Genomic DNA, 57315 nt, shown 5'->3' with positions numbered 1-57315 from the left:
GGACCGAGAAATACTGCTGGTAACCCTGTTGGGTGTAGAAGCCCGGGATCGCGTAGTCGGTGCCGACGAACAGGCTGCCTTGCGGCCCCAGATGCTGGCTCAGGCGGTACTCCGGCAGGCTCCGCGCCTGTTCGCGCAGCACGCGATAGACCACGTTGGCCAACGACTCGCTGCGCAGCACCTGGCGCGCCTGGGCCACCAGCGTGTCGTTGAGCGGGTAGCTGAACGGCAGCTTGAGCAGGCGTTCGAAGTGCGCGTTCAGGCCGTTCTGCACCGCGGTGTTGCCGGCGTAGCGTGTCGACCAGTCGCTGGCCACCCAGTCCTTGAGCCAGGACGGATCGCGACGGTCCTGCATGTTCAGCATCAGGTACGCCCGCAGGCTGTTGAGCAGGCGGTCGCGGTCGCGCATGTTGCTGCGGATCTGCCCTTCCAGCATCTGCGCCACCCGTGGCAGCAGCTGCGCTTGCAGCTCACGCTCGTAGGCGCTGAGCACCACCGGGTTGCTTTCCTCGCCCTGGTACAGGCCGACCCGCTCGTGCAGCGAGACGTCGCCCTTGGCCGGGAACACCTTGGTGGCTTCGAAGCTGGTGTCGAGGGTCTTGAGCGCCGCCATCGCGTCGTCGCGGGCGGTCAGCGCGGTGCGCTGCTGGTTCCAGTTCTGCGCCAGGGAGCGCAGGTTTTCCAGGCGCTCGTAGTTGGCGGAAAAACCACCGGCCCAGAGCAGGCCGAACAAGGCCAGGGCCACCAGCGCGCCAACGTACAGCGCACGCTGGCCCCAATGGATGCGATTGCGCTCGCGCTTGTCCAGGCCAGCCAGGTCGGCCTCGGGGAAAATCACCCGGCTCAGCAGGTGGTGAATGAAGCGCGAACGACCGCTGCGCAGGGTCGGCAGCACACCGGCCGCCATGCCCAGGCTGGCGCCGATGCTGGCGGTGTCGGGGTCGAGTTTTTCCGTCAGGTGCGGCGCGCTGGTCAGGTAGAAACCGCGCAGCTGGCTGGCCCGCTGGTAGCGGTTGCCGGTGAACGCCATGTCGACGAACAGGCACAGGCGCTCGCCGATCTGCCCCAGCTGGTGCGGGAAGTCGAGGATGCGGCCACGGCGCTGGGTGTCGCGCTCCTGGTGCATGCGCATGATCACCTGGCTGTTCAGGCGGCGCAGCAGCTCTTCGAACTCCTGGCGCAGCACGGCGACGTCGGTGCCGTTCTGTTCTTTGCGGAAGCTGGTGCCGAGCACCTGATCGCTTTCCTCGCGGCTCAGCTGGTCGAAGAACTCGTCGAAGCCGAGCAACTGGTCGGCCTTGCTCAGTACCAGGTATACCGGTACGTCGACGTGCAGCTTCTGGTGCACGTCCTGCAGGCGCGCGCGGACCTGGCGCGCCAGGGTGTCGAGATCCGGCTCGTTGCCGCTCAGCAGCAGTTCCACCGGAATGGTCACCAGCACGCCGTTGAGCGGACGCCCGCGCCGACGCTTGCGCAGCAGGTTGAGCAAGGTGCTCCAGGCGCTGCCGTCGACTTCCGCGTCGGGCTGGGTCAGGTAGCGGCCGGCGGTGTCGATCAGCACGCCGTGGTCGGCGAAGTACCAGTCGCAATGCCGGGTGCCGATGGTGTCGCGGGTCAGCTTGCGGTCGATCTTGTTGATCGGGAACTCAAGGCCCGAGAAGTCCAGCAGGCTGGTCTTGCCGCTGCTCTGCGGGCCGATCAGCAGGTACCAGGGCAGGTCGTTGCGCCAGCGCTCGCTGCGCCCGCGGTACAGGCTGGAGGTCTTGAGGGTGCGCATGGCTTCCTTGAAGCGGCTGCGCAGCTCTTTCTGTTCCTCGTCGATCAGCTCTTCACGGCGCAGGCGTTCCTGGCCGTCTTCGCTGTCTTCCATTTCTTTCTTGCGGATCCCGGCGCGCCAGCTGACGAAGACCATGGTCAGGCCCCAGATCAGGAACAGCACGCTGATGGTCAGCAGGCGCGAGGTCGCGCTTTCCCAGAACTTGTAGTCGTTGACCGCCAGCAGCGGCCCGACGAACCACACCAGCAGCGCCACGAACAGCACCAGCAACAGCGTCCAGACCCACGTCTTGCGCAGGAAGGCGCCGACTTTCTTGAAGAAGTTTTTCATCACACGTCCCTGTATTACGGCTGGGGCTGGACCACGGCCGGGTCAAGCTGCTGATAAGGTTGCAGAACGGTCTCGCGCTGCTCGCCCAGAACCCAGGCGAACCCCGAATACATCACCACCAGGCAGACCACCGTGAACAGCGCGACCATCCACCACGGCACGATGCGCACCAGGCTGCGGCGCTTGTCGTGCAGGCCTTCCCAATGCGGCGACAGCTCGCGCGGCACGTCGCCACGCAGCTGGCGGATCTGCCGGTACAGCGCATCGCGGATGCCTTCGAGTTCGAGCATGCCGCGGGCCATGACCCGGTACTTGCCCTCGAAGCCCAGCGACAGGCACAGGTACATCAGCTCCAGCATCGGCAGGTGCTTGACCGGGTTCTTCGACAACCGATCCAGCAGCTGGAAGAACTTCTCGCCACCAAAGGTCTCGTTGTGGAAGCTGCTGAGCAGGCTCATCTGCGACCACTCGCTTTCATTGCCCCAGGGGGTGGTGACCACCGCCTCGTCAACCACGGTGCACAGCACGTAGCGGGCGGCCATGACCTGGCTGCTTTCCGCGCCGTTGTGCAGGGCGCGCACCTCGAACAGTTTCAGGGCCGAGGTCAGGCGCTCGTTGAGCGCGTACAGGTCTTCGCGGGTGTCGCTGTGCTTGAGGCGCACCACTTCCGACAACAGGTCGGAGGCCGCCGCCACCAGCGCATTCAGGCTGATGTTGAAGGCCTCGGCCGGGCGCAGGCGCGCGGCGTAGATCATCCGTTCTTCCAGTTGCTCGAAGCGTGGCGGCGCGGCGAAATCGGTCAGCGGACTCTGCGCCGGGCCATGGCCCTGGCGATCGAGCAGGACGGTCTTGTCGTCCTGGTTGTGTTCCATGTCCTTGATCATGTCGGTCAGTTCCTGATGGCCCAGAATTTCAGTTCAAGCTCGGCGAATTCGCCGGACACGTGGAAGGCGAAACCGCCGGAACGCTCCAGTTGCGCCAGGTCTTCGGAACTGAGTTCGAGGATGAAATAGGTTTTGTTGGAGTGGAACGCGATCTGCCGTGGCGCCACCGGCAAGGGTTTGACCTTGATCCCCGGCAGGTGCAGGTTGACCAGCTGGCGAATGCGCTCCACCGGGCCGACCTTGAGGTGCGCCGGCAAGCGATGGCGCAGTTCTTCGGAGTCGCAGTTGGCGCTGGCGGCCAGGACGAACGAGGCCGAGCCCAGCAGCTTGTGGTCGTGCAACGGCGACACGATGATCCCGTACTGGCGCGCCTGCAGCACCAGCTCGATGGCGTGCTGTTCGAGCACCATCGACAGCACCTGGCGGATCGCGTCCATCAACTTGCGGAAGCTCGCGCCCTGGTCGCTGTGCTGGTAACGGCTGTCCAGGCGCGGTCGCTTGCTGTCGCTGGCGAAGGTCGCCAGATCGCCGAGCATGGTCAGCAGCGTGCGGTACAGCTCTTCCGGATGCACCTGCTCCAGGCCCAGGTAGTGGCGCAGCAGCAGTTCGGTGCGGTTGATCAGTTGCAGCATCATGAAGTCGCCGACTTCGGCGCCGCCGACCTTGCCGTTGGAGCGGATCCGGTCGGCAATGGTGTCGCCGCGGTGGCTGAGCATGCTGATCACTTCCTTCAGGCACGACAGCAGGTAGCTCGAGGCATGGGCGTGGATGAAGGTCGGCACGAAGTCCGGGTCGAGGCTGATCACCCCGTCGGGCGTGGTGTCGAGGACTTCGCAGAGCTTGAGCTTCACATAGGCCTGGTCGCTCTGTTGCTCGCCCAGCAGCAGGCGGAAGTCCGGCCGGGCGCAGCTGACCTGGCTGCTGGAATCGTCGCCAGCGTTGGAGTCGGCCACTTCCGCCTCGTAGGCGGTGTAGCGCGCCAGCACGTCGGACTGCTCCGGACGGCGCGACTCGATGTGGTTACCGGTCACCAGCGGCAAGGCCAGGTAGACCGGGGTGTTGCCGGTGTTCGGCGGCACGTCGAGGGCCAGCGGCTCGGTGTTGCCACCCAGCTCGAACAGGCTGCCGTCGGGCAGGATGCCGGAGGCCTGGCTGATCACCAGCTTGCCCATGTTGAGGAACTGCAGGTCGATCTCCAGGCTCAGGAAACCCCAGGAATAACTGCCCAGCAACTGGGTGCGGGTCTTCATCTGGTAGTCGTAGTAGCGATCGTTGTGCTGGAAGTGCTGCGGGCGCAGCAACATGCCTTCCTGCCAAATGACTTTATGCACGTTCATGATTACTTGTCCGCCTTGGCGAGCGTTGCGTTGCTGGTGCGGATACCGGCCTGGTCGAGGGTCAGGTCGGCTTCGGTCAGCGCCACCGGAGTGAGCTGCACCACATAGCGCCACTGGGCTTCGGAGATGTCGCGGTAGGCCGCCAGCACGCCGACGTAGCGGCTGCCTTCTTCGACGCTGAGCTTGAGTTCCACGGTTTCACCCGGGCGCAGTTCCAGCTCTTCGCTGGCCACCATGTCCGGCGCCAGAGACTCCTTGGCGCGCTCGTAGAGGCTGAAGAAATCGGCGTTCTCGAAGGCCACCGGATGCTTGAGTTCGATCAGCCGCACCACGATCGGCGACGGACGACCGTTGAGGTCCGGGTTGAGCTGGTCGCTGGCAGTCAGCTTGAGGTTGAGCTTGGTCATGGTCGAGTACGGCGACAGCGACGAGCAGCCGGCCAGCAACGCCAGGGCGGTCAGCACAGCCAGCGTCTTGGATAACAGGGTCGAGCAGCGAGACATGCGCATCATCCTTGGTGTTCGGTGTGGAGGGTGGAGATCAGGCGGATCTGTTCTTCGTAGGCCTGGGCGAAGTCACGGGCCAGCAGGCGCTCGCTCCAGTCATCGTCCTGGCGCAGGGCCTGGTGATAGCGGTTGTAGGCTCTCCAGCGGCTGCCGGACGTGGCCAGCAACGGCTTGTTGTCGCGCTCGAAACGCAGGGTCAGCTGCTGTGGCGAGAAATGCTCGAGGGTGCCGCGCACGGCCGCGCGGCTGGCGGTCAGCAGCGCCACCTGGTGCGCCTGCAGATCGCGGAAAGCCCGGGAGATTGCCTGCTCGGCCGGCAACTGGCCGGGCTTGTTGCCCTGCAGCAGGATGCCCAGCGCTTCGCTGGCGTCCACGGCGAATTTCAGTGGATTCTTGCTGCCGCCCTGGGCGGTGGTCAGGGCCAGGCGCAGTTCGTTTTTCAGTTCGCTGCGGGTGCGCAGGCTCTGCTGCAGGCCGCCGATGCTTTGCTTGAGCAGGCGCGCGGCATCGATCGCCAGGGCTTCGCGGGCGTCGTGATCGAGGCCTTTGAGGTCCACCCCCAGCGCCGCGCCGAAATGCTCCCAGAAGCCTTCGCGCTGGCGCTCCACCGGGGCCGGCTCGACGGCGACCGGCGCCTCGGGCTGCGCCACCAGTTCCGGCACCAGCAGGCTTTCCATGTCGATCCGCGCATAGTCCGCGCGCTGCCGTGGTTCCTGGCGCGGCGTGTTGAGCGCGGTCAGCTCGTCGATTTCCGAATACACCCGCTCCTGCTGGTCCAGCGCGTTGAGCGGGTCGAGGTCGAGGAATGCGTCATCGGGAATGATGCTGCCAGCGGCTTGCGGACGCCCGATTTCGGCGTCGAAGGTCGCCGGATCGCGCACCAGGCGCGCACGGATCTCGAAATCCCCCAGCACATAGACGCTGCCGTGCTCGATACGCTGCGGCTCGCCCTTGCGCAGGCGCGCGCCGCTATCGCTGGCCTGGATACCGTTGCTGCTGGTATCGGTGAGGAAAAACATTCCGTCGCGGTAGCTGACGATCGCGTGGTGGTTGGACAGGTGACGCTTGCGGTCCGGAATGATCCAGTCGCAATCCTCGCCCCGCCCGATCACCCCACCGGCCTGCTTGAAGGTTTTGCTGCTCAACTCCGTGGGCACGAACTGCTTGGTGTTCAGCATTTCGAAAACCAGTTCCATGATGATGCTCCTTGCGGTCACTTGCCGCGATTGACCGCCTGCGGATCACCCAATGGGCGATAGGTGTTGTCGTTGAATTTGTAATTGCCGCTACAGCCGCCGAGGCCGCTGAGAACGATCAGAGCCAGCAGGGCGGCTTGCCAGTGACGAACAGACATCAGAAGGTCTCCATGGGTAGACAATGCACAAAGCGCCGCCCCTGGCGGGCGACGCTTGGCGAAACGAAAAAGGCGCTGGGGGAAGTCATGTCGCGCTAACCCTCGAAGTCGCCAAGATTGATGTTCAGCCGCCCGAGGCGGTACAGCAGCGTGCGCCTGGGCAGCCCCAGCTCGCGGGCCGCCAGGGTCTGGTTGCCGTCGTTCTTGCGCAGGCAATCGAGCAGCAGGTGGCGCTCGACCTTCTCCAGGCGCTCGCGCAGGTTCAGGCCGGGTTCTTCCGGCAGCGCTTCGCTGCTCAGGGAGAAATGCTCGGCCAGCAGCTCGCCGCCTTCGCACAGCAGCACCGCCCGTTCCACCAGGCCCTTGAGCTCGCGCACGTTGCCCGGGAAGGTGTAGCCCGACAGGTGATTGAGGGCGGTTTCCGACCAGCTCACCGGGTCGCGCTGCAAAAATGCACAAGCCTTGTCGGCGAAGTGCCGGGCCAGGTCGAGGATGTCGCCTTCGCGCTGGCGCAGGGCCGGCAACTCGATCGGGAACTGCGCCAGGCGGTAGTACAGGTCCTCGCGGAACTTGCCTTCGCTGACCAGCACCGCCAGGTCGCGGTGGGTCGCGGCGATGATGCGCACGTCGATCTTGTGGGTGTCGTTGGAACCCAGCGGACGGATCTCGCCCTCCTGCAACACGCGCAGCAGCTTGGCTTGCAGGGACAGCGGCATGTCGCCGATTTCGTCCAGCAACAGGGTGCCGCCATTGGCCGCGTCGAACAGCCCCGGACGGTCGCGATCGGCGCCAGTGAAGGCACCCTTGCGGTAGCCGAACAGCTCGCTCTCCAGCAGGTTCTCCGGGAAGGCCGCGCAGTTCTGCACGATGAACGCCTGGGAGCGCCGCGGGCCGTAGTCGTGGATGGCCCGCGCCACCACTTCCTTGCCAGTGCCGGTCTCGCCACGCAGCAACACGGTGTAGGGGCTGTGCAGCACCTTGCTGATCAACTGGTAGGTCTGGCGCATGGCCGTGCTGTTGCCGATCAGCCCGTAGCCGCTGGCGCTGACCGGGGTGCTGGCCACGGGCGTCGCGTCGCCCACTGGACGGCGCAGGCGTTGCAGCAGGTGCAATTGCCCGAGCACGAACGAGCCCAGCTGCCCCATGGAATCGGCGAAGCCCTGCAGGTCGATGTGTTCGCGACTGGCGCACAGCAGCAGGCCCTCGACGGCCTTTTGCGTGTTCACCAGCGGCACGCACAGCAGTGACTGCCAGGGGGTATCCCGGGCCGGCAGGAAGCTGGTTTCGTGCAGGCTGCCGCTCAGCCCCACCAGGCTCACCACGCGGTTCTGGCACAGGGCGAACTGCAGCAGCTGCTCACCGTTGTAGTCCGCCGGCAGGCTCGCCGCTTCCCGCGGTTGCAGGATGCCGCCCAGGCATTCGGCGCTCAGGCCCAGCCGGGTATGGGTGGCATCCAGCAGGTACAGCTGGCTCAGCTCGCAACCGCTGAGCCCGGCCACGCCGCGCACGAAATCGCCCAGCAGCGCGCCATCGTCCGCCGCCCGCGACAGGCTGGCGAACTGCGCCAACAGCGCCTCGGCATAGATCAGCGGTTGCGGTACACGAGTGAACATCACACCCACCTCAGGCGAACTCGCAGGTCACGCCGCCGCTGCTGTCGAGCGTCGCGTGTACGCGCTTGAGGTTCTCGCCGGTGGCCATGGCGTCCAGCAGGCGGTCGGCCACCAGCGGCAGTACGTGCAGGTCGAGCAGATGATCGATCAGGCGCGCGCCGCTTTCGCTCTGGGTGCAGCGCTCGGCCAGGTGGTCGACCAGGTTCTGGCAGTAAGTGAAATCCAGCTGGCGACGGTTCAGGCGCTCGCCCAGTCGGCCCAGCTTGATTTCGATCAGCTCGCGCAGCACCGGGCCGCCCACCGGGTAGTACGGCACCACGCGCATGCGCGCCAGCAGCGCCGGCTTGAAGTGCTTGCTGAGCACCGGGCGGATGGTCTCTTCCAGGATCTCGGCGCTCGGTCGCTCACCGTTCTCACACAGGGCGCTGATGCGGTCGCTGGCCAGGTTCGAGGTCATCAGGATCAGCGTGTTGCGGAAGTCGATCTCGCGCCCTTCGCCGTCGTTGGCCACGCCCTTGTCGAAGATCTGATAGAACAGGTTGAGCACGTCCGGGTCGGCTTTCTCGACCTCGTCGAGCAGCACCACCGAATAGGGCTTCTGCCGCACCGCCTCGGTGAGCATGCCGCCTTCGCCGTAGCCAACGTAGCCTGGTGGCGCGCCGATCAGGCGCGACACGGTGTGCTTCTCCTGGAACTCGGACATGTTGATGGTGGTGATGAAACGATCGCCGCCGTACAGCAGGTCGGCCAGGGCCAGGGCGGTTTCGGTCTTGCCGACGCCGCTCGGGCCCACCAGCAGGAACACACCGACCGGGGCATCCGGCTTGTTCAGGCCAGCGGCGGTGGCGCGCATCGAGCGGTCCAGCGCATGCACCGCCTGCTCCTGGCCACGAATGCGGGCGCGCAGGTCGGTGGCGAAGCTCGCCACCTTGGCGTTGTGTTCACGGGCCAGTTGCGTCAGCGGCACACCGGTCCAGGCGCTGATCACTTCGGCCACCAGGCGCGGGCAGACTTCGAAGCTGACCAGGCGTTCCTGGCTCTGGGCATCGCTCAGGGCGCGATGGGTTTCGTTGAGGGCAGCCTCCAGCGCCTCGACGCTGTGCCCTTCTTCCACTTCAGCGGCGAGGGTTTCGATCACCGTGCCTTCGGCGTCTTCTTCCACCGACACTCGCGGCGGCTGGTTGGCCGCGTCGCGAGCCTTGGCCAGTTGCTGGCGCAGTTCGAGCAGACGCTCGGCCAGGGTGCGCTGTTCGCTCCACAGGGTTTCCAGGGCTTGCTGCTCGGCCTCGGCTTCGGCCAGACGGGCTTCCAACGCGTCCAGAGCTTCCTGGTCGATCACCAGGCCGGCTTCAGCATCGCGGCGCAGCGCCTGACGCTGCCGGCCGCCTTCGGCCAGCTCGCCACGCAGGCGCTCCAGGCTCTCCGGCGCCGCCGCCAGGCTGATGCGCACCCGGGCACAGGCGGTGTCGAGCACGTCCACCGCCTTGTCCGGCAGCTGGCGGCCAGCCAGGTAGCGGGCTGACAGTTCGGCCGCGGCCACCACCGCGTCGTCGCGCAGGTAGATGCCGTGGCTCTTCTCGTAGACCTGGGCCAGGCCACGCAGGATGGTCACCGCCTCGCTGACGGTCGGTTCGTGCAGCTGCACCGGCTGGAAGCGCCGGGCCAGGGCCGGGTCTTTCTCGAAGTACTTCTTGTACTCGGCCCAGGTGGTGGCGGCGATGGTCCGCAGCTCGCCACGAGCCAGCGCCGGCTTGAGCAGGTTGGCCGCATCGGAACCGCCCGCGTTGCCGCCGGCGCCGATCAGGGTGTGGGCTTCGTCGATAAACAGAATGATCGGCTTAGGCGAAGCCTTGACCTCGTCGATCACGCCCTTGAGGCGGCGCTCGAACTCGCCCTTAACGCTGGCGCCGGCCTGCAGCAGGCCCATGTCCAGCGACAGCAACTCGACGCCCTTGAGCACCTGTGGCACTTCACCGGCGGCGATGCGCGAGGCCAGGCCTTCGACCACCGCGGTTTTACCGACGCCGGCTTCGCCGACCACGATCGGGTTGTTCTTGCGGCGCCGGGCGAGGATGTCGACCATCTGGCGGATCGCGCCATCGCGGCACAGCACCGGGTCGAGCTTGCCCTCGCGCGCCTGCTGGGTCAGGTTGTGGGTGAAGCGCTGCAACAGCGATTCGCCCGGCGCCGCCGGCTTGCCGCTGGCCGGCTCTTCCTTCTGCGACAGGGCGAAATCCTTCAGCCGTTCGATGTTCAGCTTGGCCAGCAGCGGCTGGTAGCGGCTACCGGCATAGCGCATCGGGTTGCGCAGCAGGGCGAGGATCAGCGCCGCCTGCTCGACCTGGCTCTGGCCCAGCTCGAGGTTGGCCACCAGCAAGGCGTCCTGCAGCCATTGCACCAGTTCCGGGGCGAACACCGGGTTGCGCGAGGCACTGTGCTCGACCCGCGATTGCAGTGCCGCGCTCAGTTCGCCGGCATCCACTTCGGCGTCCTGCAGCGCGCGGGCGAGCAGGCCTTGCGGACGCTCCAGCAGACCCAGCAACAGGTCTTCGACCAGGATCTTGCTGCCGCCACGGGCGACGCAGCGTTCCGCGGAGCTTTCCAGGTCACGGCGGGTTTCGGCGTCCAGCGCCTGGATCAGTTGCTGCAGGTCTACGTTGATCATGTCATCTGTCCTTAATGAATTTTGCTGCCCAGGGTCACCACGCCGTCCGCGCGTTCGCGGCCGAGCCAACTGGTCCACCCCAGGCGACAGGCGTTCTGCTCACCGATGCGCAGTTCGCGGATTTCTTCCTGGCGCAGGACCAGGCGAATGTCGTAGTCCAGCGGGTCACGCAGGGTGAACCGCACCAGCGCGCACAACGGCTGGTAGCCGAAACCGATCGGCAGGAATTCGTGGAAGCGCTGCCAGTCGAGCTGGCGGATATGGATGCGGAACTTGCCGCTGCGGTCGCGCACCCGCTCGCCCAGCACCAGGTCTTCGCCGAGCTGGCTGTTGGCGCGACCCAGGCGGTTGCGTTGCTCTTCGAGAATCTCCACCCGCCGCTCGATGCACTGCTCGATCACCAGGTCCGCATGCTTGAAGTAGTAACGCAGCACGGCCTCGATCAGCGCCGCCGAGTGGGCCCGCAGGCTGAGCAGGCCGAGGTACGGCAGCAGGCGCTTCCAGTTCAGTTCCTTGGCCTTGCGGATGTCTTCGCCGCCGAGGCCGATCAGGGCGAACAGCTGGGCGGAAAACGGGTCGAGCGCGCCGCTCTTGAAGCTGGCGCGGTAGCGATACTTGCGCCAGATCGGCAGCATCAGCCGCTGCAGGCGATGGTGGAACAGGTCGAGGAAATTGCGGGTCGGGTTGCCGTCCTCGCTGTCGCCCAGGGCCTGCTCACCGTAGAACGCCGGCAGCGGCGAGCCGGAGCCGAACAGCCCGATCAGGTTGAACCGCAGGCGCGCGCGCATCTGCCCGTGCTCTTCGAAAAACTCCACGCGATCGACGTCGCTGCCAGGGAAACCCAGGCTCGGATTGGCCTGGAATTCCAGCTGGTCGTAGAGATCCTCTTCGCTCAGGCCCGGATGGGAATCGCGCAGCCGGTCCACTACCAGCAGCACGGCCTGGAACAGCGAGTACTCGCGGATGACCCGGGTCAGCCCGCTTAAAGCAGGGGCTGTAGACCCATACGTGGTGTCCATTGGTACACCTCTCCCTGTGTACTTTTTACCCGCAGCTCGTGGTACGAGTTGAGACTGGCGTAAAGAGCGAAAAACTCGTTGAGAACCGAGGCGAAGACGAACATGTCGCCTTCACCGATATAACCTTCCGGATCGATGGTCAGCTCGGTGCGCAGACCGCGCAGCGGCAGGCCCCGGTGCAGCCGGTCGACATGTTCGTGGCGGATCGACTTGAGCCCGCCCAGCAGGCGCTTGCTGACCTTTTCCAGGTGCTGGTCGTAGTAGCGCGGCAAGTCGTAGGTTTCCAGGATCACCTTGAGCGCGTCGACGTTGGCCAGCGACAGGTAGTTGAGCGACATGTTGCTGATCAGCTTCCACAGGAAGTCGCGATTCAGCGGTGGCGCGTAGCTCGAAGTGGCCGGGGTGATGTTGCGGAAACTGAGGAATTCCGGGGTTTCCTCGCACGCCTGGTTGATCTCGCCGAGCTTGAGCCGGCGCGGCAGGTTCTGGTTGGTGCAGGTCAGCTCGATGGACAGGGTTTCGTGGGCCTCGGTGTGGCGGATGCCGAAGCTCAGGTAGGTGTCCAGGCCGTCATGCAGCAACGAGGAGCGCTGGCGGATGCTGTAGTGCGGGCGGCTTTGCGGGACGTCGAAACTCGGATCGTGCTCGAAGGATTCGAACGGCACATATTCCTGGTAACCCAGGCCGCCGGGCTTCCAGCCGGTCACGGTTTCCACCGAGAACACGCCGCAGTTTTCCAGGTCGTACTCGGCCGGCAGCAACAGGTACTCGTCCTGCTTGCCATCGAGACGGATCGGCAGCGCGTCGTGCTTGAACAGGTTGGCGATCGGCGTGCAATACAGCTTCACGTTGTCCAGGGTCGGCCGCAGGCGCTGGATGCCGCTCTTGCGAATGTCGAAGCGCACCTCAAGGCCGTGCAACTGCTTGAGGGTGTCCTCCGGCAGCGACTTGAGCAGGTCCAGGCCGTTCAGGTCGACGAACAGGAACTTGTCCTGGAAGGCGAAATACTCCTGCAGGTACCGATAGCCGCGGAAGGTGTTCAGCGGGTACGGGATCAACGCCTCTTCTTCGGCAAAGCCCACCGGCTGCACGCGGTTGCCGGGCATCTTGAACGACATGGCATTGCCGCTGACACCCGGGAACGGCTTGCCATCCATGCCCAGCGGCACCAGCTCGATGCCTTCGAGGTTGCGCAGCAGGCTAAGGTAGAGCATCTGGCTGATGTAGCGCTCGCCAGCCAAGTGCAGGCGCAGACGGCTCAGGTTCAGCTCGCCGAGATGGCCGTCGCAGCTCATCTCCAGGCGCAGGCTGAGCAGCGCGCCGTCGCCTTTCACCGAGTAGTTCAGCGCCGTCAGGTCCAGCGGCAGGACTTCGGTCGGGTAGCAGGTACGGAAGCGGCAGCGCACATCATCGATGGGCTTGCTCTCCACCGGCGTATCACGCTCCACACGCAGGGCCGGCCCGGACTGCTTCAGCGGGTCGAACTGCAAAATGCTGAACGCCGGCAACGGCCGCATGTAGTTCGGCCACAGTAGGTGCATCAGCGAATGGCTCAGCTCCGGCAGCTCGTCATCGAGTTTCTGCCGCAGGCGACCGGTGAGGAACGCGAAACCTTCGAGCAGGCGCTCCACATCCGGGTCCCGCCCGGCCTGCCCGAGAAACGGCGCCAGGGCCGGACTACGCTCGGCGAAACGGCGACCCAGCTGGCGCAGCGCGGTGAGTTCGCTTTGGTAGTAGTGGTTAAAGGACACGCCTGCTTACCTGCTTATGGTTTTTGAGAAAATTTCAGCGCCAAGACATTCAACAACTGCTCACCTCATGAACAGAACGTGCGGTCATCGATCGTCCATTCGCGCTGGGTCCCTTTACTGATCTTTTCCACGTCGCTCAGGTGCTGCTTCAACTGGGCGCCGTCAATGGTCTTGCTCCCGGCGGCATCGCTGATCGTCAGCAAGTAGTTGGCCGGGATCTGCTCGATCACGTCTTCGCCATAGGAGGTAAAGCTCGCCACCAGTACGCGGGAGCCCGCCGCGGAGGTCATCGTTCGGTCCAGCGCATGCATGTTGGAACTGTTGGAAACCTTCATCTGCAAGGGTTCGCCACAACGGTTCTCGACATACACCTGGTTGTTGTAAACCTGTTGAGCCGCACAACCGTTCAGGGCCACAAAAAGCAGGATGAAGCCGGCGAACCTAGTCATCGAATTCGATCCCAATCGATAGTTAAAAAATCTCATAAACAACCCAATCGCCGAACCGGCTCAAACTCACCACAATGAGCGCAAACAAAATAAACGGCTCGAAGCTACCCCTGAAATCTCGAAACTTGACCAAACGAACTGTACTTTTTACAAAATAATAAAAACCGACAACTATCATCGGAAGATAAAGAAAAATACAAACCACAAAAAAAAATGTATACACCGCCTGAGGGAGTAATAAGCCCATAAAGTCGATACTAACCCCCCATGGGGCTTTGGGATCGATAAAGCTCAAAGACAGCATGACAAGAGAAATGAGGATAACGAAATATCGCATCACTTTATCGAAGCCCTTCGTCATAAAGCCGCTTTGCAAGTTCCCGATGCCTTAATTGACCGTCTGCATCATCCCCTGAATAGTAAAAGTGTCCTTGGTTAGTGCCTGACATCTGCCCCGCAAGCTCGGGTGCAACGCCAACCAATTCGGCATCCGTCATCCCGGCATAAATCGGGTCGCCCTTATCCGTCAGGTCAATAATTATTGTTTTGATTATTTTCGGATGCCCGGTTACCGCATCCTTCAAGTCCTGATTGATCGGCGCACCGATGAGAACCAAGTGGTCGACGATAATATCCTTGCGCGCATGATACATAGCGCTACGCGCTGCAATTACCGCCCCCCATGAGTACCCGACAATATTGAACTGCCCAGAAGTCGGAATCTTTTTTGATATGCCAATGGCAGCAAGGGAGAAATCCGCAGGTTGGTTTTCTATAACCGGCATAGTGCTTTTAACAGCGACCAAACCATACAAATCGGTTCTTTCTTTTACAACAACCAGCTGATCATATTCAGACTCTGCAGGCCGACTACTATCCTGATTGTAAAAAATAACCGCTGATGCGTCGGCAAGCATATCAACCATTGGATGGACATACTCATCCGCCCCAGTGATCAGGGATGAGTAGTTTCCGTAAACAGAATTAGCGATGCCTATCTCGGTAAATGCGTTGATCATGTCGGCGTTATAACCACCAATCATCCCAGCGCCACCCAAAAATACGGTCAGCCCTTGCTCAACTACAACCGACTTAGGAATAAGCTCTTTGGTAGGAGAACTTTGCACCGTAGCGACTTTTTTGAAAGTACCACTTGAAGTGTTGATGGTATCAGTGGCCATTCATCAACTTCCCGCTGCTACGTAGACTTCGACTTTCTCTGCTCGCTCATGTCGAGCAAGCCGATGAGTAAGCCCTGCATCATTGGTAATCCCTTCTTCCTGCGTGCCATCTTCGCGAACAAGTAGATATCGGCGATTGGCAATCGGAGCTCCCGCCTCATCTGTCAGCGCAAACTGTTCATCAAATCCAGGAATAATCAGCGGTAATGGAGGAACAAACGCCGCCGGCGAATGCGAATTGCCGATAATCACCGTTCCCGATCCACCGATAACGATATTTCCATGAGTCCCGACCGAATCAACCGTGGCCGCCGGCTTGCCATTGATCCGCACGGTGGTTGCCAGGGCGCCGGACATAGTGCCGCCACAGGCCGAGGCATCGCCTTGGCGGGCAGCCGGAAGTCCGTCGAAAAACACATCGCCGGAACCGGCGGCGATCGGGTTGGTACCGTGACCTGGCAATGGGCAAGCGGTCGGGTCTGAAACACGAGCGGCAGGTTTACCGGACATGTTCACCTCCCATGGGCAAGAGGGGTGGCGTGAGCGTTGGTGACGCTGCCAGCTTTGCCGAGGGAACAGGTTTCGCCGGGTCATGCAGCAGTACCGCTTGGGTAGCGGCGATGATAGAAAGGCGCGCGCCTTTCACTTCAACGGCTTTGTCATTGGCCTCGATGGTTACGCTGTGGCCACTTTTGAAGGTCAGCCGGTGAACCTGCCGGCCTTCTTCCTGAACGATTTCATGAGTGTCCAGATCCAGCAGGTTGGTCAGCCCTATCGTGGCATCGGGCGTGCCGAATGAAACATGGTTGACTGGCTCAACGGCGCGACTTGCCGCCTCGCCCAAACGAATGAAATGGTCTTCGCTCATCTTCATGTCACCTTGACCTGACCGCTGCCATCCAGGCGCGCGGAAAAACTGACCTGGCGCTTGAACCCGTCCACCTCAAGCAGGCCTTCGATATTGAAAGCCAGCTTGAGCTGGTCGTGATCGCGCGGCAGGGAAACGACACGCACATTGCTCAGACGCGGTTCGTAGGCTTCGATGAAGCTTTCGATGGCCAGGCGAGCCTGGCTCAGGGCGTCGTGCAGGCTCAGGCGCATGTCGTTGAGATCGGGCAGCCCGTAATCGGACAGCGTCTGCACGCTGCCCGCACGGGTGCTGAGCATCTTGCCCAGATGGGCAGCCACCGACGCCATGGCGGAAACCTCGCGGCTCCAGCCGACACGTTTGTCGGCCTCGCCACTCAGGCGTTCGAAAAGGCTGCCGTATCCGGTCATGACCTAGCTCCTGGTTACTCTTTGTCCAGCTTGCCAACCAGCGACAGGGTGAAATCGGCACCCATGTACTTGAAGTGCGGGCGCACGTTCAGGCTGACGCGGTACCAGCCCGGCTCACCTTCCACATCGCTGACGATGATCTGCGCGGCGCGCAGCGGACGGCGGCCACGAACTTCGGCGCTCGGGTTTTCCTGGTCGGCGACGTACTGGCGGATCCACTTGTTGAGCTCCAGCTCGAGGTCGGTACGTTCTTTCCACGAACCGAGTTGCTCGCGCTGCAGCACTTTCAGGTAGTGAGCCAGGCGGTTGACGATCATCATGTACGGCAGCTGGGTGCCGAGCTTGTAGTTCAGCTCCGCAGCCTTGCCTTCGGCGCTGATGCCGAAGAACTTCGGTTTCTGCACCGAGCTTGCGGAGAAGAACGCCGCGTTGTCGCTGCCTTTGCGCATGGTCAGGGAGATGAAGCCTTCCTCGGCCAGTTCGTATTCACGACGGTCGGAAACCAGGACCTCAGTCGGGATCTTGGTTTCGATTTCGCCCATGCTTTCGAAGTGGTGCAGCGGCAGGTCTTCTACTGCGCCACCGCTCTGCGGGCCGATGATGTTCGGGCACCAGCGGAACTTGGCGAAGCTGTCGGTCAGCTTGGTACCGAAGGCGTACGCGGTGTTGCCCCACAGGTAGTGCTCGTGGCTGTTGGCAACGGTTTCCTTGTAGACGAAGGATTTGACCGGGTTCTCTTCCGGATCGTACGGGTTGCGCAGCAGGAAGCGCGGTACGGTCAGGCCGATGTAGCGCGAGTCTTCCGACTGGCGGAAGCTCTGCCATTTGGCGAATTGCGGGCCTTCGAAGTGATCTTTCAGATCCTTCAGGTCCGGCAGGCCGGTGAAGCTTTCCAGGCCGAAGAACTTCGGACCGGCCGCGGCGATGAACGGCGCGTGGGACATGCAGGCAACGCTGGACACGTACTGCATCAGCTTCACGTCTGGCGAGCTTGGCGACATGAAGTAGTTGGCGATGATCGCGCCCACCGGCTGGCCACCGAACTGGCCGTATTCAGCGGTGTAGATGTGCTTGTACAGGCCTGCCTGCATCACTTCCGGCGAATCTTCGAAGTCGTCCAGCAGGTCCTGCTTGGAGACGTTGAGGATTTCGATCTTGATGTTTTCGCGGAAGTTGGTGCGGTCGACCAGCAACTGCAGGCCGCGCCAGGCCGATTCCAGGGACTGGAAGTCTTCGTGGTGGAGGATTTCGTCCATCTGGCGGCTGAGCTTGGCATCGATCTCGGCGATCATGCGGTCAACCATGGCTTTCTTGACCGGCTCACCATCGTTCTGAGGCTTGAGCAGCTCTTCGATGAAGGCCGACACACCGCGCTTGGCGATGTCGTAGGCTTCGTCGTCCGGAGTCAGGCGGGTTTCGGCGATGATGCTGTCGAGAATGCTGTACTCGCCGTTCTCGTTGCTTTTCTGTTGTGCTGCACTAGTGCTCATAGTGTTTGGCTTCCTTGACTGATAGAGACTCAGGCTTCGGTGGCTGCGGCGTTCAGGCCCAGCTCACCGAGTACACGACCGCGCGATTCGTCGTCGGCGAGTACGCCTTCGATGGCTTTACGGAATGCAGGGGCGTTACCCAGCGGACCCTTGAGGGCCACCAGCGCGTCGCGCAGTTCCATCAGTTTTTTCAGCTCAGGCACTTGCTCGACCAGGCTGGCCGGGTTGAAGTCCTTCATCGAGTTGACGCGCAGCTTGACCGCCAGCTCTTCGGTGTCGCCCTCTTCCTGAAGACGGTTAGGCACGCTCAGCGTCAGGCTCAGCTCCTGCTTGGCCAGCACTTCGTCGAACGTCATTTTGTCGATGCTGATCGGCTTGCGGTCTTCCACTTTGCGCTCGTCCACGCGCTGGGTGTAATCACCGATTGCCAGTAGCTTCAACGGCAGTTCAATCTCTTCCTGAGCACCGCCGGTGGCGGGTTTGAAGGTGACGTTGATGCGTTCCTTGGGGGCTACCGAGCCTTCTTTGGCCATGGCTTTTCTCCTTGCGGTTGTTGGCCCTGGGGCCTATTCGAGTACCACTTCGAGGTCGAGGTGGCACAGCCTGCGATAAATCTCTTCCTTGCGTTCTCGCACTGCGTGGTTCTGCGGCAACAACTCACAGCAGCTATGCAGGAGGTGCAGCACTTCCAACGCAAGATCCGGCTCCCAGGCATGCAGGCCCGAGCTCAGTAATTCTTGATCGAGGGTTTCAAGCTGGGTCTTGGCCAGTTCGTATTTCTTGGCCATGAAGCACAGCCGCGCCAGGCTGAACTGCCAGAAGAACCGCACCCGCCCGCCGTGGGCGTTCTGCAGGCCTTGCTTGAGGACCTGCACGGCGGCCTTGAGGCCGTCCTTGCGCAGGATCGGCAAGACCTCTTCGAGGGCTTCTTCCCAGGCCGGCTGGCTGGTGGTCGCTTCGACCTTGCGCGGCGCACTGGCGCTTTGCAGATGGGGCATGACGTGAGCGCTGATCCAGCTGCGGGTGGCCGGATCGGCAAAAGGCGCACCGTCGTGGAAACGCAGTTCGACCACCCCCGGCAGACGCTGCAACAGGAGTGCGAAGTGAAACTCCACTTCGCGCATCGCCTGGTCGGCGTTCAGTCCCTGCAGGCATTCCCAGACCATGCGCTGGCCATCGAACCAGAACGGCGCCCTGGCCAGGCTGGCTTCGAGCTCCACCAGCAGGTCGGCGTATTGCCCATTGGCAAAACGTTCCTGATAGGTCTTCAGTTTGTCGGCCGGCAGCCCGCGCAACGCGGTGATCTGCTCGGCATTGCGCTCCGGAACGGCATCGATGGGCAACCACAGCATGGTGCGGTTCAGGCGCAGGGCGCGCACATCGGTGGCCTTCTGCTTGAGCCACCAGGCGCTCAGCGGCCGGGCATTTTCCTGCAACGCGCGCAGGGCCTTCTGCGCTTCCTTCTCGTTGTCGATCGGCGCGCCGGGCGTGAACAGCTGGGTCGCGGCCTGCTTGACCTGCGCCACCACCGCGCCCACGGCGCCGGGTTCCGGCTGGTTGTCGGCGGCGCGCTGGACCATGGTCGACAGCCGCCGGCAGATCGGCAGCAGCAAGGGCGCGTTGTCGCCCAGATGCTCGGTGAGCACGGCGTCGAGCCCTTCCAGATGTTCCACCAGGCGGCGGAACAGCGGCAGCTGCTCCTTGATCGCGATGTTTTCGCCCAGCACCTGCTCGAGACGCGGCACCAGCCAGCCGATGGCGGCAGCCCGGGTACGCAGTTTGGCGGGGTGGATCTGCGCCCAATGCTGTTCGCACAGGTGCTGCAGAAGACCAAGGCCGGCCAGCAGGCCGGGGAAGGATTCACGCTGATACAGCGCCCAGGTGAGCCAGGCGGCTACCCGCAGATCCTTGGACTGGGTACGCAGCAGCGCTTCACTGTTTTCGAGGATTTTCAGCCAGTCGATCTGACCGCTTTCGTGCATGGATTGGGCTTTGCCCAGCTCACTTTCCAGTGCCTCGTATTCGCTGGAGAAGCGAACGTCCTCGCCCGCAAAACTCTCTTTGGAAACAGAGGCCTTGGCGAGGTCGAGGTAATGGGCAGAAAGTTTACTTGAGTAGGACATCCATGGCCTTTTTGAGATTACGGTCTATACGCACGCGAGACTTTTTTCACGTGCTGGACAGTATCGAAGAGCGTACTCATCCAATTGAGCCTGCTCTTTCAAGAGCGCGCATCGTAATCAGTATGATGGCCACTAGCAAGCATCCCTTCAAACGACAAGACGAACTGTCATCGGCTGCTCGTAAGAGATTGCCTTATATATGACAGGGGTTCCCCTTAGGCAGTCAGTTGAATCCCTATTTCAACCAGAAACGCTGGGAGCCGCCGGCCAGAGCCTTGCGCGATATAAACCAGAGAACGATTCAATGATTAAGGGACAATGCCAGACAGAGTCGAAAAGTGCCGGATACGGGAACAATCTTAATTTTGAACTTTTATAAAAAAGTGCAGTCCGCGTACAACACCTAACTTTGAAAAGTGCCACCAATATGATGGCACTCGAGACGGTAGTTTGCTATCGCAACAATCTGTATGCTTTTTGAACAGTACAGATGGAGTTCTAACGAAACTTGCTTCATGCATTCCTGTTCTTTATATACGGAACAGCCACCCATAAAAAATGGGCATCCGAAGTATCGGCTTGCCCATTTTTCAATACGGTTCTCCCTGCTATCGAGGGAGTTCGCAACAGTTATGGATTGACGCTGTCTTTCAGCGATTTGCCTGGCTTGAAGGCTACGGTGTTGCTGGCCTTGATCTTCACCGGCTCACCGGTTTGCGGGTTCTTGCCGGTACGGGCGCCACGGTGACGCTGCAGGAAGGTTCCGAAACCTACCAGGGTGACGCTGTCTTTACGATGCAGGGCGCCGGTGATTTCTTCGAGAACGGCGTTGAGAACGCGGTTGGCTTGTTCTTTGGTCAGATCCGCTTTTTCAGCAATTGCAGCGGCGAGTTCTGGTTTACGCATAGTGAAGCCTCTTTGACGGTTTTTTGTTGTTATGTCCGTGCTGTTCTTCCGGAACAGCGCCCAAGGCGCCGCAGGCTCTACTCTGCGGCAGACGGGTGTGAGGATGGCACGCGGTTAGGAGTGGCGCCAGTCTCTGCACGACCTTTGTAGCGGCAAACCCATGATTATTCCGACAGAACGACCGGTATTTAGGCCAACAAGCCGGGAAGCTCCTTGTTCAGGGCCAATTTCTCCATGACCGCGGCCCCGGTCAGGGCATAACCCAGCAGCTTGCCGCTGGCATCGCGGCACAGCGCCTTGATGTCGGCGCCCTGCCCCTCGACCGCCCACACGCCTTCCAGGCCGCGTGGCGGTGGCGAAACCACCAATGGACAGACCGGGGTTTTCACGGTGATCGGCATAGGCCCGTAACTGACTGCCGTCGGGTTACCCGCCAGGGTTTGTGCCAGCGCTCGCGCACAACTCATGAGGGGCATGACGTACAGCAAATTCAGCCCATCGACCTCGGCGCAGTCGCCCAAGGCATAGATGTTGGCGTGGGACGTCTTGAGATGCCGGTCCACCACCACCCCGCGGTTGACCATCAACCCCGCGGCGGCGGCCAGGTCGATGCGTGGGCGCAGGCCGATCGCCGACACCACCAGATCGCAGGCGATCACCTCGCCGTCGGACAGATGCGCTTCGAGGCCATCCGCTGTGCGCTGCAAGCGATTGAGCACCGGCCCCAGGTGGAAGCGCGCGCCCAGGCTTTCCAGCCCGGCCTGTACCGCGGCAGCTGCCGCAGGATGCAACAGCGTCGGCATGACCTGCTCGCAAGGCGCTACCAGGTCCACTTCATAACTGCCGAGGATCAGGTCGTTGGCGAACTCGCAGCCGATCAGGCCGGCGCCCAGCAGCAACACCCGGCGCTTGCCGGCCGCGGCCGCGCGAAAGCGCGCGTAGTCTTCCAGGTCGTTGATCGGGAAGATCAGGTCGCCGGCATCGCCCTCCACCGGTACGCGCACGGTTTCCGCGCCCCAGGCGAGGATCAGGTCGCGGTAGTTCACCGCTTCTTCACCAATCCACAGGCGCTTGTGGCCAGGGTCGATGCCGCTGATGCGGGTATGGGTGCGCACCTCGGCCTTCAACTGCTCGGCCATGGCGCCGGGCTCGGCCATGCTCAGGCCGTCGGCTTCCTTGTTCTTGCCGAAGCCGGTGGAAAGCATCGGCTTGGAATAGGAACGTCCGTCATCGGCGGTAATCAGCAGCAGCGGCGTTTCGCTATCGAGCTTGCGAAACTCTCGGGCCAGGTTGTAGCCGGCCAGCCCGGTGCCCACGATGACGACAGGTGCGTTCATTCCTTACTCCTTCAGGTTCAGGGGATCACCAGGTTGTGATCAGCCGATCTCGATCATTTCGAAATCCATTTTGCCGACTCCGCAATCCGGGCAGAGCCAGTCTTCAGGCACGTCTTCCCAGCGGGTACCGGGCACGATTCCGTCGTCCGGCCAGCCGTCGGCTTCGTTGTAGATCAGGCCGCAGACCACACATTGCCACTTTTTCATTTACGCGTTTCCTCAGGTTCTCAGGCTGTTGCCGGCGGGATGGTCGATGAATCGACTCTGGATGACGCCAGGGGGCGCGTCCGGCCCAGCGCGTTTTGTACTGATGAGCACCGACGGATGCAAGCACGTTCGCTGCGGACGGCCGCTCCATTGCGGCAAAATCGCCTGTCGCCATGCTAAGCTCGCGGCCTCATTTGCTGCCAATAATGACCCACTGTGCCGCACTCAATCTCTCCATTTTCCACCCCGGACTGGCTCTCGCAAAGCCGGCTGACGCCCCTCCCCGACGCACAGACCCTCGATTGGCTGTTCGATGAAGGTTCGCTGACCCGGCGCCTGAACCGTCTCTCCAATGACGGTTTCAGCGTGACGCCGCTGGTCGAGGGCTGGCAGACCCTGCGTGCCGACGAATGCGCCGCGCTGGACCTGCCGCTAGGTAGCCAGGGCTGGGTACGCGAGGTGTATCTGCGCGGTCACGGCCAGGCCTGGGTATTCGCCCGCAGCGTGGCGGCCCGTAGCGCCCTGCAGGATGGCGGGCTGAACATGGACGAACTGGGCAGCCGCTCCCTGGGCGAACTGCTGTTCTGCGACCAGGCCTTTGCGCGCCGCCCCATCGAGGTCTGCCATTACCCACGCCCGTGGCTGCCCGACGAGGTGCAAGCCGATGACCTCTGGGCCCGCCGTTCACGCTTCGATCGCGCAACCCTGAGCGTGCTGGTCGCCGAAATCTTCCTGCCGTCCCTGTGGAGCGCCGTCGGCGCCCAGCCGGAGAACCGCTGATGTATCAGAGCCTGCTCAAATCCCTCAACCGCCTGAATCCGCGCGCCTGGGACTTTATCCAGCTGACCCGCATGGACAAGCCGATCGGCATCTACCTGCTGCTCTGGCCGACCCTCTGGGCCCTGTGGATTGCCGGCGAAGGCTCGCCATCGCTGGCCAATATCGTGATTTTCGTCCTCGGCGTGACCCTCACCCGGGCCGGCGGTTGCGTGATCAACGACTGGGCCGACCGCAAGGTCGACGGCCACGTGAAGCGCACCGAACAGCGTCCGCTGGTCAGCGGCAAGATCAGTTCCAAGGAAGCCCTGGTGTTCTTCGCCGTGCTGATGTTCATCAGCTTCCTGCTGGTGCTGTGCACCAACGCGGCGACCATCTGGCTGTCGCTGGGCGGCCTGGCCCTGGCGGCCACCTACCCCTTCATGAAGCGCTACACCTATTACCCGCAAGTGGTGCTGGGCGCCGCGTTCTCCTGGGGCATCCCGATGGCCTTCACCGCCGAGACCGGCGAGCTGCCGGCCACCGCCTGGCTGTTGTACATCGCCAACCTGCTGTGGACCGTGGGTTATGACACCTATTACGCGATGACCGACCGCGACGACGACCTGAAGATCGGGGTGAAATCCACCGCGATCCTGTTCGGCGAAGCCGACCGGGTGATCATCCTGACCCTGCAGGGCCTGGCGCTGGGGTGCCTGCTGCTGGCGGGCGCGCGTTTCGAGTTGGGTATCTGGTTCCACCTGGGTTTGCTGGTGGCGGCCGGGTGTTTTGCCTGGGAGTTCTGGTACACCCGCGATCGCGACCGGATGAAGTGCTTCAAGGCCTTCCTGCATAACCACTGGGCGGGGTTGGCGATTTTCCTGGGGATAGTCGTGGATTACGCGGTTCGCTGAGGATCGTAATCGCGGGCCAGCCTCGCTCCTGCGCAGGAAAGAGGCTGGCCCGCGATAATCGCCCTGCCATCAATCAGGCTTGGCTACTTTCCAGGCGCCGTCCATCTTGCCGTCGCCGGTCATGTCACCGGCTTTCTTGTCCATCACGAAGGTGTACAGCGGCTTGCCGTCGTAGGCCCACTGCATGGAGCCGTCGTCACGCTTGATGACGGTCCACTCGCCCATGGCCTTGTCGCCGCTGGCGGCCATCAGCGGCGGCCAGTTGGCGGCGCACTTGTCGTTACACATGGACTTGCCATCGGCATCCTTGGCAAAGGTGTACAGGGTCATGCCCTTGTGGTCGACATACATACCGTCTTTGACCATCGCCGGTTCCGCGGCGAACGCCAGCCCCGGCAGGGCCAGCGCAGCGCTCAGCAACAGGGTTTTCCAGGATTGCGTGAGTTGAGTCATAGAAACCTTCTTTGGTGGTTGTCAGGATTCGGACCCAAAGCTTAGTCCACGAATGCAGCCCTCGCCCCAGCACCTAAAATACTGTCACACGACTGCAATAATTCCGTTATCTAATGCGGCGCAAGACAGTTAAATGACAAGAGGATTAAGCATGGTTGGCAGGAGCATTCTGATCGTTGACGACGAAGCGCCCATTCGCGAAATGATCGCCGTTGCGTTGGAAATGGCCGGCTACGACTGCCTGGAGGCGGAGAACTCCCAGCAGGCCCATGCCATCATCGTCGACCGCAAGCCCGACCTGATCCTGCTCGACTGGATGCTGCCCGGCACCTCCGGCATCGAGCTGGCCCGGCGCCTGAAACGCGATGAGCTGACCGGTGACATCCCGATCATCATGCTCACCGCCAAGGGCGAAGAGGACAACAAGATCCAGGGCCTGGAAGTCGGCGCCGACGACTACATCACCAAGCCGTTCTCCCCTCGCGAGCTGGTCGCGCGCCTCAAGGCCGTGCTGCGCCGCGCCGGCCCGACCGACGGCGAGGCGCCGATTGAAGTCGGCGGCCTGCTGCTGGACCCGATCAGCCACCGCGTGACCATCGACGGCAAACCGGCCGAGATGGGCCCGACCGAATACCGCCTGCTGCAATTCTTCATGACCCACCAGGAGCGCGCCTACACCCGCGGCCAGTTGCTGGACCAGGTCTGGGGCGGCAACGTCTACGTCGAAGAGCGTACCGTCGACGTGCATATCCGCCGCCTGCGCAAAGCCTTGGGCGATGCCTACGAGAATCTGGTACAAACCGTGCGCGGCACCGGCTACCGTTTTTCCACCAAGGCCTGAAGCCGGCCCCTTATTCGCCAGACGCTTACAAGGACGCGTGTTAAGTGAACCAGAACTGGCATGGCACCCTGATTCGCCACATGCTGCTGTTGGTCACCGGCTGCCTGCTGGTCGGCCTGATCAGCGGTTACTACGGCTGGAGCCTGGCCCTCGGCCTGGGGATCTATCTGGCCTGGACCCTCAAGCAACTGCTGCGCCTGCACGAATGGCTGCGCCTGCACCAACCCGATGAAGCACCGCCCGATGGCTACGGCCTGTGGGGCGAGGTGTTCGACAGCATCTATCATCTGCAACGCCGCGACCAACGGGTGCGCGGGCGCCTGCAAGCGGTGATCGACCGGGTCCAGGAGTCCACCGCGGCGCTGAAAGACGCGGTGATCATGCTCGACAGCGACGGCAACCTGGAATGGTGGAACCGCGCCGCGGAAACCCTGCTGGGCCTGAAGACCCCGCAGGACAGCGGCCAGCCGGTGACCAACCTGGTGCGCCATCCGCGCTTCAAGGAATATTTCGAGCAGGACAATTACAACGAGCCGCTGGAAATCCCCTCGCCGACCAACGACCGGGTACGCATCCAGCTGTACATCACCCGTTACGGCAACAACGAACACCTGATGCTGGTGCGCGACGTGACCCGCATCCACCAGCTGGAACAGATGCGCAAGGACTTCATCGCCAACGTCTCCCACGAGCTGCGCACGCCGCTGACGGTGATCTGTGGCTACCTGGAAACCCTGCTCGACAACGTCGAGGAAGTGAACCCACGCTGGAGCCGCGCCCTGCAGCAGATGCAGCAGCAAGGCGGGCGCATGCAGACCCTGCTCAACGACCTGCTGCTGTTGGCCAAGCTGGAAGCCACCGACTACCCGTCGGACAACCAGCCGGTGCCGATCGATGCGCTGCTGCAATCGATCAAGAGCGATGCCCAGGCGCTGTCCGGGGAGCGCAACCAGCGCATCACCCTGGAAGCCGACGCGCAGATCCAGCTCAAGGGCAGCGAGGCGGAACTGCGCAGCGCCTTTTCCAACCTGGTGTTCAACGCCGTGAAATACACCCCGGCCGAGGGCAACATCCGCATCCGCTGGTGGGGCGACGAGCAAGGCGCGCACCTGAGCGTGCAGGACTCGGGGATCGGCATCGACAGCAAGCACTTGCCGCGCCTGACCGAACGCTTCTACCGGGTCGACTCCAGCCGCAACTCCAACACCGGCGGCACCGGCCTGGGCCTGGCCATCGTCAAGCATGTGCTGCTGCGCCACCGGGCGCGCCTGGAGATCAGCAGCGTACCCGGCCACGGCAGCACTTTTACCTGCCATTTCGCCCCGGCCCAGGTGAAAAGATTCCGTGCCGGCACCCTGACCGACCAGCGGTGACAGCCACGCGCCACTAGGCAACCGCCCTGTCAGCCGCTACATTGGCTGGCTTGCGCCTGCCATTGCGCCGCGCATTTCTCTCTTTTTCGAATACACGGAACCCGCAAAACTCCATCATGGACCCTTCCCCTGGTTTTACCCTCGCGTCTCTTTTCGCCGACTTCGGCATGATTCTTTTTGCACTGCTCCTGGTTCTGCTCAACGGCTTTTTCGTAGCCGCCGAGTTCGCCATGGTCAAACTGCGCTCGACCCGGGTCGAGGCCATCGCCCACAAGAACGGCTGGCGCGGACAGATCCTGCGCACCGTACACAGCCAGCTGGATGCCTACCTTTCCGCGTGCCAGCTGGGTATCACCCTGGCCTCCCTCGGCCTCGGCTGGGTCGGTGAACCGGCCTTCGCGCACCTGCTGGCGCCGCTGCTCAGCGCCGTGGGCGTGGACTCGCCGGAAGTGGTCAAGGGCGTGTCGTTCTTTACCGCCTTCTTCATCATTTCCTACCTGCACATCGTGGTCGGCGAGTTGGCGCCCAAGTCCTGGGCGATCCGCAAGCCCGAGCTGCTGTCGCTGTGGACGGCGGTGCCGCTGTACCTGTTCTACTGGCTGATGTACCCGGCGATCTACCTGCTCAACGCCAGCGCCAACACCATCCTGCGCATCGCCGGCCAGGGCGAGCCCGGCCCGCATCACGAACACCACTACAGCCGCGAAGAACTGAAGCTGATCCTGCACTCCAGCCGGGGCCAGGACCCCAGCGACCAGGGCATGCGCGTGCTGGCCTCGGCCGTGGAAATGGGCGAGCTGGAAGTGGTGGACTGGGCCAATTCCCGGGAAGACCTGATCAGCGTGGAGTTCAACGCACCGCTGAAGCAGATTCTCGCCCTGTTCCGCCGCCACAAGTTCAGCCGCTACCCGGTCTACGACAGCGAGCGCAACGAGTTCGTCGGCCTGCTGCACATCAAGGACCTGCTGCTGGAACTGGCGGCGCTGGACCATATCCCCGAATCGTTCAACCTGGCCGAGCTGACCCGCCCGCTGGAACGCGTTTCCCGGCACATGCCGCTGTCGCAGCTGCTGGAACAATTCCGTAAAGGCGGTTCCCACTTCGCCCTGGTGGAGGAAGCCGACGGCAAGATCATCGGCTACCTGACCATGGAAGACGTGCTGGAAGTGCTGGTCGGCGACATCCAGGACGAACACCGCAAGGCCGAGCGCGGCATCCTCGCCTACCAGCCCGGCAAGTTGCTGGTGCGCGGCGATACCCCGCTGTTCAAGGTGGAACGCCTGCTGGGCATCGACCTGGACCATATCGAGGCCGAAACCCTCGCCGGCCTGGTCTACGAGACCCTGAAACGGGTACCGGAAGAAGAAGAGGTCATGGAAGTCGAAGGCCTGCGCATCATCATCAAGAAGATGAAAGGCCCGAAAATCGTCCTGGCCAAGGTGTTGATGCTCGATTGAGCAAGGCCTGAGCCCCCTATCGCGAGTAATCGACGCTCGATTGCTCGCGCCCCCCTCCCCTGATGACACCCGCCCCGCAGATCACCCTGTAGCCGCTGCCGAAGGCTGCGATAAGGCCGAAGGCCTTCAGCGATCTCAAGATCCTGCGCCCGCTTCGTCGGAGTGCCACCCAGGTCGATCGCAGCCTTCGGCAGCGGCTACACGGCTACTTTTTGCCTAGCGCGAAATTCGGCAGGCTGCCGATGGGCTGGTTGAACTGATAGGGAATCGACACCAGCCCCAGCCCCGTATTGCGCTGCACCACGAAGTGCAGGTGCGGGCCGCTGCTGTTGCCGGTGTTGCCCGACAGCGCCAGCGGGCTGCCCACCACGACCCGCTGGCCTTCACGCACGCATACCGAGCCGCGCTTGAGGTGCAGGTACACCCCCATGGTGCCGTCGTTGTGCAGCACCCGCACGAAATTGCCGGAAGGGTCAGTGCCGCGCCCGCTCTGGCGGTTCTCGGTCTTCACCACCACCCCGCCCCGCGCCGCGATGATCGGCGTGCCCTCGGGCATGGCGATGTCCATGGCATACCGGCTCTTGGGGCCGAAGTGGCTGTACCGGCCGTTGGCACCCTGGGTCAGGCGAAAGGGGCCGCCACGCCAGGGCAGCGGATAACGATAGGCCTGGGCGGCGCCTGCAGGGTCGCCCAGGGAATAACGGAACTGCGGGACATAGATCAGCGGCTTGCCCGCCTGCATCGCCGTGAGCTGCGCCAGGCGCTGTCGGCTGCGGGCCGGCAGTACCCGGCGAATCGGCTGCCTGGGGGCGCTGCGGATGTTCTTCAGGCCGGTAAACCCCAGCTCGATCTCCACCGGCGCATACAGGTCGTTACGCACAAAGACGCTGTCCACACCCCAGCTCTTCTCGACGTCCAGACGCACCTGGCGCTCCAGGTGCTCGACCATGCGATCGCGAAACACGAACACCTGGGCGCCCGGCGACGGACGGTCGCTGTAGGACACCACGCCGTTGGCGTCGGTGGACTTGTAGATGGTCATGGCCATGGCCGAGGTGGCAGCCAGCAACAGACCACAGGAAATCAGCAAGTGCGTGAACATGGGCAAGATTCTGAAGAAAGCCTGAAGTCAGGCTAGCAGCCCGACGTGGACTTTGTATGAATCAACCCTGCACCAGAGGTTCCGCTGCCGACGAACTGAAACTGATATCGACACCCAGTTGTGCGGCGTCGGAGAGATTGACCAGCGCATCCAGGGAAAACTTGTTGATCTTGCCGCTGAGCACGTCGTTGAGTCGCGGCTGGGTGATATTGAGCCGCCGGGCGGCCTCCTTCTGCGAAACGCCCCAGGCCTTGATGGTCTTGCCCAGTTCCAGCATGAGCTTGGAGCGCAGGCGCATATTGGCGGCTTCCTGCGGCGAACCTTCGAGCGCGTCCCAGACACTGGCGAAACGCTCGGTATGCATGTGATCGGTCATGGCGTGCACTTATCTCCTGAAGTCTGGCCCGAGCCAGCTCGATGTCCCGCGCTTCGGTCTTGCGGGTGGTCTTGCGCATGGCGTGCAGCACATAAATGGCCGCGGGCCGGTTGGCCACGTAAAACACCCGAAACGCCCCTGAATCCTCACTGATCCTGATCTCGAACACTCCCGGCCCCACGGTTTTCATCGACCGGCAGTCATAGGGCTGCTCGCCCTGCTGCAACAGATCCAGTTGAAAACCTGCGGCCCTTCGCGCATCCAGCGGAAAAGCCCGGAGGTCCCGGAGCGCGCTCCCGACAAACACCACATCCTTGTGCCTAGGCATCGAACCTCTCCCGTGACTGACCCCGGAGAGGTTAAACAACCCGACCGCCACAGCGCGCGGCCGGGTTGTTTCAAAGCGTGGCCAGGCACAAGAAAAGCCGAAAGCACAGACCACAACCTATATCAGTACAGATATAAATCAACCTGAAAAACCGAGAATCGGACACACGGCAGCAAACCACCGTCTCTCCCCCAACACCTTGTGCTGCGTGGCCTGCAAGACATCACAGCCATCCTCCAGCAACGGATGCAAGGCCTGGGTGACACGCCCCAGATCACCTTCGTCAGCGTGCAGAAGCGTGGTACAGGAAAGTGTTTGCAGCAGGTTTCGCGTGGCGCTCCGACGAAGCGGGTACAGTTTTTTGAGATCGCTGAAGGCCTTCGGCCTTATCGCAGCCTGCGGCAGCGGCTACAGGGTCGGGGGCAGCCGTCCAGAACATGTGGCGCCAGAACGGACGTCATCGCGGGCAAGCCTCGCTCCTACAGAAGCGTGGTTGCCCGTGAAATAGTGGTCAGGAACGGGGCTGAGAGGACTCAGGCGCCGGGGACGAAGTGTTTCTGCGCCGTGCCGCGGGCGATCAGGCGGGAGATGTAATCGAGCTTCTGCGCATCCTGGTCGACGAAGCGGAAGGTCAGCTGCAGCCACTCGCTGTCCGGCTTCGGCTCATAGGCCACCACTGCATGCAGGTAGCCGTTCAGGCGCGCCACTTCGGCATTGTCACCCTGCTCCAGGTCCAGCACCGCGCTGTCGAGCACCTGCGGCAGCGTATCGGTACGCTTCACCACCAACAGCGCCTCCTTGATGCTCAGCGCCTTGATCACGCACTGCTGGGTACCGCTGGGCAGGCGCAACTGCCCCTGGCCGCGACCACTGGCAGGCGCAGCGGCGGCAGGAGCCGGCGCCTTCACCGGCGGGCTGTTGAGCAGGCCACGGGACGGCGCAGCAGCGGGAGCAGGAGCAGAGACGACAGCAGGCTTGGCAAACGGATTGACCGCCGCAGCCGCCGGCGCGGCGCCGATGACTTCGGCCTTGCCACCGGTCAGGGCACTCAGGGAGTCGTTGCCGAACGCTGAGTTCATCTTGGTCGGCGCGCTGTTCATCAGGGTGTCGAGCTTGCCGACCTTGTTCAGCGCCTGCTTGACCTTGGTCAGCAACTGCTCGTTGGTGAACGGCTTGCTGACGTAGCCGGAGACGCCGGCCTGGATCGCCTGCACCACGTTCTCCTTGTCGCCACGACTGGTGACCATGATGAACGGCATGGCCTTCATCGCCTCCTGGCCGCGGCACCAGGTCAGCAGCTCCAGGCCGGACATTTCCGGCATTTCCCAGTCGCACAGGACCAGGTCGAAGGCTTCACGGGCCAGCAGGGCCTGGGCTTTACGGCCGTTGATGGCGTCCTCGATCTTGATGCCAGGGAAGTAGTTGCGCAGACACTTCTTCACCAGGTCACGAATGAACGAAGCGTCATCCACCACCAACACACTTACCTTACTCATCGACCACCCCTTTAAAAATCCCGGCTAGCATAACGCTTTACTGATGGCACTTTGCCAAAACTCTTCAGTCACGCCAGGACTTTTCGTTCGCGGGCGCTGCTTTTCAAGTTCAATCCCCATAAACGAAAACGCCCGGCCAAAAGGGCCGGGCGCTTCTCTCGGGCAACCTTACTTATCGTCAGCTTCACCCGGAACATTAGCGCTTTCGGCGCTTGTGCCTTCAACTTCTTCCTTCATCCGCTTGAGCCCCAGATGGCGCACATCGGTGCCGCGTACCAGGTAAATCACCAGCTCCGAGATGTTGCGCGCGTGGTCGCCGATCCGCTCCAGGGAGCGCAGCACCCAGATGATGCTTAGAACGCGCGAAATCGAGCGCGGATCTTCCATCATGTAGGTGGCCAGCTCGCGCAGCGCGGTCTTGTACTCGCGGTCGATGATCTTGTCGTACTGGGCCACCGACAGCGCCAGGTCGGCGTCGAAACGGGCAAAGGCGTCCAGCGCATCGCGGACCATGTTGCGCACCTGGTCGCCGATGTGCCGCACTTCCACGTAGCCGCGCGGGGCCTCGCCTTCTTCGCACAGTTGGATGGCGCGGCGGGCGATCTTGGTCGATTCGTCGCCGATGCGCTCCAGGTCGATCACCGACTTGGAGATGCTGATGATCAGGCGCAGGTCGGAAGCCGCCGGCTGGCGACGGGCGAGAATGCGCAGGCATTCTTCGTCGATGTTGCGTTCCATCTGGTTGATCTGGTCGTCGATCTCGCGCACCTGCTGGGCGAGCCCCGAGTCGGCTTCGATCAGCGCGGTGACGGCGTCGTTGACTTGTTTCTCGACCAGCCCGCCCATCGCCAGGAGGTGGCTGCGCACCTCCTCGAGTTCGGCGTTGAACTGCTGGGAGATGTGGTGAGTAAGGCCTTCCTTCGAAATCATCTTGTTCACTCCGCGAAAGTTGCAAGCTTCAAGCTGCAAGCTTCAAGCAGTTAAATATTGATCCGGTACCGCACCATTTCTGTCTTGCCGCTTGAAGCTTGCGGCTTGCAGCTGCTTCCTAGCCGTAACGACCGGTGATGTAGTCTTCGGTCTGCTTCTTCGCCGGATTGGTGAACAGGGTGTCGGTGTCGCCGAATTCCACCAGTTTGCCCATGTACATGAACGCCGTGTAGTCGGAGACCCGCGCGGCCTGTTGCATGTTGTGGGTCACGATCACGATGGTGAACTTCGATTTCAGTTCGTAGATCAGTTCTTCGACCTTCAGGGTGGAAATCGGGTCGAGTGCCGAGCAGGGTTCGTCGAGCAGCAGCACTTCCGGCTCCACGGCGATGGTCCGGGCGATCACCAGACGCTGCTGCTGACCACCGGACAGGCCGAGCGCCGAGTCGTGCAGGCGGTCCTTGACCTCGTCCCACAGCGCCGCGCCCTTGAGGGCCCACTCGACGGCCTCGTCGAGGATGCGCTTCTTGTTGATGCCCTGGATACGCAGGCCGTAGACCACATTCTCGTAGATGGTTTTCGGGAACGGGTTGGGCTTCTGGAACACCATGCCCACGCGGCGACGCAGCTCGGCCACGTCTTCGCCCTTGCGGTAGATGTTGTTGCCGTAGAGGTTGATCTCGCCTTCCACGCGGCAGCCGTCCACCAGGTCGTTCATCCGGTTGAAGGTGCGCAGCAGGGTCGACTTGCCGCAGCCGGACGGGCCGATGAAGGCGGTCACGCGCTGCTTCGGAATGTTCATGCTGACGTCGAACAGCGCCTGTTTCTCACCGTAGAACAGGCTCAGGCCCGGGACTTCGATGGCCACGGTTTCCTGCTCCAGGCTCAGGCTCTGCTTGTCGCGGCCCAGGGCCGACATGTTGATGCCGTGGGTATGTGCTTCTTGCTGCATGGGTAACTCCCTACGCTAACAAATTCGTTTCAGTGAGCCGCTGGCCTCACAGAATGGGCCAGAGGTGTTGCCGTTTGTAGGAGCGAGGCTTGCCCGCGAAGGCGTCGGCACATTTGACAATGATGCGACTGACAGACAGCTTTCGCGAGCAAGCTTCGCTCCTACAGGGGCGGTGTTAACTATCCAAAGCCTTGTATTTCTCGCGCAGGTGGTTACGAATCCACACTGCCGACAGGTTGAGGGTCGCGATCACCAGCACCAGCAGCAGCGCCGTGGCGTACACCAGCGGCCGCGCGGCCTCGACGTTCGGGCTCTGGAAGCCGACATCGTAGATGTGGAAGCCCAGGTGCATGATCTTCTGGTCCAGGTGCAGGTACGGGTAGTTGCCGTCCACCGGCAGCGACGGCGCCAGTTTCACCACACCCACCAGCATCAGCGGCGCCACTTCACCGGCGGCGCGGGCCACGGCGAGGATCATGCCGGTCATCATCGCCGGGCTGGCCATCGGCAGCACGATCTTCCACAGGGTTTCCGCCTTGGTCGCGCCAAGGGCCAGGGAACCTTCACGCACGGTGCGGGGAATCCGCGCCAGGCCTTCCTCGGTGGCCACGATCACCACCGGCACCGCCAGCAGCGCCAGGGTCAGGGAGGCCCAGAGCAGGCCCGGAGTACCGAAGGTCGGCGCCGGCAAGGCTTCCGGGAAGAACAAGCGGTCGAGGGAGCCGCCCAGCACATAGACGAAGAAGCCCAGGCCGAACACGCCGTAGACGATGGCCGGAACACCCGCCAGGTTGTTCACCGCGATGCGGATCACCCGGGTCAGGGTGTTCTGCTTGGCGTATTCGCGCAGGTACACCGCCGCCAGCACGCCGAACGGGGTCACGATCATCGCCATGATCAGGGTCATCATCACCGTACCGAAGATCGCCGGGAAAATGCCGCCTTCAGTGTTGGCTTCACGCGGGTCGTCGCTGAGGAATTCCCAGACCTTGCTGAAGTAGAAACCCATTTTGGTCAGGGTGCCCATGCCGTTCGGCTGGTAGGCGTGCACCACCTTGCCCAGGCTGATTTCCACTTCCTTGCCGTTGGCGTCCCGGGCAGTGAGGCTGTCGCGGTTGAACTGCGCATGCAGGTCACTGAGGCGGGCCTCGACGTCCTGGTAACGGGCGTTCAGCTCGGCGCGTTCGCTTTCCATGTCGGCCTGGGCGGCGGCATCGAGCTTGCCGTCCAGTTCCAGTTTGCGACCGTGCAGGCGGATACGCTCGAGGCCGGCGTTGATCGCGCCGATGTCGACTTTCTCCAGGGTCTTGAGCTGGGCAGCCAGCTTGTTCACCCGCTCGATCCGCGCCTGCAGTTCCGGCCAGGCCGCTTCGCCTTCGGCGATGACCTTGCCATCCTGCTTGACGTTGACCAGGTAGCCGTAGAAGTTGCCCCACTCGCGCCGCTCGATGGCCATCAGCTCCGGCGGCGTGGTCTGGTTGGTCAGCCAGTCGCCGACAATCCAGGTGAAGTCGTTGCCGTTCAGGTCACGGTTGCCGACCTTGATCAGCTCGCGGGTCATGAACTCGGGGCCTTCGTCCGGCACCGGCAGGCCGGCGCTCTTCAGGCGTGCCCGCGGCACTTCTTCTTTCTGTACCACTTCGCCGATGACCAGGTGGTTGGCCTGGCCCGGTACGTCGTAGTGGGCATGCACCAGGTCCGCCGGCCAGAAGTGGCCCAGGCCGCGCACGGCGATCACCGCCAGCAGGCCGATGGTCATGATGACCGCGATGGACACCGCGCCACCGCTGATCCAGACGCCCGGGGCGCCGCTCTTGAACCAGTCTTTTAGGGAGTTCTGTTTCACAGACTTCTACCTTTCTTAAAGCGACGAGTATTTCTTGCGCAGACGCTGACGGATCAGCTCGGCGAGGGTGTTCATGACGAAGGTGAACAGCAGCAGCACCAGCGCCGAGAGGAACAGCACGCGGTAGTGGCTGCCGCCGACTTCCGACTCCGGCATTTCCACCGCGACGTTGGCCGCCAGGGTGCGCAGGCCTTCGAACAGGTTCATTTCCATGACCGGGGTGTTGCCGGTGGCCATCAGCACGATCATGGTTTCGCCGACCGCGCGGCCCATGCCGATCATCAGCGCCGAGAAAATGCCCGGGCTGGCAGTGAGGATCACCACGCGGGTCATGGTCTGCCACGGGGTCGCGCCCAGGGCCAGGGAGCCCAGGGTCAGGCCGCGCGGCACGCTGAACACGGCGTCCTCGGCGATCGAGTAGATGTTCGGGATCACCGCGAAGCCCATGGCCAGGCCGACCACCAGGGCGTTGCGCTGGTCGTAGGTGATGCCCAGGTCGTGGGAGATCCACATGCGCATGTCGCCGCCGAAGAACCAGTTCTCCATGAACGGGCTCATGTACAGCGAGAACCAGCCCACCAGGATGATCATCGGGATCAGGATCGCGCTTTCCCAGCCGTCCGGCACCTTGAGGCGCACCGACTCGGGCAGGCGGCTGAAGACGAAACCGGCCACCAGGATGCCGATCGGCAGCAGCATCAGCAGGCTGAAGATGCCCGGCAGATGGCCTTCGACATAAGGCGCGAGGAACAGGCCGGCGAAGAAGCCGAGGATCACCGTCGGCATCGCTTCCATCAGCTCGATCACCGGCTTGACCTTGCGGCGCATGCCCGGGGCCATGAAGTAAGCGGTGTAGATCGCCGCGGCGACCGCCAGCGGCGCCGCCAGCAGCATTGCGTAGAACGCTGCCTTGAGGGTACCGAAGGTCAGGGGCGAGAGGCTCAGCTTGGGTTCAAAGTCGGTGTTGGCCGCGGTCGATTGCCAGACGTATTTAGGCTCGTCGTAGTTCTCGTACCAGACCTTGCTCCACAGCGCGCTCCAGGACACTTCCGGGTGCGGGTTGTCGAGCACCAGCGGTTGCAGCTTGCCGCCGGCTTCGACGATTACCCGGTTGGCCCGTGGCGACAGGCCGAACAGGCCTTCGCCCTCGACCACCTGGTCCACCAGCAGGGTGCGGTGCGCGGTGCTGTGGAACACGCCGAGCTTGCCCGAGGCGTCCAGCGCGACGAAGCCTTTGCGGCGCTCTTCGGCGGTGATTTCGATGATCGGCGTGGTGCCCATCTGGAAGGTGCGGATCTGCTTCAGGCGCAGTTCGCCGTCCGGATCGCGGGCCATGAACCACTGGGCCAGGCCGCCCTTGGAGGTACCGATGATCAGCGAGATGCCGCCCACCAGCTGGGTGCTGGCCGTCACTTCGGCATTGGCATCCTCCAGCAGCTTGTAGCGACCGTTGAGGCTCTTGTCGCGCAGGCTGAACACGTCGGCCTGGGCACGCCCGTTGATCACGTACAGCCACTGTTGGCGCGGGTCGATGTACATGGCCTTGACCGGTTCGGTCATCTGCGGCAGCTCGATGCGGTTCTGCTCGCTGGTGACCTCGCCGGTCATCATGTTTTCTTCGCGGGTCAGCTGCAGCACGTGCAGTTGCGCGCCGCTGGAACCGGCCACCACCAGCGCCGAATCGGTGGCGTTGAGGTTGACGTGCTCCAGGGCACCGCCCTGCTCGTTCAGCACGATCGGGGTTTCACCGTAGGGGTATTCGATGGCCGGCGAGATGGTCTTCTTGCCGTCCGGGTAGCTGACCTTATAGGTGTGACGGAACACCAGCGCCTGGCCGTTGGACAGGCCAACCACCACCAGCGGGCTGCCCGGCTGATCCTTGCCGATGGCGGTCACGGTGGCGCCAGCCGGGATCGGCAGGTCGACGCGACGCAGCTCGGCACCGTTGTCGATGTCGAAGAACAGCGCCTGGCCCTTGTCGGAAACCCGCATGCCGACCTGGTTCTGCTCTTCCAAGGAGAACATCAGCGGCTTGCCGGCGTCCTGCATCCAGGCCGGGGTCAGCGGGTCCTTGGCGGTCAGGTCGGCGCCCTGGAACAGGGGCAGCACGACATAGGCGAGGAAGAAGAAGATCAAGGTGATCGCGGCCAGCACGGCCAGACCGCCGACGAGGACGTACCAACGGGTCAGGCGATCTTTCAGCGCACGGATGCGGCGCTTGCGTTGCAGCTCAGGCGTATTGAAGTCAATGCGCTTGGGGGGAGAAGTCGGAGTCATGGTGGAGTTGGCCAGATCATTCATGCGCACACCCTAGCGATCCTGTATGACAGAAAGATGACAATGCAGTGACGCAACAAATCCGCCGCGTAGCAGAGCTGGCAGCGGATCGAAAATGGGGGGTGTAGGAGCGAGCCCGCTCGCTCCTACAAGGTCCGGGACTGGCCCGGACCTAGGGTGTTACTTCTTTACGACTGCAGAGCCTTCCTGCAGGCCCAGGTCAGCCAGTGCCTTGGCGGCGACTTTGGCTGGCAGTGGGATGTAGCCGTCTTTCACCACGACTTCCTGGCCCTGTTTCGACAGAACCAGTTTCACGAACTCGGCTTCCAGCGGGGCCAGAGGCTTGTTCGGGGCCTTGTTGATGTACACGTACAGGAAGCGGGACAGCGGGTACTTGCCGTTCAGGGCGTTTTCTTCGGTGTCTTCGATGAAGTCGCTGCTGCCTTTCTTGGCCAGGGCCACGGTCTTCACGCTGGCGGTCTTGTAGCCGATGCCCGAGTAGCCGATGCCGTTCAGCGAGGAACTGATGGACTGGACCACCGAAGCCGAACCTGGCTGTTCGTTGACGTTAGGCTTGTAGTCGCCTTTGCACAGGGCTTCTTCCTTGAAGTAGCCGTAGGTGCCGGATACCGAGTTACGACCGAACAGCTGGACCGGCTTGTTGGCCAGGTCGCCGGTCACGCCCAGGTCGCCCCAGGTCTTGACGTCGGCTTTGGCGCCGCACAGGCGGGTCGAGGAGAAGATCGCGTCAACCTGTTCCATGGTCAGGTGCTGGATCGGGTTGTCCTTGTGCACGAACACCGCCAGGGCGTCCACGGCAACCGGGATGGCGGTTGGCTTGTAGCCGTACTTCTGCTCGAAGGCCGCCAGTTCGGTGTCCTTCATCTTGCGGCTCATCGGGCCCAGGTTGGAGGTGCCTTCGGTTAGCGCAGGTGGCGCGGTGGCGGAGCCAGCGGCCTGAATCTGGATGTTTACGTTCGGGTATTCTTTCTTGTAGTGCTCGGCCCACAGGGTCATGAGGTTGGCCAGGGTATCGGAGCCGACGCTGGACAGGTTGCCCGACACACCAGTGGTCTTGGTGTAGCTCGGGATAGCAGGGTCAACAGCGGCAACCGCGTGGGCAGTCGCAACGCCAGCAGCGACAAAAGTCATTGCCGCCATCAAACGCTTCAGTTTCATGCCTTACTCCTAGCAGATAGGGTGTGTTAAGTCGGGCCAAGTATCTGTAGGCCGTGTGAACACTCTATGGCTGAAATATGACAATTAGATGAAAGGCCAGCATTCGCGATGGAAGGCTGGCCTTTCTTTATAGAGGGTTTTGTAGCCGCTGCCGAAGGCTGCGATCGACCCGAAGGGTCGCGGCGATCGTCAGCGTGCAGAAGGGCCTGCGACCTTGCGGCAGCGGCTACAGGATGGCCCGGATCAGCGATCCTTTTTCCACAGGTACAGGCCGACCAGGATCCCGATGCTGCAAATAATTGCAACATAATAGGCCGGACCCATCGGGCTCTCCTTGAGCAGTGCGGTCACCACCATCGGCGTCAGGCCACCGAAGATCGCGTAGGCCAGGTTGTAGGAGAACGACAGGCCGCTGAAGCGCACCACCGCCGGGAACGCCTTGACCATCACATAAGGCACCGCGCCGATGGTGCCCACCAGCAGGCCGGTCAGCGCGTACAGCGGGAACAGCCAGTCCGGGTGATCCAGCAGGCTGTGGTAGAAGGTCCAGGAAGTCGCCAGCAGCAGCGCACTGCCGAATACGAACACCCGGCCCGCGCCAAAACGGTCGGCCAGCGCACCGGACGCCACGCACCCCAGGCTGAGGAACACGATCGCCAGGCTGTTGGCCTGCAACGCGGTGGTCGGGCTGAAGTGATAGACCGTCTGCAATACGGTCGGGGTCATCAGGATCACCACGATGATCCCGGCGGACAGCAGCCAGGTCAGCAGCATCGAGAGAATGATCGCGCTGCGGTGGTCGCGCAGCACTGCGCGCAGCGGCACTTCCTCGGCCAGGGCCTTGCGCAGTTGCAGCTCGGCGAACACCGGGGTTTCGTGCAGCCAGCGGCGCAAGTACACCGAGAACAGACCGAACACGCCGCCCAACAGGAAAGGAATCCGCCAGGCGTAATCGGCGACTTCGCCCGGGGTGTAGATGCTGTTGATCGCGGTGGCCACCAGCGAACCCAGGAGGATGCCGGCGGTCAGGCCCGAGGTCAGGGTGCCGCAGGCGTAGCCGATATGCCGCTGCGGTACATGCTCGGAAACGAACACCCAGGCGCCCGGCACTTCACCGCCGATGGCCGCACCCTGGATCACCCGCATCAGCAGCAACAGGATCGGCGCCCACATGCCGATCTGCGCGTAGGTCGGCAGCAGGCCCATGATCAGGGTCGGCACCGCCATCATGAAAATACTCAGGGTGAACATCTTCTTGCGCCCGAGCAGGTCGCCGAAGTGCGCCATGACGATCCCGCCCAGGGGCCGGGCCAGGTAGCCGGCGGCGAAGATCCCGAAGGTCTGCATCAGGCGCAGCCACTCGGGCATGTCCGCCGGGAAGAACAGCTTGCCGACCACCGTGGCGAAGAACACGAAAATGATGAAATCGTAGAACTCCAGCGCGCCGCCCAAAGCGGACAGCGACAGGGTCTTGTAGTCATTGCGGGTCAACGGACGAGCCGGTTGCGCGGGCTGCGCGACGCTCGAAGGCACAGTGGTCATGGCAAGGGCTTCTCTTATAGTCGGTTCTGGAAGCCGCAACAGCGCTGGTTGTGGCCTGGCAGGTTCGGCACGATAGCAAATTGTTCGAAAAAGCACATAGATGTGCACAATTGACAGTCAAAATCAGAACCGGATGGTCGTCGCGGAGCCTGTCGACCGATATACTCGCAGGCATTGGAGCAAAGCCGCCCCGGCAAGGGTTGCTGTGCGAAAACGCCGCTGGGCGCCCCAGGCGCCGACTCGGCCAGCCGGTTTCGCAGAGTTTCCCTTTAGTACGCCTTACGAAGAACGTGACGAACGTAGTATGTTCGGGCTGAATCGTTTTTCCTCAAGACGGCTATTCACCTGAAGTACCAATGAAGAGTCACGGGTCAGAGGCACCCCCGGCATGATAGAGCTCGAACAAGAAGATCCGATCCCGCAAGGCGACCTGGCCCTGCAAATCACCGCGCTTCCCCGCGAAACCAACGGCTTTGGCGATATTTTCGGCGGCTGGCTGGTGGCCCAGATGGATCTGGCGGGCACCGCCATGGCCAGTCGCGTGGCCGGCGGACGTGTCGCCACCGTCGCCATCGACCGCATGGCATTCCTGGTGCCGGTAGCGGTCGGCGCGCAGCTTTCCTTTTATACCCAGACCCTGGAAATCGGACGCAGCTCGATCCAGATGATGGTCGAGGTCTGGAGCGACGATCCGTTGTCCAGCGAATGGCGCAAGGTCACCGAGGCGGTGTTCGTGTTCGTTGCCATCGACGGCAGCGGCCGCACCCGCTCGGTTCCGCCCAGAGCCCGCTAAATTCGGCGAGGGTTAAACCCGGCGGCTGTTACGTGGTCCATAGCAGCCCTGCTTTTGAACGAGAACAGCACCATGCCTACCCCTCACGTTGAAACGGTGAAACTGGATGAACTGAACTGCTGGCGCATCCGCCACGGTCAGGCCGAACTGCTGGTGGCCCAGCAAGGCGCGCACATCCTCAGCTATCAATTGGCCGGGCAACCGCCGCTGATCTGGCTCAACGACGAGGCCGTGTTCAAGACCGGCAAAAGCATTCGCGCCGGCGTTCCGGTGTGCTGGCCGTGGTTTGGCAATTTCGCGCGCAACCCGCAAAGCGTCCAGGCCATGCGCCAGAGCAGCGAGCCAGCCGGAGCCCACGGCCTGGTCCGCGCCACCGACTGGGAACTGCTGGGCATCCAGAGCGAAGGCGAAAGCCTGCTGGTGGAACTGCAACTGCCGATCCCCGAAGGTGGGCTGCCAGGCTGGCCGCATCAGGTCGAGCTGAAGCTGAGCATCCGTCTCGACGACCAGCTGCACATCAACCTCACCAGCCACAACCTGGGCGACGACAGCGTCACCATCAGCCAGGCGCTGCACAGCTACTTCGCGGTCAGCGATGTGCGCAAGGTGCATGTCGAAGGGCTGGATGGCCTGAACTACATCGAGACCCTGGATGACTGGAAGACCCGGCAGCAGTCCGGCGACCTGCATTTCACCGGCGAGACCGACCGCATCTACCTCGATCCACCACCACAGCTGAGCATCGTCGACCCGGCCTGGGAGCGACGCATCCAGCTGACCAGCAACGGCTCGCGCTCGGCGGTGATCTGGAACCCGTGGATCGCCCGCGCCGAGCAGTTCAGCGACATGGCCAACGATGGCTGGCAACGCATGCTGTGCATCGAGACCGCCAACGTGATGGATGACGTGGTGACCCTGGCGCCGGGCGCCAGTCATACCCTGGGTGTGAGCGTTACCAGCGTGCCGCTGTAACGCCAGGTTCTTTCTGCGCGAGCAGTCGGGTCGAGGCTCGATTGCTCGCGATGAATGACCCACATTGATTCAGTGAAACCGCGTAATCGTTGACGTCCATCGCGAGCAAGCTTCGCTCCTACAGAAGCAAGTATTGCGCCTTACAGATCCGACTCCTGCACCACCCGCACTTTCTGTGCATCCAGCGCATAGGCCGCGTCGGCCAGGTCGTTGCTGACCGTCTCGATCTTCAGGTGGCCGGTCACCCACAGCGGCGTGTAGATATCGTCCAGCTTCACGCCCTTGGGGAAACGCACCAGCACCAGCTGGTTGGGCGGCGGTGGCGGCACATGGATGCAGGCGCCCGGGTAAGGCACGAGGAAAAACAGGGTGCTGCGCCCCTTGGCGTCGGACTCCAGCGGCACCGGATACCCCCCGATGCGGATGTCCTTGCCGTTCATGGCCGGCACGGTCTTGGTCGAATACATCACCGCCGGCAACCCCTTGCTCTGCTTCAGGCCGCCCTTTTCGGTAAAGGTGCCATTGGCTTCGGGGGAGTTGTGATCGATTTCCGGCATTTGCTCGAGGGCTTTCTGGTCCGACTTGGGCATCAGTTCGAGCCAGTCGGTTTCCGGCAGTTCGCCGGCATGGACCAGGCCTGAGCCCAGCAGAACAAGAGTCAACAGAAGACGGCGCATGGAGGAGCTCGGCAAGAAAGGGACAAGACAACGCCGGGCATTCTAGCCCTCTCTACCTGCGCAGCAGAGAGGGCTTTGTCGCTAAATCAGTTCTTTTTGACCAGGCCGTAGATCACCAGCAGCACGACCGCGCCAACCAGCGCGCCGATGAAGCCCGCGCCCTGGCCCGCCTGGTAGATGCCCAGGGCCTGGCCGCCGTAGGTGGCCGCCAGCGAACCGCCGATACCGAGCAGGATGGTCATGATCCAGCCCATGCTGTCATCGCCCGGTTTCAGGAAGCGAGCCAGCAGGCCAACGATCAAGCCGATAAAGATGGTTCCAATAATTCCCATGGCATTTCCCTCTGTATGAGTTAGGTATGCCAAAGCCTAGTTAGCGCATTGGCATCCTGCCATCAGAGAACGGCGGCCCCGATTGGTTCCACCGCAGCCCCAGGAAGTTATTCGGCGATCAACGCTTCGACCTTGAGGATCTGCGCCTCGAGGGTTGCCTTGTCCTTGCAGCGCAAGTTGGCGTGACCGACCTTGCGCCCGACCTTGAAGGCCTTGCCGTAGTGATGCAGGTGGCAATCGTCGATGGCGATGACCTTCTCCACCGCCGGCACTTCGCCGATGAAGTTGATCATCGCGCTCTCGCCGACCTTGGCGGTCGAACCCAGCGGCAGGCCGGCGACGGCCCGCAGGTGGTTTTCGAACTGGCTGCACTCGGCGCCTTCGGTGGTCCAGTGCCCGGAGTTGTGCACCCGCGGTGCGATCTCGTTGGCCTTGAGGCCACCGTCGACTTCAAAGAACTCGAACGCCATCACACCGACGTAGTCCAGCTGCTTGAGCACGCGGCTGGAGTAGTCTTCGGCCAGGGCCTGCAGCGGGTGATTGCTGCTGGCCACGGACAGCTTGAGGATGCCGCTGTGGTGGGTGTTGTGCACCAGCGGGTAGAAGCGGGTTTCGCCATCGCGGGCGCGCACGGCGATCAGCGAGACTTCGCCGGTGAACGGCACGAAGCCCTCCAGCAGGCAGGCCACGCTGCCCAGCTCGGCAAAGGTGCCGACCACGTCTTCAGGGCCGCGCAGGACTTTCTGGCCCTTGCCGTCGTAACCCAGGGTGCGGGTTTTCAGCACGGCCGGCAGGCCGATGCTGGCCACGGCGGCTTCCAGGTCGGCTTGCGACTGGATGTCGGCGAACGCCGGGGTGGGAATCCCCAGGTCCTTGAACATGCTCTTCTCGAACCAGCGATCGCGAGCGATGCGCAGGGCTTCGGCGCTCGGGTAGACCGGGACGAACTGCGACAGGAAGGCCACGGTTTCCGCCGGCACGCTTTCGAACTCGAAGGTCACCAGGTCCACTTCGTCAGCCAGCTGGCGCAGGTGATCCTGATCGCCGTAATCGGCTCGCAGGTGTTCGCCCAGGGCAGCGGCACAGGCATCTGGCGCCGGGTCGAGGAAAGCGAAGTTCATCCCCAGCGGAGTGCCCGCCAGAGCCAACATGCGACCCAGCTGGCCGCCACCGATTACACCGATCTTCATCGTCAAAAACCTCAGGCGACGCGTGGGTCTGGATTGTCCAGGACGCTGTCTGTCTGCTCAGCGCGGAATTTTTTCAGCACGGTATGAAATTGCGGATGCTTGGCGCCGAGGATGCTCGCCGACAGCAGCGCGGCGTTGATCGCGCCGGCCTTGCCGATGGCCAGGGTGGCGACCGGAATGCCCGCGGGCATCTGCACGATGGAGAGCAGCGAGTCCACGCCCGAGAGCATCGACGACTGCACCGGAACGCCCAGCACCGGCAGGTGGGTCTTGGCCGCACACATGCCTGGCAGGTGGGCCGCGCCACCGGCACCGGCGATGATCACCTCGATGCCACGCGATTCGGCCTCTTCGGCGTACTGGAACAGCAGGTCCGGGGTGCGGTGGGCAGAGACCACTTTCACCTCGTAAGGGATGCCGAGCTTTTCCAGCATATCGGCGGTGTGGCTAAGGGTGGACCAATCGGACTTGGAGCCCATGATCACGCCAACCAGTGCACTCATCGTCGTGCCTCTTCTCTCTGGGCGCCCGCAGGCGCGTCAAAAAACAACAAGCCACGCAGAGTGCGTGGCTTGATTGTACGAATTATGGCCGGGCAAACCGGCCGAAGGCCGCGCAGTATACCGAAAAAGGCGAGTTAAACGCACTTTTGCCGACCATCTGTCATACATCATGTTTCAGGCGCAAAGCGGCGGTTTTATTGACTTCGGGGTCAGTCAGCATGGGCCAGGATCGTTGCCAGATTCCTGTAGCCGCTGCCGCAGGCTGCGATCGACGGCGAAGCCGGCGCAAAGGCGGTATTCCCAATCCTTCAGACAGACCGCGTCGCCAGGTTTTGCGCCCCCTGCGACGGAGTGCCGCCCAGAGCGAGCGCAGCCTTCGGCAGCGGCTACAGGTCAGGTGTTGCCTGTGCCCTGCGCCGCGCCACCTTCCAGCTTGCGCCACAGCAACCGGACGTTGGCCTTGCGCACCAGGGCGCAGCGGTACAGGCGGATCTCCAGCGGCACATGCCATTGCGCGCCGCCGCAGACCACCAGTTCGCCGCGGGCCAGTTCGGCGCGTACGCTCAGGTGCGGCACCCAGGCAATCCCCAGGCCTTCCAGGGCCATGCTCTTGAGGCTGTCGGCCATGGCGGTTTCATACACCGTGGTGAACCGCAGGTTGCGCTGGCGCAGCAGCTGGTTCACCGAACGCCCGAGAAACGCCCCGGCGCTGTACGCCAGCAGCGGCACGCTGGCCTCGCCTTCCAGGTCGAACAACGGCTTGCCGGCGGCATCCGCCGCGCACACCGGCAGCATCTCGGTCTGCCCCAGGTGCAGCGAAGGAAAAATTTCCGGGTCCATCTGCATCGCCGAATCCGGGTCGTAGAAGGCCAGCATCAGGTCGCAGCCGCCTTCGCGCAGGGCATGCACGGCATCGCCGACGTTGGTCGCCACCAGCCGCGTGGCGATGTTCAAGCCTTCGTTACGCAACTGTGCGATCCAGCGCGGGAAGAAGCCCAGGGCCAGGGAGTGCGCCGCGGCGACCTGCATCACTTCGCCCTGCCCGCCTTCGAGGTGATGCAAGTGCCGCAGCACTTCACCCAGTTGCTCGACCACCGTGCGCGCGGTCACCAGGAACAGCTGCCCCGCCGCCGTCAGTTCGATCGGCGTGCGCGAGCGGTTGACCAGGGTCAGCCCCAGCGCCGCTTCCAGGCTGCGGATCCGCCGACTGAAGGCCGGCTGGGTCACGAAGCGCCGTTCGGCGGCCTGCGAAAAGCTGCGGGTCGCGGCCAGGGCACTGAAGTCCTCGAGCCATTTGCTTTCCAGATTCATCACGTCCTCCCGGGGAGCGCACCATTTTAGGTCACACGCTTGCCATGCAAGCGGCGTCACATGGGCATTATGCCGTTTATGCATAGGCCAGTGTTTAACAGCATTGGCCCAAATTTTCCCACAGGCCTAGGATTCGCAGCGTTCCGGCACAGACCGGGTCCATATCGAGATGATTTCTATCATGTCCTCCGCTGCATCTTTCCGCACAGAAAAAGACCTGCTTGGCGTACTCGAAGTACCTGCTCAAGCGTATTACGGCATCCAGACCCTGCGAGCGGTGAACAACTTCCGCCTCTCCGGCGTTCCGATTTCGCACTACCCAAAACTGGTCGTGGCCCTGGCAATGGTCAAGCAGGCAGCTGCTGACGCCAACCGCGAGCTGGGTCACCTGAGCGAAGCCAAGCACGCTGCCATCAGCGAAGCCTGTGCTCGTCTGATCCGCGGCGATTTCCACGAAGAATTCGTGGTGGACATGATTCAAGGCGGCGCTGGCACTTCGACCAACATGAATGCCAACGAAGTCATCGCCAACATCGCGCTGGAGGCCATGGGCCACAGCAAGGGCGAATACCAGTACCTGCACCCGAACAACGACGTGAACATGGCGCAGTCGACCAACGACGCCTACCCGACCGCGATCCGCCTGGGTCTGCTGCTGGGCCACGACGCGCTGCTGGCCAGCCTCGACAGCCTGATCCAGTCGTTCGCCGCCAAGGGTGAAGAATTCAGCCACGTCCTGAAGATGGGTCGTACCCAGCTGCAAGACGCCGTGCCAATGACCCTGGGTCAAGAGTTCCGTGCCTTCGCCACCACCCTGAGCGAAGACCTGGCCCGCCTGAAGACCCTGGCGCCTGAAGTGCTGACCGAAGTGAACCTGGGCGGTACCGCCATCGGTACCGGCATCAACGCCGACCCGCGTTACCAGGCCCTGGCCGTTCAGCGCCTGGCCACCATCAGCGGCCAGCCGCTGGTACCGGCCGCCGACCTGATCGAAGCCACCTCCGACATGGGCGCCTTCGTGCTGTTCTCCGGCATGCTCAAGCGCACCGCGGTCAAGCTGTCGAAGATCTGCAACGACCTGCGCCTGCTGTCCAGCGGCCCACGCACCGGGATCAACGAGATCAACCTGCCAGCGCGTCAGCCAGGCAGCTCGATCATGCCCGGCAAGGTCAACCCGGTGATCCCGGAAGCGGTCAACCAGGTGGCGTTCCAGATCATCGGCAACGACCTGGCCCTGACCATCGCGGCCGAAGGCGGCCAGCTGCAACTGAACGTGATGGAGCCGCTGATCGCCTTCAAGATCTTCGACTCGATCCGCCTGCTGCAACGCGCCATGGACATGCTGCGCGAGCACTGCATCACCGGCATCACCGCCAACGAGCAGCGCTGCCGCGAACTGGTCGAGCACTCGATCGGCCTGGTCACCGCGCTGAACCCGTACATCGGCTATGAAAACGCCACCCGTATCGCCCGCATCGCCCTGGAAAGCGGCCGCGGCGTACTGGAACTGGTGCGTGAAGAAGGCTTGCTCGACGACGCCATGCTCGCCGACATCCTGCGCCCGGAAAACATGATTGCCCCGCGTCTGGTCCCGCTCAAAGCCTGACCAACGCCCGCCCTGGCCACAGGGCACCGCTCACCAGGTCGAGGGACTAGACACCTCTCACCTTTTGAGGGCTTGGAGACTCTTCTCCAAGCCCTTTTTTTTGCCTGCTGGAAACGGCCTGCCGTTTTCCCATCGATGCTCTTTGCCCTTGAAATCGCCACGCCCGCTTCGTCGGAGTGCCGCCCAAGCCGATCGCAGCCTGCGGCAGCGGCTACACCAACGAGCGTCATCAGCATTAAGATCGCCGCATCCCTCCGACCGATCACAACCCGCGACACCATCGATCCTGGATCGACATTGGCCCGTAGCCGCTGCCGAGCCTGCGAGGCTGCGATCGCTCTGGGCGGCACTCCGCCGCAGGGGCCGCAAAACCTGACAGTACAATCTGCCTGGCAAACCGACTCAACGGTCTCGGCAGGCCGTTTTCCTTACCTGGCAAACCACTCGTTTCAAACAAGCACACTCCCCCAACGCGGAGGATAATCGGCCTCCCGCCCAATCAGACACCGAGGCACCGCCGTCGATGGACCCGACGCAAATCCAGGCCATACAGCAACTGCGCAGCTTGATCCCCGTGGGCCTGCGCCATGCCCAGGCCTTGCTCGAACGCTGCGCAGGCAACCCCCAGCAGGCCGCCGAGCACTACAAGAACGAGCTGCTGCAGGTGCTGGCGAGTAAGTCCGGGCTGCCCCTGGAGCAAGTCCGGGAGCCGCTGCACAACGCCGGTTATGACCTGGGCCGCGCCTTGAGCGCTATTGAAGAAGCGCGCTTCACCCTGACCCAGCGCATCCTGCGTAAACATCACCGAGACAAGGGCCGGGCCCTGGACCTGATCGCCCAGGCCATAGAAGTCGCCGAGCAGCTACAACGACAGTACTGGCTGGCCTTCGAACAGCTGGAACGACTGGCACCGGCGCCGCGCTGCTTCATGGTGCTCCACGAGTGGCTGGCCTTTGAGGGCTGGGAAGGCTTTGACAGTGCCCTGCACTTTCACCTGCCCCAGGTCATCGCCCAATTCCGGCACCTGCAACTGGATGCCCTGGCGGACACCCTGGAACAGGCCGACCAGCGACAGAAACACCTGAGGGCGAGCCATGCCGGGAGCGACAGCCCGAGCGCTCTGGCGGTGCGGGTCAATCAGGATCCGCTCTTCAACGGCTACCAGGACGCCTACAACCGCTACCGGCCGCAGCTCGACGAGCGCCTGTTCGAGTGGGTGGAACAGCATGTACCGCAGTTTCCAGCCTGAGCTGCGAGCGGCCGGGCTTTGCCCAAACCGCGAGATTGCCGCCCTCATCCGAACAGGGACATCGGGTTCAGCCCCATCTGCTGGACCTTAGCCCGCTACGTAATAGCTATGTAACCGTTACGTAATCGCTACGTAATCGTTGCCAGGCACAGGCTGTATGAACGGTATGTAACCGCTGCGTAGCCGCTGCCGAGCTTGCGAGGCTGCGATCGGTACCGCAGGGACCGTAATCCAGGCGCTGCAGCACATCGGCCGAATCGCACTGGCAGGTTTTGCAACCGTTTCGCAGACTCGCGACAGCCGCAAAGCGGCGCTCCAACATCCCCACCGCATCATCGTCGCCCCCCATCACAGCCCATCGGCCGCGCCTGCGAAAGCGCGCCGAGGCGCTCGCGCAAGAACCGATTCAGCCCCTTTCCCCGCCTGCCGTTCCTCGGCTCGACACGCAACATGCAGACGGCAGGCGCGCGCACCGGTATAGTGCGCCCCCTCTTCACGTGGGCAGCCGTCGGTAACGAGGCTCAACCTCACGGGGAACCCGAACTAATAACAACCCGCGAATTGGAACCGGGACGAACACTCGCCCCACCTGTCGTGCTGCCTGCGCGACGGTGTGTAACGCGATGTTTCGGACCGCCCAGCTTCTGCCTTTACAAAAAACAGCGAGGAATACTCCATGCTCGAAGTCATCAACGACTTCCTCTCAGGGAAAGTACTGATCGTGCTCATTGTCGGGCTCGGTAGCTACTTCACGATCCGCTCGCGTTTCGTTCAATTGCGCCACTTCTTCCACATGTTCGCGGTGTTCCGCGACAGCCTCAAAGGCAGCGCCGGACAACTCAGCTCGTTCCAGGCCCTGATGCTCAGCCTTGCCGGCCGCGTCGGTGCAGGCAACATCGCCGGGGTCGGCATCGCCGTGACCCTCGGTGGTCCGGGTGCGGTGTTCTGGATGTGGGTGACCGCACTGGTCGGCATGTCCAGCAGCTTCTTCGAATGCACCCTGGCCCAGGTCTACAAGCGCGCCGATGGCGACGGCCTGTACCGTGGCGGCCCGGCTTACTACATCCAGCACGGCCTCAAGCTCAAAGGCATGGCGGTGGTGTTCTCGATCCTGCTGCTGGTCACCTACGGCTTCGCCTTCATTGGCCTGCAGTCCTACACCGTGACCCACTCGCTGCAGAACGCCTTTGCTTTTGACCCGCAACACACCGGTATCGTCCTGGCAGTGCTGCTGGCCATCACCTTCATCGGCGGCATCAAGCGCATCGCCTCGGTGTCCGACCTGTTGGTACCGATCAAGACCCTGGCCTATATCGGCGTGACCCTGTACGTGATCGGCACCCAGATCGAACACGTGCCAGCCATGCTGGAAACCATCTTCAAAAGCGCCTTCGGTCTCGACCCGGCCTTCGGCGGCCTGCTCGGCAGCGCCATCATCATGGGCGTGAAGCGTGGCGTGTTCGCCAACGAAGCGGGCCTGGGCAGTGCGCCGAACGTCGCCGCCGTGGCCGCCGTGAAGCACCCCGGCGCCCAAGGTGTGGTCCAGGCCTTCAGCGTGTTCCTCGACACCTTCGTGATCTGCACCTGCACCGCGCTGCTGATCCTGCTGTCGGGCTTCTACACCCCGGGATTCGAAGGTGACGGCATCGTCCTGACCCAGAACTCGCTGGCCGCCGTGGTCGGTGACTGGGGCCGCATGTTCGTCAGCGTCGCGCTGTCGCTGTTCGTCTTCACTTGCATCCTCTACAACTACTACCTGGGCGAGAACAGCCTGCAGTTCCTCACCCGCAACCGCGCTGCGCTGATGACTTTCCGCGGCCTGGTGCTGGCGCTGGTGGTCTGGGGTTCGATGCAGGACCTTTCGACCGTGTTCGCCTTCGCCGACATCACCATGACCTGCCTGGCCTTCGTCAACCTGGTAGCGCTGGCCATGCTGTTCAAGGTCGGCCTGCGCGTAATGCGCGACTACGACGAGCAGCGCCGCGCCGGCGTCGACCAGCCTGTGTTCGACTCCAGCAAATTTCCCGATCTGGACCTGGACCTGAAGGCCTGGCCGACCAGCCCGTCGGTTGCTGTCAAGGCTGACGCTCAGCCGCAAGGCATTCCCGCAGCGCAACGCTGATCGGGTAAAAACCGGGCGCATGTCTTGCGCCCGACGTGACACTCCCTGCGGTCGGCGTCATGCTCGACCGCACGCTGTCATCGTTCCGGAGACTCCCCAATGAATGCCAACACCTATCCTGCCGCGCAGAACGTCATGGTGCTCTACACCGGCGGCACCATCGGCATGCAGGCCAGCGCCCATGGCCTGGCCCCGGCCTCGGGTTTCGAGGCGCGGATGCGCGACTACCTGCACAGCCAGCCCGAGCTGGTGGTGCCCAACTGGCGCTTTCGCGAGATGGCGCCGCTGATCGACAGCGCCAACATGACCCCCGCCTACTGGCAGCGCCTGCGCGAAGCCGTGGTCGATGCGGTCGACGTGCAGGGCTGCGACAGCGTGTTGATCCTGCACGGCACCGACACCCTGGCCTACAGCGCCGCGGCCATGAGCTTCCAACTGCTGGGCCTGCATGCCCGTGTAGTGTTCACCGGCTCGATGCTGCCGGCCGGCGTGACCGACAGCGATGCCTGGGAAAACCTCGGTGGCGCGCTGGTCGCCCTCGGCCAGGGCCTGGCCCCGGGCGTGCACCTGTACTTCCACGGCGAACTGCTGGCGCCGACCCGTTGCGCGAAAATCCGCAGCTTCGGCCGTCATCCGTTCGCGGCGTTGCAGCGCCAGGGCGGCGCAGCCAAGGCAACGTCGATTCCGCCGCAGCTGGATTACCGCCAGGGCAAGCAACTGGCCAGGGTCGGCGTATTGCCGCTGGTGCCGGGGATCGCCGCCGAACAGCTCGACGCCCTGCTGGGCAGCGGCCTCCAGGCGCTGGTACTGGAGTGCTTCGGCAGCGGCACCGGGCCGAGCGACAACCCGCAGTTCCTGGCCAGCCTGCAACGCGCTCGGGAACAGGGCATCGTGGTCGTGGCCATCACCCAATGCCATGAAGGCGGCGTGGAGCTGGACATCTACGAAGCCGGCAGCCGCCTGCGCGGCGTCGGCGTGCTGTCCGGCGGCGGCATGACCCGCGAAGCGGCGTTCGGCAAGCTCAACGCCCTGCTCGGCGCCGGCCTGGACACCGCCGAAGTGCGGCGCCTGGTGGAGCTGGACCTGTGCGGTGAGCTGAGCTGACAACGCGTCATCGTTCACCTTCATCGCGAGCAAGCTCGCTCCTACAGAAGCTCCACAGCCCTTTGTAGGAGCGAGCTTGCTCGCGATAGCCGCAACGCGGCGATCCAACAACCGCCCCACACCATCATTGGCGTTCGCCGCAGGCGCGGCATACAAATTGCTCCGTTTTCAGCATCCCCCGGGCTGGAAACGGACATGCTGCATTCCCACCTCACCACCCTCAACGCCGTCTCGCTGGTGCTCAATACCTTCAAGGACCAAGGCCAGGACAGCGAAGCGCTGCTGGCTGGCAGCGGCATCAACGCCGCCGACCTGAGCCGCGCCGACACCCGCATCACCACCAACCAGGAAATGCTGGTGTGCGCCAACGCCGTGGCCCTGCGACGGGATATCGGCCTGGAGCTGGGCCGGCGCATGCACGTTTCCAGCTACGGCATGCTCGGTTATGCCCTGCTCACCAGTGCCACCTTAGGTGACGCTTTGCGCCTGGCGCTGCGTTATCCGGCGCTGTTGGGAACACTTTTCGAGCTGAGCCTGGAAGCGGACGGCGAGCTGATCTGGCTGACCGCCGCGGATTACCGCGAGAACCCGGCGCTGGCGACCTTCAATATCGAGTTCTGCCTGGTGTCGCTGAAGGTCATCTGCGACGACCTGCTGAGCCATCCGCTGCCCTTGCGCGGCGCCCGCTTCGACTACCCCGCGCCCGATTACCAGAGCCGCTACGCCGAGCGCTTCGACTGCCCGCTGCAATTCGATGCGCTCTCCAATGCCTTCGCCTTCGACCGGCGCTGGCTCGAGCAGCCGCTGCCCCTGGCGGACGCCATCACCCACCAGGCCATGGCCGAACGCTGCCGCAAGCAGAACACCGAATTCACCGGGCGCCAGGCCTGGCTGGGACGCATCCGCCAGCTGCTGGCGGCGCAACTGGACGCCGCGCCGGGCCTGGAAGGCCTGGCCGAACAGATGAACTGCTCGGCCCGCACCCTGCGCCGGCACCTCAAGGACCTGGGTTGCAGCTATCAGGAACTGCTCGACGAGCTGCGCTTCGAGCGGGCCAAGCAAATGCTCTGCGAGGACGACTTGCCGATCTACCGCATCGCCGAGGCCCTGGGCTTCAGCGAAACCGCAAGCTTCCGCCATGCCTTCGTGCGCTGGAGCGGCGTCGCCCCCAGCCAGTTCCGGCCCTGACACAAACCCCGGCATAAAGCCGCCGATTGCATTACATTGCCGGCCTTTCATACCGGCAAGGGACTGCAATCTTGAAACTCTTCACAGGCACTGTTGCCAGGCACAACCGCTTTTACGGGATCTGCCTGACGCTGCTGATGCTCACTGTCGCACCCGCCGCCCAGGCATTCGACCTGGACCTGGCCAAGATCAAATGGTGGCAAGTCTCCCGCGGCATTGTCCTGGACGAACCGGAAACCGCCACCCTGCAGATCAAGCCGTTCCCCCTGCCCGGCCTTGCGCAGCTTCCGGCGCGGATCGTGCTCAGCCAGTACCGCGGGCTGTTTTATCTCAACGCCTATCAGGACGCGCAGTACCAGCAGCGCATCTACAAGTCGCCGCCCTTGCCGTTGTTCAGCCCCGAGGAGCTGCGGGCCTGCGTCTCGCCGGACGACCCGATCCAGGTCTCGGACAACTGGCCGCCCAGCAATCAACTCGAAGTCGGGCTGAGCCTGACGCCCTTGAGCTTCAACTGCATCAGCCCGGACTGGCAGCTCAGCCAACGTTATCTGTTGATCGACCAACGTTATCCACAACAGCCGATGCTGGCCATCAGTCACCGCCGCGACCTGACCCAGATGGACTTCACCCCATTGCAACCGATCGGTAGCGAGATCGAGCAACAGTGGCTGTATGCCCTGCAGCGCTTTCCCCAGTGGTTCCGCCCCTTCAGCAGCGGCACGGGGCCGATCACCTTCAATGCCTATTCGCCACCGGCCACGGCGGACGACGTCTGGACCCAGTTCCGCGAGCTCCACGAGCAACTGCGCAAAGCCAAGGACAAGGCGCCGGGCATCCGCCAGGTGGAAGGTTTCTTCGCCGCCCATGACTTTCGCACCATCGCCCAGGACCGCAGCGAGTACCCGGGCCTGCTCAACGACATCGCCTACTGGACCAGCGAGGCCGGCCAGTTGAAAACCGCCCGCCCCTGGCTGCTGGAGGTGCTGCGCCGGGAACCCGGGCGCATGCCGACCTACCTCAACCTGGCCGACCTGGACTGGGCCCAGTTCGAACAACGACCGCTGGACAACATCCACCAGGGCCGTGCCATCGAGCGCTATCGGCTGTATTGCGGCATGCGCCTGCAACGCCAATTGAGCGTGCCGCCGCGGGTATTGCAGCGTTTGGGCCTGAAGTCCGCCAACCCGCAGGCGTGCCAGGGCTTCTGGCCGCTGGTGGCCGCCGTGGATGCCGGCGACGAAGCCGAAGTCCGGCGCTTGCTGGCCGGTGGCGTCAGCGGCGAAGTCATGGCCGATGACGGGCGCAGCGCGCTGCTGCACGCCCTGGACGCGCCAAACCTGGAGATCGCCCGACTGCTGCTGGCCCACGGCGCCCATACCAGCGGCCAGTACAAATGGACCACCCTGGCCCTGCAGGCCATGGAGCGCGACCTCAAGGACAGCCCCGACCTGAACCAGGGCGGGCGCCTGAAGTTCCTGCTGGAGGCCGGCGTCGCCATCGACGAGCAAAACAGCCGGGGCTACACCCCGCTGCTGCAACTGGCCGAGCAGCAACGCAACCTCGAAGGCTTCACCTGGCTGCTGCAACACCCGCAGAACCTCGAACTGCGGACCGTGAATGACAACGAAACCGCACTGTACCGGGCCTTCTGGGGCAACAATTACGCGGCCATGAGGCTGCTGATAGATGCCGGCGCCAACCTCAACCTGAGCTACGGTCGTGGCACCTGCCATGACCAGCCCATGGGCCAGAGCCTGCTGATGTTCGTCGCCGACAAGACCTCCGCCGACGACAAGTCGCCCACTGTCAGCCAGCAGGAGACCCTGGACATGTTCACCCTGCTGCTGGAAAAAGGCGCCGATCCCGATGTCGGCCAGCGTTGCGAGAAAAAGGGTCGCGTCCTGCTGTTGGATATCATTGCCCGGAAAAAACGCGAGGACATGCTCCAGGTGCTGCAGCGCTTCATTCAAGTACCGTCCGCAAGCTGAACCCGCTGGCGCCCCGCAATGGGGTGCCGTGCTGCGTCAGGGGGGCGAATTTCGGTCAAACGTTTTGGCCATATCGATCCCCTTTTGGCCGCTCCTGCCGTTCTCCAAAAAGCCTGGCGCCGCAAGACTGTGAGCACCGAACCAGCCTGCGGAGAACAAGAAATGCTGACGATCTACTCGGACGATCACCACCTGCACCACGGCCGCTGCGAACTGATCGACGGGCAACTGATGCCCTGCTTCGAAATGCCGTCGCGCGCCGACCACGTGCTGGACCGCGTGAAATATCGCAACCTGGGCCCGGTCGAGGCGCCCAGGGACTTCGGCCTGGGGCCGATCGAACGCATCCACAGCCGCGCCTACCTGGACTTTTTCAAGGGCGCCTGGGACCGCTGGGCGGCCCAGGGCATCGACGGCGACCTGCTGCCCTACACCTGGCCGGCGCGCACCCTGCGCAGCGTGATCCCCACCAGCCTGCACGGCCAGCTCGGCTACTACAGCTTCGACGGCGGCGCGCCGATCACCGCCGGCACCTGGCAGGCAGCCTACAGCGCCGCGCAAGTCGCCCTGACCGCCCAGGCGGTGATCCAGCGCGGCGCGCGCAGTGCCTTCGCCCTGTGCCGTCCGCCGGGACACCATGCCGCCGGCGACCTGATGGGCGGCTACTGCTACCTGAACAACGCGGCCATCGCCGCCCAGGCCTTCCTCGACCAGGGCCACAAGAAGGTCGCAATCCTCGACGTCGACTACCACCACGGCAACGGCACCCAGTCGATTTTCTACGCGCGCAACGACGTGCTGTTCACCTCGATCCATGGCCACCCGGAAGCCGAATTCCCGTTCTTCCTGGGCTATGCGGACGAGCTCGGCGAAGGCGCAGGGGTTGGCTTCAACTTCAACTACCCGCTGCCCGCCGGCAGCGGCTGGGACAGCTGGAGCGCGGCGCTGGAACAGGCCTGCGAGGAAATCCGCCGTTATGGCGCCGACATCGTGGTGGTGTCGCTGGGCGTGGACACCTTCAAGGACGACCCGATCTCGCAGTTCAAGCTCGACAGCCCGGACTACCTGGCCATGGGGCAACGCATCGCCGCCCTGGGCACGCCGACGCTGTTCGTCATGGAAGGCGGCTACGCGGTGGAAGAAATCGGCATCAATGCCGTGAACGTTCTCGAAGGCTTTCAAAGCGCCCAGTGAAGGAAACCCGCAACATGAACAGGCTCAAAAGCTATATCGCGCCCGCGCTCTGCGCGGCGCTGCTGGGCGGTGCCGCACAGGCTGAAGAACGTACCCTGCGTGTCTACAACTGGTTCGACTACATCACCCCCAAGGCCCTGGAAGACTTCAAGGCCGAGAACAGCCAGGTCAAGCTGGTCTACGACATCTTCGACACCAACGAGGCGCTGGAGGCCAAGCTGCTGACCGGCAACTCCGGCTACGACGTGGTGGTGCCGTCCAACGTGTTCCTCGCCAAGCAGATCGAGGCCGGGGTGTTCCAGCCGCTGGACCGTAGCAAGCTGCCGAACTGGAACCACCTCGATCCCAAGCTGATGAAGCTGATCGAAGCCAACGACCCGGGCAATAAGTTCGCCGTGCCCTACATGTACGGCACCATCCTGATCGGCTTCAACCCGGCCAAGGTCAAGGCCGCCCTCGGCGAGAACGCGCCGGTGGACAGCTGGGACCTGATCTTCAAGGAAGAGAACATCAGCAAGCTCAAGCAGTGCGGCGTGGCCCTGCTCGACTCGCCGTCGGAGATCCTGCCGCTGGCCCTGCAGCACCTGGGCCTGGACCCCAACAGCAAGCAGCCGGCGGACTACGCCAAGGCCGAAGCGCTGCTGCTGAAGATCCGCCCCTACGTCACCTACTTCCATTCGTCCAAGTACATGGCCGACATCGCCAACGGCGACATCTGCGTGGCGGTGGGGTATTCCGGCAGCTTCTCCCAGGCCGCCAACCGCGCCAAGGAAGCCAAGAACGGGGTGGTGGTGGACATGCGCCTGCCCAAGGAAGGGGCGCCGATCTGGTTCGACATGCTGGCGATCCCCAAAGGCGCGAAGAACCCGGACGATGCCTACACCTTCATCAACTACCTGCTGCAACCGAAGGTAATCGCCCCGGTCAGCGACTTCGTCGGCTACCCGAACCCGAACAAGGACGCCACCGAGCGGGTCGATCCGGCGATCCGCAACAACCCCAACCTGTACCCGACCGACGCGGCGATGAGCACGCTGTACACCTTGCAGCCGCTACC

51 protein-coding genes and 1 pseudogene (1 of these 52 only partly in view) are annotated in these 57315 nt (G+C 63.1%); 15 read left to right on the top strand and 37 right to left on the bottom strand.

The window, feature by feature from the left end:
• The 21 genes from tssM to PVZ80_RS24055 all read right to left on the bottom strand — a co-directional run.
• Positions 1–2107, bottom strand: the 5' portion of a protein-coding gene (tssM, locus tag PVZ80_RS24155) for a type VI secretion system membrane subunit TssM (RefSeq protein WP_101283996.1). It extends 1421 nt beyond the left edge of the window; 2107 of the gene's 3528 nt are visible here — the first part of the coding sequence; the start codon lies at positions 2105–2107; its stop codon lies beyond the left edge, outside the window.
• Positions 2108–2121: 14 nt separating this feature from the next.
• Positions 2122–2991, bottom strand: coding sequence for a type IVB secretion system protein IcmH/DotU (icmH, locus tag PVZ80_RS24150; RefSeq protein WP_007930266.1), 870 nt, complete (start codon positions 2989–2991; stop codon positions 2122–2124).
• Between the two features lie 5 nt (positions 2992–2996).
• Entirely contained in the window at positions 2997–4328 is a 1332-nt protein-coding gene (tssK, locus tag PVZ80_RS24145; protein ID WP_007930267.1) for a type VI secretion system baseplate subunit TssK, read from the bottom strand.
• A gap of 2 nt (positions 4329–4330) precedes the next feature.
• The gene (gene tssJ, locus PVZ80_RS24140) at positions 4331–4831 is read right to left on the bottom strand and encodes a type VI secretion system lipoprotein TssJ (RefSeq protein ID WP_273864678.1); all 501 of its coding nucleotides are present in this window, start codon (positions 4829–4831) and stop codon (positions 4331–4333) included.
• 5 nt (positions 4832–4836) lie between these two features.
• Entirely contained in the window at positions 4837–6030 is a 1194-nt protein-coding gene (gene tagH, locus PVZ80_RS24135) for a type VI secretion system-associated FHA domain protein TagH (protein WP_273864677.1), read from the bottom strand.
• Between the two features lie 17 nt (positions 6031–6047).
• Positions 6048–6188: a hypothetical protein gene (locus PVZ80_RS24130; protein ID WP_007930271.1), complete on the bottom strand. Its 141-nt coding sequence runs from the start codon at positions 6186–6188 to the stop codon at positions 6048–6050.
• A 95-nt stretch (positions 6189–6283) separates the two neighbouring features.
• Complete coding sequence (locus PVZ80_RS24125; protein ID WP_273864676.1) at positions 6284–7801, bottom strand: sigma-54 interaction domain-containing protein; 1518 nt, start codon at positions 7799–7801, stop codon at positions 6284–6286.
• A 10-nt stretch (positions 7802–7811) separates the two neighbouring features.
• Entirely contained in the window at positions 7812–10466 is a 2655-nt protein-coding gene (gene tssH / locus PVZ80_RS24120) for a type VI secretion system ATPase TssH (RefSeq protein ID WP_273864675.1), read from the bottom strand.
• Positions 10467–10477: 11 nt separating this feature from the next.
• A complete protein-coding gene (tssG, locus tag PVZ80_RS24115; RefSeq protein ID WP_007930277.1) occupies positions 10478–11485 on the bottom strand; it encodes a type VI secretion system baseplate subunit TssG in 1008 nt (335 codons plus the stop codon).
• Positions 11449–13236, bottom strand: coding sequence for a type VI secretion system baseplate subunit TssF (tssF, locus tag PVZ80_RS24110; protein WP_007930278.1), 1788 nt, complete (start codon positions 13234–13236; stop codon positions 11449–11451). Before tssF ends, tssG begins: the two co-directional genes overlap by 37 nt.
• Before the next feature lie 65 nt (positions 13237–13301).
• Positions 13302–13685, bottom strand: a complete 384-nt coding sequence (locus tag PVZ80_RS24105) for a hypothetical protein (protein WP_009051589.1) — start codon at positions 13683–13685, stop codon at positions 13302–13304.
• Positions 13686–14026: 341 nt separating this feature from the next.
• The gene (locus tag PVZ80_RS24100) at positions 14027–14866 is read right to left on the bottom strand and encodes a hypothetical protein (protein WP_273864674.1); all 840 of its coding nucleotides are present in this window, start codon (positions 14864–14866) and stop codon (positions 14027–14029) included.
• Positions 14867–14869: 3 nt separating this feature from the next.
• Positions 14870–15376, bottom strand: a complete 507-nt coding sequence (locus tag PVZ80_RS24095) for a PAAR domain-containing protein (RefSeq protein ID WP_273864673.1) — start codon at positions 15374–15376, stop codon at positions 14870–14872.
• Positions 15366–15740, bottom strand: coding sequence for a hypothetical protein (locus PVZ80_RS24090; protein WP_273864672.1), 375 nt, complete (start codon positions 15738–15740; stop codon positions 15366–15368). The genes PVZ80_RS24095 and PVZ80_RS24090 overlap by 11 nt, the downstream gene beginning before the upstream one ends.
• On the bottom strand, positions 15737–16144 hold the full coding sequence (gene tssE, locus PVZ80_RS24085) for a type VI secretion system baseplate subunit TssE (RefSeq protein WP_016703136.1): 408 nt from the start codon (positions 16142–16144) through the stop codon (positions 15737–15739). Before tssE ends, PVZ80_RS24090 begins: the two co-directional genes overlap by 4 nt.
• A gap of 14 nt (positions 16145–16158) precedes the next feature.
• Positions 16159–17634, bottom strand: a complete 1476-nt coding sequence (gene tssC / locus PVZ80_RS24080; protein ID WP_007930285.1) for a type VI secretion system contractile sheath large subunit — start codon at positions 17632–17634, stop codon at positions 16159–16161.
• A 29-nt stretch (positions 17635–17663) separates the two neighbouring features.
• Positions 17664–18167, bottom strand: coding sequence for a type VI secretion system contractile sheath small subunit (gene tssB, locus PVZ80_RS24075; RefSeq protein ID WP_007930286.1), 504 nt, complete (start codon positions 18165–18167; stop codon positions 17664–17666).
• Between the two features lie 33 nt (positions 18168–18200).
• Complete coding sequence (tssA, locus tag PVZ80_RS24070; RefSeq protein ID WP_028683642.1) at positions 18201–19757, bottom strand: type VI secretion system protein TssA; 1557 nt, start codon at positions 19755–19757, stop codon at positions 18201–18203.
• A 630-nt stretch (positions 19758–20387) separates the two neighbouring features.
• Positions 20388–20663 carry an HU family DNA-binding protein gene (locus tag PVZ80_RS24065; RefSeq protein WP_003213368.1) on the bottom strand — a complete coding sequence of 92 codons (276 nt, stop codon included), beginning with the start codon at positions 20661–20663 and terminating at the stop codon, positions 20388–20390.
• 188 nt (positions 20664–20851) lie between these two features.
• Positions 20852–22000 (bottom strand): NAD(P)/FAD-dependent oxidoreductase, encoded by a 1149-nt coding sequence (locus PVZ80_RS24060; protein ID WP_124302272.1) that lies wholly within the window; start codon positions 21998–22000, stop codon positions 20852–20854.
• 39 nt (positions 22001–22039) lie between these two features.
• The gene (locus PVZ80_RS24055; protein WP_009051595.1) at positions 22040–22207 is read right to left on the bottom strand and encodes a rubredoxin; all 168 of its coding nucleotides are present in this window, start codon (positions 22205–22207) and stop codon (positions 22040–22042) included.
• A 216-nt stretch (positions 22208–22423) separates the two neighbouring features.
• Here PVZ80_RS24055 and PVZ80_RS24050 point away from each other — a divergent pair, with 216 nt between their 5' ends.
• A complete protein-coding gene (locus PVZ80_RS24050) occupies positions 22424–22987 on the top strand; it encodes a chorismate--pyruvate lyase family protein (RefSeq protein WP_273864671.1) in 564 nt (187 codons plus the stop codon).
• Positions 22987–23877 (top strand): 4-hydroxybenzoate octaprenyltransferase, encoded by an 891-nt coding sequence (gene ubiA, locus PVZ80_RS24045; RefSeq protein ID WP_009051597.1) that lies wholly within the window; start codon positions 22987–22989, stop codon positions 23875–23877. Before PVZ80_RS24050 ends, ubiA begins: the two co-directional genes overlap by 1 nt.
• A gap of 69 nt (positions 23878–23946) precedes the next feature.
• Here the strand turns inward: ubiA and PVZ80_RS24040 are convergent, their stop codons facing one another.
• The gene (locus PVZ80_RS24040; protein WP_009051598.1) at positions 23947–24330 is read right to left on the bottom strand and encodes a COG4315 family predicted lipoprotein; all 384 of its coding nucleotides are present in this window, start codon (positions 24328–24330) and stop codon (positions 23947–23949) included.
• A gap of 151 nt (positions 24331–24481) precedes the next feature.
• Between PVZ80_RS24040 and phoB the strand changes: the two genes are divergently transcribed.
• The 3 genes from phoB (at position 24482) to PVZ80_RS24025 (ending at position 28001) form a co-directional block, all read left to right on the top strand.
• Entirely contained in the window at positions 24482–25171 is a 690-nt protein-coding gene (gene phoB / locus PVZ80_RS24035; protein WP_007896474.1) for a phosphate regulon transcriptional regulator PhoB, read from the top strand.
• An 80-nt stretch (positions 25172–25251) separates the two neighbouring features.
• A complete protein-coding gene (gene phoR / locus PVZ80_RS24030) occupies positions 25252–26544 on the top strand; it encodes a phosphate regulon sensor histidine kinase PhoR (protein ID WP_231999353.1) in 1293 nt (430 codons plus the stop codon).
• Positions 26545–26660: 116 nt separating this feature from the next.
• Positions 26661–28001, top strand: coding sequence for a hemolysin family protein (locus PVZ80_RS24025; RefSeq protein WP_009051600.1), 1341 nt, complete (start codon positions 26661–26663; stop codon positions 27999–28001).
• Between the two features lie 205 nt (positions 28002–28206).
• On the opposite strand, the gene PVZ80_RS24020 is transcribed toward PVZ80_RS24025, so the two are convergent.
• From PVZ80_RS24020 to PVZ80_RS23975, 10 genes and pseudogenes are all read right to left on the bottom strand, one after another.
• The gene (locus tag PVZ80_RS24020) at positions 28207–29103 is read right to left on the bottom strand and encodes a peptidoglycan DD-metalloendopeptidase family protein (RefSeq protein WP_009051601.1); all 897 of its coding nucleotides are present in this window, start codon (positions 29101–29103) and stop codon (positions 28207–28209) included.
• A gap of 61 nt (positions 29104–29164) precedes the next feature.
• The gene (locus tag PVZ80_RS24015; RefSeq protein ID WP_016703130.1) at positions 29165–29479 is read right to left on the bottom strand and encodes a helix-turn-helix domain-containing protein; all 315 of its coding nucleotides are present in this window, start codon (positions 29477–29479) and stop codon (positions 29165–29167) included.
• A 7-nt stretch (positions 29480–29486) separates the two neighbouring features.
• Positions 29487–29807: pseudogene (locus tag PVZ80_RS24010) on the bottom strand (type II toxin-antitoxin system RelE/ParE family toxin); the annotation flags it as partial.
• 533 nt (positions 29808–30340) lie between these two features.
• The gene (locus tag PVZ80_RS24005) at positions 30341–31303 is read right to left on the bottom strand and encodes a response regulator (protein WP_016703129.1); all 963 of its coding nucleotides are present in this window, start codon (positions 31301–31303) and stop codon (positions 30341–30343) included.
• A 168-nt stretch (positions 31304–31471) separates the two neighbouring features.
• On the bottom strand, positions 31472–32233 hold the full coding sequence (gene phoU / locus PVZ80_RS24000; protein WP_007928528.1) for a phosphate signaling complex protein PhoU: 762 nt from the start codon (positions 32231–32233) through the stop codon (positions 31472–31474).
• A 118-nt stretch (positions 32234–32351) separates the two neighbouring features.
• Positions 32352–33185, bottom strand: coding sequence for a phosphate ABC transporter ATP-binding protein PstB (pstB, locus tag PVZ80_RS23995; RefSeq protein ID WP_009051604.1), 834 nt, complete (start codon positions 33183–33185; stop codon positions 32352–32354).
• A 175-nt stretch (positions 33186–33360) separates the two neighbouring features.
• Positions 33361–35031, bottom strand: coding sequence for a phosphate ABC transporter permease PstA (gene pstA, locus PVZ80_RS23990; protein WP_009051605.1), 1671 nt, complete (start codon positions 35029–35031; stop codon positions 33361–33363).
• Positions 35032–35046: 15 nt separating this feature from the next.
• The gene (locus tag PVZ80_RS23985; protein WP_273864692.1) at positions 35047–37080 is read right to left on the bottom strand and encodes an ABC transporter permease subunit; all 2034 of its coding nucleotides are present in this window, start codon (positions 37078–37080) and stop codon (positions 35047–35049) included.
• A 408-nt stretch (positions 37081–37488) separates the two neighbouring features.
• Positions 37489–38487, bottom strand: coding sequence for a phosphate ABC transporter substrate-binding protein PstS family protein (locus PVZ80_RS23980; RefSeq protein ID WP_016703125.1), 999 nt, complete (start codon positions 38485–38487; stop codon positions 37489–37491).
• Between the two features lie 243 nt (positions 38488–38730).
• Entirely contained in the window at positions 38731–40029 is a 1299-nt protein-coding gene (locus PVZ80_RS23975; protein ID WP_028683641.1) for an MFS transporter, read from the bottom strand.
• Between the two features lie 388 nt (positions 40030–40417).
• On the opposite strand from PVZ80_RS23975, the gene PVZ80_RS23970 reads away from it, so the two are divergent.
• On the top strand, positions 40418–40822 hold the full coding sequence (locus PVZ80_RS23970; RefSeq protein WP_003229628.1) for an acyl-CoA thioesterase: 405 nt from the start codon (positions 40418–40420) through the stop codon (positions 40820–40822).
• 72 nt (positions 40823–40894) lie between these two features.
• Positions 40895–41794, top strand: a complete 900-nt coding sequence (locus PVZ80_RS23965) for a D-hexose-6-phosphate mutarotase (protein WP_110176212.1) — start codon at positions 40895–40897, stop codon at positions 41792–41794.
• 140 nt (positions 41795–41934) lie between these two features.
• On the opposite strand, the gene PVZ80_RS23960 is transcribed toward PVZ80_RS23965, so the two are convergent.
• The 5 genes from PVZ80_RS23960 to PVZ80_RS23940 all read right to left on the bottom strand — a co-directional run bounded on the left by PVZ80_RS23960 (position 41935) and on the right by PVZ80_RS23940 (position 45807).
• Positions 41935–42471 carry a DUF3299 domain-containing protein gene (locus tag PVZ80_RS23960; RefSeq protein ID WP_150085976.1) on the bottom strand — a complete coding sequence of 179 codons (537 nt, stop codon included), beginning with the start codon at positions 42469–42471 and terminating at the stop codon, positions 41935–41937.
• A gap of 86 nt (positions 42472–42557) precedes the next feature.
• A complete protein-coding gene (locus PVZ80_RS23955; protein WP_007928514.1) occupies positions 42558–42803 on the bottom strand; it encodes a GlsB/YeaQ/YmgE family stress response membrane protein in 246 nt (81 codons plus the stop codon).
• A gap of 107 nt (positions 42804–42910) precedes the next feature.
• On the bottom strand, positions 42911–43993 hold the full coding sequence (locus PVZ80_RS23950; protein ID WP_053270200.1) for a 5-(carboxyamino)imidazole ribonucleotide synthase: 1083 nt from the start codon (positions 43991–43993) through the stop codon (positions 42911–42913).
• 11 nt (positions 43994–44004) lie between these two features.
• Positions 44005–44496, bottom strand: coding sequence for a 5-(carboxyamino)imidazole ribonucleotide mutase (purE, locus tag PVZ80_RS23945; protein WP_009051611.1), 492 nt, complete (start codon positions 44494–44496; stop codon positions 44005–44007).
• A gap of 393 nt (positions 44497–44889) precedes the next feature.
• Complete coding sequence (locus PVZ80_RS23940) at positions 44890–45807, bottom strand: LysR substrate-binding domain-containing protein (RefSeq protein WP_009041373.1); 918 nt, start codon at positions 45805–45807, stop codon at positions 44890–44892.
• A gap of 181 nt (positions 45808–45988) precedes the next feature.
• Between PVZ80_RS23940 and aspA the strand changes: the two genes are divergently transcribed.
• The 8 genes from aspA to PVZ80_RS23900 all read left to right on the top strand — a co-directional run.
• Positions 45989–47413, top strand: coding sequence for an aspartate ammonia-lyase (gene aspA / locus PVZ80_RS23935; protein ID WP_007928510.1), 1425 nt, complete (start codon positions 45989–45991; stop codon positions 47411–47413).
• A 523-nt stretch (positions 47414–47936) separates the two neighbouring features.
• Positions 47937–48662 (top strand): hypothetical protein, encoded by a 726-nt coding sequence (locus PVZ80_RS23930; protein ID WP_273864670.1) that lies wholly within the window; start codon positions 47937–47939, stop codon positions 48660–48662.
• 676 nt (positions 48663–49338) lie between these two features.
• Positions 49339–50784, top strand: coding sequence for an alanine/glycine:cation symporter family protein (locus PVZ80_RS23925; RefSeq protein ID WP_016704014.1), 1446 nt, complete (start codon positions 49339–49341; stop codon positions 50782–50784).
• Positions 50785–50883: 99 nt separating this feature from the next.
• Entirely contained in the window at positions 50884–51888 is a 1005-nt protein-coding gene (locus tag PVZ80_RS23920; protein WP_016704013.1) for an asparaginase, read from the top strand.
• A gap of 195 nt (positions 51889–52083) precedes the next feature.
• Entirely contained in the window at positions 52084–53076 is a 993-nt protein-coding gene (locus tag PVZ80_RS23915; protein WP_273864669.1) for an AraC family transcriptional regulator, read from the top strand.
• A 71-nt stretch (positions 53077–53147) separates the two neighbouring features.
• On the top strand, positions 53148–55064 hold the full coding sequence (locus tag PVZ80_RS23910; RefSeq protein WP_273864668.1) for an ankyrin repeat domain-containing protein: 1917 nt from the start codon (positions 53148–53150) through the stop codon (positions 55062–55064).
• Positions 55065–55226: 162 nt separating this feature from the next.
• Positions 55227–56258, top strand: coding sequence for a histone deacetylase family protein (locus PVZ80_RS23905; RefSeq protein WP_009051617.1), 1032 nt, complete (start codon positions 55227–55229; stop codon positions 56256–56258).
• 14 nt (positions 56259–56272) lie between these two features.
• The coding region (locus tag PVZ80_RS23900; RefSeq protein WP_273864667.1) for a polyamine ABC transporter substrate-binding protein at positions 56273–57315 on the top strand (1043 nt) is incomplete at its 3' end.

The organism is Pseudomonas sp. B3G-3 (genome assembly GCF_028640915.1).
Classification (GTDB): Bacteria; Pseudomonadota; Gammaproteobacteria; order Pseudomonadales; family Pseudomonadaceae; genus Aquipseudomonas; species Aquipseudomonas chlororaphis_I.
This window is presented reverse-complemented; position numbering and strand designations above follow the sequence as displayed.

What these genes read in the sequence shown, in the direction of transcription:
- icmH (WP_007930266.1), bottom strand. Translation starts at nt 2,991, where the DNA reads ATGATCAAGGACATGGAACACAACCAGGACGACAAGACCGTCCTGCTC.
- tssK (WP_007930267.1), bottom strand. Translation starts at nt 4,328, where the DNA reads ATGAACGTGCATAAAGTCATTTGGCAGGAAGGCATGTTGCTGCGCCCG.
- tssJ (WP_273864678.1), bottom strand. Translation starts at nt 4,831, where the DNA reads ATGTCTCGCTGCTCGACCCTGTTATCCAAGACGCTGGCTGTGCTGACC.
- tagH (WP_273864677.1), bottom strand. Translation starts at nt 6,030, where the DNA reads ATGGAACTGGTTTTCGAAATGCTGAACACCAAGCAGTTCGTGCCCACG.
- PVZ80_RS24130 (WP_007930271.1), bottom strand. Translation starts at nt 6,188, where the DNA reads ATGTCTGTTCGTCACTGGCAAGCCGCCCTGCTGGCTCTGATCGTTCTC.
- PVZ80_RS24125 (WP_273864676.1), bottom strand. Translation starts at nt 7,801, where the DNA reads ATGTTCACTCGTGTACCGCAACCGCTGATCTATGCCGAGGCGCTGTTG.
- tssH (WP_273864675.1), bottom strand. Translation starts at nt 10,466, where the DNA reads ATGATCAACGTAGACCTGCAGCAACTGATCCAGGCGCTGGACGCCGAA.
- tssG (WP_007930277.1), bottom strand. Translation starts at nt 11,485, where the DNA reads ATGGACACCACGTATGGGTCTACAGCCCCTGCTTTAAGCGGGCTGACC.
- PVZ80_RS24105 (WP_009051589.1), bottom strand. Translation starts at nt 13,685, where the DNA reads ATGACTAGGTTCGCCGGCTTCATCCTGCTTTTTGTGGCCCTGAACGGT.
- PVZ80_RS24100 (WP_273864674.1), bottom strand. Translation starts at nt 14,866, where the DNA reads ATGGCCACTGATACCATCAACACTTCAAGTGGTACTTTCAAAAAAGTC.
- PVZ80_RS24095 (WP_273864673.1), bottom strand. Translation starts at nt 15,376, where the DNA reads ATGTCCGGTAAACCTGCCGCTCGTGTTTCAGACCCGACCGCTTGCCCA.
- PVZ80_RS24090 (WP_273864672.1), bottom strand. Translation starts at nt 15,740, where the DNA reads ATGAAGATGAGCGAAGACCATTTCATTCGTTTGGGCGAGGCGGCAAGT.
- tssE (WP_016703136.1), bottom strand. Translation starts at nt 16,144, where the DNA reads ATGACCGGATACGGCAGCCTTTTCGAACGCCTGAGTGGCGAGGCCGAC.
- tssC (WP_007930285.1), bottom strand. Translation starts at nt 17,634, where the DNA reads ATGAGCACTAGTGCAGCACAACAGAAAAGCAACGAGAACGGCGAGTAC.
- tssB (WP_007930286.1), bottom strand. Translation starts at nt 18,167, where the DNA reads ATGGCCAAAGAAGGCTCGGTAGCCCCCAAGGAACGCATCAACGTCACC.
- tssA (WP_028683642.1), bottom strand. Translation starts at nt 19,757, where the DNA reads ATGTCCTACTCAAGTAAACTTTCTGCCCATTACCTCGACCTCGCCAAG.
- PVZ80_RS24065 (WP_003213368.1), bottom strand. Translation starts at nt 20,663, where the DNA reads ATGCGTAAACCAGAACTCGCCGCTGCAATTGCTGAAAAAGCGGATCTG.
- PVZ80_RS24060 (WP_124302272.1), bottom strand. Translation starts at nt 22,000, where the DNA reads ATGAACGCACCTGTCGTCATCGTGGGCACCGGGCTGGCCGGCTACAAC.
- PVZ80_RS24055 (WP_009051595.1), bottom strand. Translation starts at nt 22,207, where the DNA reads ATGAAAAAGTGGCAATGTGTGGTCTGCGGCCTGATCTACAACGAAGCC.
- ubiA (WP_009051597.1), top strand. Translation starts at nt 22,987, where the DNA reads ATGTATCAGAGCCTGCTCAAATCCCTCAACCGCCTGAATCCGCGCGCC.
- PVZ80_RS24040 (WP_009051598.1), bottom strand. Translation starts at nt 24,330, where the DNA reads ATGACTCAACTCACGCAATCCTGGAAAACCCTGTTGCTGAGCGCTGCG.
- phoB (WP_007896474.1), top strand. Translation starts at nt 24,482, where the DNA reads ATGGTTGGCAGGAGCATTCTGATCGTTGACGACGAAGCGCCCATTCGC.
- phoR (WP_231999353.1), top strand. Translation starts at nt 25,252, where the DNA reads ATGCTGCTGTTGGTCACCGGCTGCCTGCTGGTCGGCCTGATCAGCGGT.
- PVZ80_RS24025 (WP_009051600.1), top strand. Translation starts at nt 26,661, where the DNA reads ATGGACCCTTCCCCTGGTTTTACCCTCGCGTCTCTTTTCGCCGACTTC.
- PVZ80_RS24020 (WP_009051601.1), bottom strand. Translation starts at nt 29,103, where the DNA reads ATGTTCACGCACTTGCTGATTTCCTGTGGTCTGTTGCTGGCTGCCACC.
- PVZ80_RS24015 (WP_016703130.1), bottom strand. Translation starts at nt 29,479, where the DNA reads ATGACCGATCACATGCATACCGAGCGTTTCGCCAGTGTCTGGGACGCG.
- PVZ80_RS24005 (WP_016703129.1), bottom strand. Translation starts at nt 31,303, where the DNA reads ATGAGTAAGGTAAGTGTGTTGGTGGTGGATGACGCTTCGTTCATTCGT.
- phoU (WP_007928528.1), bottom strand. Translation starts at nt 32,233, where the DNA reads ATGATTTCGAAGGAAGGCCTTACTCACCACATCTCCCAGCAGTTCAAC.
- pstB (WP_009051604.1), bottom strand. Translation starts at nt 33,185, where the DNA reads ATGCAGCAAGAAGCACATACCCACGGCATCAACATGTCGGCCCTGGGC.
- PVZ80_RS23985 (WP_273864692.1), bottom strand. Translation starts at nt 37,080, where the DNA reads ATGCAGGACGCCGGCAAGCCGCTGATGTTCTCCTTGGAAGAGCAGAAC.
- PVZ80_RS23980 (WP_016703125.1), bottom strand. Translation starts at nt 38,487, where the DNA reads ATGAAACTGAAGCGTTTGATGGCGGCAATGACTTTTGTCGCTGCTGGC.
- PVZ80_RS23975 (WP_028683641.1), bottom strand. Translation starts at nt 40,029, where the DNA reads ATGACCACTGTGCCTTCGAGCGTCGCGCAGCCCGCGCAACCGGCTCGT.
- PVZ80_RS23970 (WP_003229628.1), top strand. Translation starts at nt 40,418, where the DNA reads ATGATAGAGCTCGAACAAGAAGATCCGATCCCGCAAGGCGACCTGGCC.
- PVZ80_RS23965 (WP_110176212.1), top strand. Translation starts at nt 40,895, where the DNA reads ATGCCTACCCCTCACGTTGAAACGGTGAAACTGGATGAACTGAACTGC.
- PVZ80_RS23960 (WP_150085976.1), bottom strand. Translation starts at nt 42,471, where the DNA reads ATGCGCCGTCTTCTGTTGACTCTTGTTCTGCTGGGCTCAGGCCTGGTC.
- PVZ80_RS23955 (WP_007928514.1), bottom strand. Translation starts at nt 42,803, where the DNA reads ATGGGAATTATTGGAACCATCTTTATCGGCTTGATCGTTGGCCTGCTG.
- PVZ80_RS23950 (WP_053270200.1), bottom strand. Translation starts at nt 43,993, where the DNA reads ATGAAGATCGGTGTAATCGGTGGCGGCCAGCTGGGTCGCATGTTGGCT.
- purE (WP_009051611.1), bottom strand. Translation starts at nt 44,496, where the DNA reads ATGAGTGCACTGGTTGGCGTGATCATGGGCTCCAAGTCCGATTGGTCC.
- PVZ80_RS23940 (WP_009041373.1), bottom strand. Translation starts at nt 45,807, where the DNA reads ATGAATCTGGAAAGCAAATGGCTCGAGGACTTCAGTGCCCTGGCCGCG.
- aspA (WP_007928510.1), top strand. Translation starts at nt 45,989, where the DNA reads ATGTCCTCCGCTGCATCTTTCCGCACAGAAAAAGACCTGCTTGGCGTA.
- PVZ80_RS23930 (WP_273864670.1), top strand. Translation starts at nt 47,937, where the DNA reads ATGGACCCGACGCAAATCCAGGCCATACAGCAACTGCGCAGCTTGATC.
- PVZ80_RS23925 (WP_016704014.1), top strand. Translation starts at nt 49,339, where the DNA reads ATGCTCGAAGTCATCAACGACTTCCTCTCAGGGAAAGTACTGATCGTG.
- PVZ80_RS23920 (WP_016704013.1), top strand. Translation starts at nt 50,884, where the DNA reads ATGAATGCCAACACCTATCCTGCCGCGCAGAACGTCATGGTGCTCTAC.
- PVZ80_RS23915 (WP_273864669.1), top strand. Translation starts at nt 52,084, where the DNA reads ATGCTGCATTCCCACCTCACCACCCTCAACGCCGTCTCGCTGGTGCTC.
- PVZ80_RS23905 (WP_009051617.1), top strand. Translation starts at nt 55,227, where the DNA reads ATGCTGACGATCTACTCGGACGATCACCACCTGCACCACGGCCGCTGC.